Genomic DNA, 53,098 nt, shown 5'->3' with positions numbered 1-53,098 from the left:
ATTTATTTTATTTTTGACTGCTTGTGGACAACCAGTTCCAGATAGTAAAAACCATAAAGTGGGCTTATTGGTTCCTGATTCGATTAGTGATCAGGTTTGGGGAACTAAAGGATATAATGGTTTATTACGGATACAAAACCAATATGATTTAGATGTTTATTATGAAGAGGGAATACATACTGACACTGCAGTTGAAAAGGCGGTAAATGAGTTTCAGAAAAATGGTGTTACTCTAATATTTGGTCATGGAAGTGAATATGCTCAAATCTTCAATTCGATTGCAAAAGACTATCCTGATATTCATTTTGTTTGTTTTAATTCCGAAGTTAGGGGAGAAAATGTTACAAGTCTAAATTTCAAGTCCAATGCAATGGGTTTTTTTGGTGGGATGATAGCAGGTCATATGACTACGACAAATAATGTAGGCATTATTGCTGCCTTTGAATGGCAACCGGAAGTAGATGGATTTTTTGAAGGTGTACTTTACGAAAATCCTGATGCCAGCGTGTTTATAGATTTTACACAAGATTGGGATGACCCGGAGAAGGCACTTTCTGTTTTACAGGAAATGATGGAAAAAAACGTAGATGTCGTTTACCCAGCAGGAGATGGATTTAATGTCCCAGTGATTAATACTTTAAAGGAAAGTGGATTATTCGCTGTAGGTTATGTCTCAGATCAATCTGATTTAGGAGAGAATACTGTCCTTACTAGTACCGTTCAACATGTGCCAGAATTGTACGAATTGATAGCGAAGCGCTATTTTTCCGGTGATTTACAAGCTGGAAATCTTTACTTTGATTTTGAAGATGAAGTGATATCCCTTGGTAATTTCAGTCCTATGATAAGCAAGGATTATCAAGAAAATATAAACAATCAGATTAAGAGATATAAAGAAACGGGATCATTACCGAATGAATAATAGAAAGAAGGTCAATCTAATTGGAACAAGATAGAACATTGCAATATATGGCCATCGCTATGAAGTATTTGCCAGAAGCAAAACAAATGCTTGATGAGACTGGATTAGAACTTGAACCCCAGCACATCCAACCACTAGTCTCCCTACTTACAAAAGTAATGGACGAGGCATATGAACTTGGCAAAAACGAAGCATCAGGACAAGATTAATAACGAAGATACTACACTCAAGTAAGAAGCAGGAGGAAAGTGATTCATTTTCTCTCCTGCTTTTTGTTTTCAAAAGTATATGAAAACTACGTCATATACATATTACTTTTTCTTAAAATAATCAAGGAGAGGGGAAAATTCCTTTAACATTGGTTTTAATTTGTTAACAGAGACCATGATGGAATCTACCTGATCTAGCAATGCAGCATAATCTTCACCGATTTTATCCTTTTTCGTGGTTTCTTCAACAGGACTTTCAACTGGAACTTCACTAACTGATCTTGGTTGTCTTCCAAACATTAATCGTGTAAATGGGTCTACCTCTTGCTCATCATTAATCGTTGTTTGCTCCTCACTCATGTTTATCACCTCACAAATCTTAGTTTTTGCCGCTATGGATTTATTGTATGCTCAAGTCAGGAAACGGGCTGGGTAAAGGTCTATAAATACTTATAACTGTTTAATTAGGCATATATGTATTGTCAAGAGGACGTGAATCGGTTAAAATTAGTACCAAGTCATAATAATTGATAATAATAAAATTAATGAACCGCAGCGGAAACAATTCTTCAGCGGATTCAAGAGAGATAGGTGTTATTTCTATGAATGCTGGAATAGTTGGGATTGGAAGGTATGTCCCGGATAGAATACTAACAAATGCAGATTTGGAAAAAATGGTAGATACTTCGGACGAATGGATAAAAACTCGGACAGGTATTGAGGAAAGAAGAATAGCAAGTGATGATATTGATACTTCACATATGGCATATTTTGCTGCTCAAAAAGCTTTAGATGATGCAGGAATAACTGCTGAAGAATTAGATATGATTATCGTTGCAACTGTAACTCCGGATAACCCTTTCCCTTCCGTTGCCTGTATGATCCAAGAACGCCTTGGTGCAAATAAGGCATGTGCATTTGATATGAGTGCGGCATGTGCAGGCTTTATGTACGGAATAATTACTGCCAAACAATTCGTAGAAGCAGGAACATATAAAAACGTATTAGTTGTTGGGGTAGAAAAACTCTCCAAAATAGTAGATTGGGAAGACCGCAATACCGCCGTCCTTTTTGGTGATGGTGCTGGAGCAACAGTAATTGGTCCTGTATCTCAAGGAAGAGGAATCTTATCCTTTGAGCTTGGTGCAGATGGAACAGGTGCGAAACATCTTTACCAGGATGAAACAATCGTCATGAACGGTAGAGAAGTTTTCAAATTTGCAGTACGTCAAATGGGAGAGTCAGCTGTCAATGTATTAGAAAAGGCTGGATTATCAAAAGAAGATGTTGATTTTCTAATTCCTCACCAAGCAAATATTCGTATTATGGAAGCTGCAAGAGAGCGTCTTGGTTTGCCTTCTGAAAAAATGTCGATGACGATAAAAAATTACGGAAATACATCTGCGGCATCCATCCCGATTTCAATAGTAGAAGAGTTGGAAAACGGAAAAATTCGTGATGATGATTTAGTTGTGATGGTAGGATTTGGTGGAGGACTCACCTGGGGCGCGATAGCTGTCAGATGGGGAAAATAATATAAATCGATTAATTCAATAATAGATACAAGGATGGAAGGAGAAAGAAACATATGCATATGCCAAAAAGACGAGTAGTCGTAACAGGAATGGGGGCTATTACCCCAATTGGTCTTAATGTAAATGAAGCTTGGGAAAATGCGATCAAGGGAGTATCTGGAGTAGGTCCCTTAACGAGAGTAGACAGTGAAAAATTCCCAGCAAAAGTCGCAGCGGAAGTAAATAACTTCAATGCAGAAGACTTTATGGATAAAAAAGAAGCTAGAAGAATGGATCGTTTTACTCAATATGCGATTGCAGCTTCATTAATGGCTGTAAAAGACGCTAATTTGGAGATCACTGATGAAATCGCCCCGAGGGTTGGTGTATGGGTAGGATCAGGAATTGGTGGGATGGAAACGTTTGAACAACAATATAAGACGTTCCTAGAAAAAGGAGCGCGTCGAGTGAGTCCGTTTTTCGTACCTATGATGATACCTGATATGGCCACAGGACAAATCAGTATCGCATTAGGAGCAAAAGGTGTGAACTCCTGTACAGTTACTGCATGTGCTACTGGGACAAACTCCATTGGGGATGCATTCAAAGTAATCCAGCGTGGAGATGCTGATGTGATGGTTACAGGAGGCACAGAAGCACCATTGACTGAAATGTCATTCGCAGGGTTCAGTTCAGCGAAAGCACTATCGCTAAACCCTGATCCGAAAACAGCAAGCCGTCCTTTTGATGCAAACAGAGACGGATTTGTTATGGGGGAAGGTGCGGGGATTCTTGTTTTAGAGGACTTAGAACATGCACTGGCTCGTGGTGCTAGGATTTACGCCGAAATAGTTGGATATGGTGCAACAGGTGATGCTCACCACATTACAGCTCCAGCTCCTGGTGGAGAAGGCGGTGTCCGTGCTATGAGAATGGCCATCGAAGACGCAGACTTAAAACCAGAAGATATTGATTATATCAATGCACATGGCACAAGCACAGAATATAACGATAAATTTGAAACCCTTGCAATTAAAGAAGTATTAGGAACGTATGCGGAAAAAGTGGCTATCAGCTCAACTAAATCAATGACAGGTCATCTACTAGGTGCAGCGGGAGGAGTAGAGGCGATTTTCACAATAAAAGCAATTGAAAATTCCATCGTTCCACCGACCATTAACCTTGAAACACCAGATGCTGAATGTGATCTTGATTATGTTCCAAATGAAGCACGCCAAAAAGAAGTAAAAGCCGCAATGAGTAACTCTCTTGGTTTTGGTGGGCACAACGCAACAATTGTATTTAAAAAATATCAATAAACAAATTTAATTAAAACCCCAAGAATGCAGACCTAACAGTCATTCTTGGGGTTTATGTGTGGATGGAGAAAACTAAAGTGTCACGAGAAGAGTAACGAAAATGTCTTCATAAAACTAAATAGGACAAAAAAAGTAGTGGAAAAGCCTACAAAAACGTCACCAAAATCCTCTACCCGTTTCCCTATTTTGTTATTAAAATTGAAGTTCTGAAAACCTGGGAAACTCAACTTCACAAAAAACAAATGCTTGGACATATAAATAAAACTCCCCACTTTATATATATGACTATTGGAAAATAACTAAGCGCGCTCCATCCATGCAAACCTCACCAAACCCATAAATATCTCATACAATAACTAAAAGCAAAGAAAAGGGCTGTAAATTATGAGTATCATTCAAACTGACAAATGGTTGGAGAAAGATTATCATCAGCCATTGAACATTACCAAAAGGCTGCTCACATATTTTGAGGATGTTTCGGCTGCGGAATTGTATGATTATCTTATTGTGCATGGAATGTACCGCCCTGTTAAAGATGGGAAAGTGTCTGTAGAAAAATTAAGAAGTCTTGATTGCTGGAATATTGTTATGATGGAATGGAAACGATTAAAAAAGATTTGGAATGGTCCAGATATTCCTATTTTTATTTTTCCTTCAGATAAATACAACATTCAAATCAAAAGGGACTTTAAAGGAAAATCAGGAGTAGCATTCAAAGATAAACTATTTTTATTTCTGCCTGAAGATATAGAAATTGATGAAGTAAAAGCTCTTTTTATTCATGAGTATAATCATATATGCGTACTAGCAAAAAACTCAAGAAAAGATGAACAATACACATTACTAGATTCTGTATTAATTGAAGGACTGGCAGAAAGTGCAGTGTTACACCAATTAGGAGAAAACTATATTTCCAATTGGACCAACTATTATTCAAAGAAAAATTTGAAAAATTATTATGAAAAGTTCATTCTCCCCAATAAACATATTAAGCAAAATGAAAGGGAACATTATAAGCTCTTATATGGTAAAGGGTTTTATCCCAAAATGCTTGGTTATTGTGTAGGGTTTTATTTAGTACAGGAATTATTAGAGACCCATTCAATCTCCTATTCTAGTCTTATGAGAAAAGATCTCAACGAAATAGCAAAGCTCATAGTCATATAATTCTTTCAGGAATAGGAGAAAAATGACAAAATGTAAAAAAACTAGCAAAAAAGCTAGTTTTTTTATTTTATTTTGTATATAATCAGTTTTTGTAGAAGATTGTTATAAGTCCTAATAAAAAAAATTTTTAGTTTATTTTCAAAATTGGCTTGAACTTGTAACGGAATTGTAATAATATACAAACAGACATAATTATTTTCCGATAATTTAGTTTTTACAGTCAATTTCAATAAAAAAAAGACTGAATATTTCGTAACAACTCGCATGGAAATCTATATCAAATAGATTATTCGCTAGTAGTTTTATAATACTGTAATATTTATAGATTAATTGCTTCTTATTATTAATCTTAGATTACATTTATAGACATCATACAGACCATGCATCAAAAGAAAAAAGGATGGTGAGGGCTAAATGTCAGCTTTATTGGAAGTGAGAGGATTAAAAACTCACTTTTTTAGAAAAAAGCAAGCTATTCCAGCTGTTGATGGTGTGGATATTTCTATTAAAAAAGGTGAAACGGTTGCACTAGTTGGAGAGTCAGGATCTGGAAAATCAATAACATCTCTATCTATAATGGGATTAGTCCCAAGCCCAGGCGGAAAAATTGTTGATGGGGAGATTTTATTTGAAGGAAAAGATCTAGTAAAACTCTCTGAAAATCAATTATGTAAAGTGCGTGGAAATGATATTTCGATGATTTTCCAAGAGCCTATGACGTCATTGAACCCAGTTTTAACTGTAGGAGAACAGATTACGGAAGTGCTAATTCTTCACCAAAAAATGACAAAATCAGCTGCAACAAAAAAAGCAATTGAAATGCTCGAAGTAGTTGGATTCTCAAGAGCAGCAGAAATTGTAAATGATTATCCACACAGATTATCGGGTGGTATGAGGCAAAGGGTTATGATTGCAATGGCGATGAGCTGTAATCCAAAACTTTTGATAGCTGATGAGCCTACCACAGCACTAGATGTAACCATTCAAGCACAAATACTAGATTTGATGAAAGATTTAAGTCATAAATTTGATACATCGATTTTGTTAATAACACATGACCTTGGAGTAGTGTCAGAGGTTGCAGATAGAGTAGTAGTTATGTATTGTGGGCAAGTAGTGGAAGAGGCATCAGTTGAAGATTTGTTTGAAGAACCATTTCATCCATATACTGTTGGTTTGATGGGATCCATACCTGATATTGACGGAGACTTTTCACGATTGCAATCAATCGAAGGAAACGTACCTCCACCAACAAATTTACCTCAAGGCTGCCGGTTTGCCCCGCGCTGTCCAAAAGCATTCGACCGATGTCATAGCGAAATTCCTCAATTATTAAACAAGGAAGGCAATCGCTCCGTGCGATGCTTCTTATATGAAAGCGAGGAGGCGAACTAATGACAGCAACAGAGACTAAAACAGAATCAGTTCTTACAGCAACAAACCCGGATCACATTTTAGAAGTAAGAGGATTGAAAAAGTATTTCCCAATTAAAGCAGGCTTATTGCAAAGACATGTTGGAAATGTAAAAGCAGTTGATAACTTAAACTTCTACATTAAAAAGGGTGAAACATTAGGCCTTGTAGGGGAATCAGGTTGTGGTAAATCAACAACTGGACGTACCATTATTCGCTTGTATGAACCAACAGAAGGTAACATCATCTTTAAAGGCCGCGATATTGCAACAATGAGTGAAAGTGAGTTAAGAAAAACGGTTCGTCGAGACATACAAATGGTTTTTCAGGATCCATTTGCAACATTGAATCCTAGAAAAACATTAAGATCTATCCTTAAAGAACCATATAATACTCATAATCTTTTTACTAAAAAAGAGAGAGAAGAAAAGGTTCAGGAGCTATTGGCTAAAGTTGGTTTAGATCCGAGTTTCATTGGTCGTTATCCTCATGAGTTTTCGGGGGGACAAAGGCAAAGGATCGGAATAGCGAGAGCACTTGCATTAAATCCAGATATGATTATTGCTGACGAGGCAGTATCTGCATTGGATGTTTCTATACAAGCCCAAATTATCAACTTGATGCAGGATTTACAAAGAGAAATGGGATTGTCCTATATTTTTATCTCTCATGATTTAAGTGTAGTACGTCATATTAGTGATCGTGTTGGCGTAATGTATTTAGGACAGATGATGGAACTAGCCACTAAAAATGAACTTTATAGTGAACCTTTACATCCATACACACAGGCACTGTTATCTGCTGTTCCTTCAACAAGGAAAAAAGGGCAAGTGAAGAGAGAGCGAATCGTACTGAAGGGTGAATTGCCAAGTCCGGCAAATCCTCCTACAGGGTGCGTATTCCATACACGTTGTCCTGCAGCAATGGATGTTTGTAAACAGCAAATTCCTCAATTCAAAGAAGTTAAACCCGATCATTTTGTTGCTTGTCACCTATATGAATAGGTGACAAGTGCAAAAATAATACCCTTTGAAAGGGGGAGATAATTTAAAGGATATCCTTTCTTTACCTTTCATTTTCAGAAGATTAAAAAATTTTAGGGGGAGTAAACGTGAAGCAAAAATCTTTATTACTTATCGCATTAACGTTGGTTCTATCCTTGTTCCTAGCTGCTTGTAGCGGTGGTACAACTACAGAACCTAACAACAACAATACTAATAACACAAACGAAGCACCAGGTAACGATGGTGAAGATGATGCAGAAGCAACTACTGGTGATCCAGTTGCCGGTGGAGACTTAGTATTAGGTTCTACTGGTAGCCCAACTATGTTCCACCCATTATATTCTAATGATACTGCAAGTTCTGAAATTGAAGATTTCATTTTTGCGGGAATGCTTAAAACAAACCCTGCACTAGATACAGAATTAAATCTAGCTCAAAGCTGGGACCAATCTGATGATGGTTTAGAGCATACGCTAAAATTAAAAGAAGGTATTAAATTCCATGACGGACAGCCTTTAACAGCTGAAGACGTTAAATTTACTTTAGATATTCCTTTACATGAGGATTATGATGGTCCACGTAGTGGGTACTTTGAGAAGATTGCTTCTGTTGAAGTAGTTGATGAATTAACTGTCAAAGTTACTCTATCTGAGCCAGATCCAAAAATCTATATCGCTTTAGGATACCATATTTATCCTAAACACCTTCTTGAAGATGTTGCTATTGCTGATTTAGGGGAATACACTGATTTCAGTACTAAAAACCCTATCGGTGCTGGTCCTTTCAAGTTTGACAAATGGGAAGATGGTCAGTATGTAAGAGTTGTTGCAAATGATGATTATGTTGATGGTCGTCCATACTTAGACTCCTTAACTTACCGTATTATCCCTGACGCAGATGCATTAATGACTGCTCTTGCGGCTGGAGATGTACATTATTACACAGTTCCTTCTTCTGATATTGAAACTGCTAAAGAGTGGGAAGCAGCTGGTCAATTGAAAATTGAATCTGGTTTAGGTCTTTCTTATTCCTACCTAGGTTACAACCTACGTAACTCTTTATTTGAAGATGTTAAAGTTCGTCAAGCTATTACACATGCGCTTGATCGCCAATTAATGGTTGACACAATTATGAATGGTGATGGAGAAGTAGCAGACGTTCCAGCATCTCCACTAAGCTGGGCGTATGATGAAGATGTACCACGTTTTGAATACGATGTAGAAAAAGCAAAAACGTTACTTGAAGAAGCTGGATGGACTCCAGGTGCTGACGGCATCTTGGAAAAAGACGGTAAAAAGTTTGAATTCGGATTAAAAACGAACCAAGGTAACAAAGTTCGTGAAGACCTTGCAGTAGTAGTACAAGAGCAACTAACAGAAGTTGGTATTAAAGTAAATCCAGAAATTATGGAATGGTCAGCATTTATTGCAGATGTTAACCCACCAGCTTGGAACTTTGATGCAATCATCCTTGGATGGGCGTTATCAACAGATCCAGATCCAAGTGGTATTTTCCACTCTAAAGAAATTGAAGAAGGTTTAAACTTCGGAGCTTGGTCTCATCCAGAAGCTGACAGCATCATGGATGAAGCTAACAGAACGATGGATCAAGATGAGCGTGCTAAATTAATTCAAGAAGTAAACAAAATCATTGCTGAAGAACAACCATATACATTCTTGTATTATGCAAATGCACACCGTGCAATGCCTGCAAACTTAGAAGGATTCACATTCCATGCAAGACTTCCATTCTATGACATTGAAAAATGGTGGTTAAACCCAAATAACTAAAAATACCCCTGATGGAAGAAAGAGGAGGGAGGGGGATGATCCCCTTCCTTCTTTTTTACTGAAATTGTATTTAATCACTATTACACTTGCATTTTTTGGATTAAGTAAGTGGCTTACGGGGACAAGTAAGCCCTACATTAAAATTGAACATATTACTGTTCTTAACGAAGTGAGACAGTATTAAAATAAACTTTCACGTTTACCTAATCTTCCTAAAGTAAAGACAGAAAAGGAGAATCAGCTATGATTTCATATATCATCCGCCGTTGTTTGATGGCGATTCCCCTACTATTCGGTATTACAGTGTTATCGTTTGCCATTATCCAAATGGCACCAGGCGGTCCTACCTCCCTATTAATGGATCCGAATATTAGTAAAGAAAATATGAAGAAATTTGAAGAAAGATATGGATTAAATGATCCAGTACATGTTCAGTATTTTAGATGGGTAAGTAATATGGCTAAAGGTGACTTTGGCGATTCCCTTATTCGTCGTGGTGTACCAGTTAGTGAACTAATTATGAATCGATTGCCAAATACTCTCTTACTAATGATTGTTTCCACTGTCCTAGCTATAGTAGTCGCAATTCCATTTGGGATAATATCTGCTAGAAAACCGTACACATTAACTGATTATACGGTTACATTAACGTCGTTTTTAGGAGTGGCCACACCAAACTTTTGGATTGGACTAGTATTAATCATGGTATTTGCGGTTCAACTAGGATGGTTACCAACAGGTGGAGTTGCTTCATTGAACCAACCTTTTAGTATTATGGATAGGATACAGCATTTAATTTTACCAGCCTTTGTACTTGCAACTGCTGATATGGCAGGACTGACGAGATATACGCGTTCTAGTATGCTTGAAGTTATTCGACAAGATTATATGCGTACTGCACGTGCTAAAGGATTGAAAGAAAACAAAGTTATTTATAAACATGGTGTAAGAAATGGGTTAATTCCGATAATAACTATATTTGGTTTAATGCTACCTGGTTTTATCGGCGGATCGGTTATTGTTGAAAAGATATTTGCTTGGCCAGGTATTGGTTTGTTATTCTTTGATTCTGCTTTCCAACGTGACTATCCTGTAATTATGGCACTAACAGTTATCTCAGCGGTCTTTGTTATTATCGGAAATTTACTTGCCGATATTCTATATGCAATTTTTGACCCGAGAATTGAGTATTAGGAAGGGGATCATCGATGCAAACACAACCATCATCTCAACCAAACAATCTATCGGTTAATCCCATGAAACAAGAGAAACCAGAAACATTGTTGAGCATAACATTTAGGAAATTTATCAAAAATAAGCTTGCTGTTGTTGGTGCGATAATATTGTTTATTATTATCACTCTGGCCCTTTTGGCACCATGGGTTACACCATTTGAACCACAAAAGCAAAGTTTATTAAATAAGCTGCAAACTCCAGGTGGAGAGCATATTCTTGGTACAGATCGCTTCGGACGTGACGTGCTGACACGTCTATTATATGGAGCTAGAATTTCCCTACTTGTAGGATTTGCTTCTGTTGCTGGTTCTGTGACTATCGGAACTTTTGTTGGTGCAGTTGCAGGTTATTTTGGAGGGAAAATAGATGCATTCCTCATGCGTGTTGTTGATGTCATCATATCAATTCCGACAATCTTTTTGCTTATTACATTAGTAACAATTTTTAATCCTGGTGTAGACAAGCTAATTTTAATATTTGCTCTTACAGGTTGGACTGGTACAGCACGTCTTGTGCGTGGTGAATTCTTGTCACTTCGTTCACGTGAATTTGTTCTAGCTTCTAAGACAATTGGAACAAGAAGCCATACCATTATCTTCTCTCATATCTTACCAAATGCGATGGGCCCAATAATAGTAGCAGCAACTCTTGGAGTGGGTGGAGTAATTCTTGCTGAATCTGCATTAAGTTATCTTGGCCTAGGTATTCAGCAGCCAACACCAAGTTGGGGTAACATGCTACAAGATGCTCAAAACTTTACAATAATGTTAAAACATTGGTGGTATCCGCTATTCCCAGGTTTAATGATTCTAATAACTGTAGTATGCTTCAACTTTGTTGGGGATGGATTACGTGATGCCCTAGATCCAAAATCGATTGAATAAAAAAAGAAAAGCCAAGCCGGCTTTTCTTTTTTTTGAGTGAAAATCTAAAAATTTGTAATTACTTGAATTCTTTATCATAAATTTATAGCAATAGAAGTAGGACAAGAAGATGTTATTTATTTGATTAGAGGATTTTATAATAGTTAGGGTCTCTATCTCACTCTCCTATATAATCTATCCCATTATTAGAGATAAAGAGGAAGATAGGATAAAATAATTGGATGAAATGGAATAATTTTGTACCTCGCTGTTCATACTGTTGGATAAATAAAAGAGTAGATGTGAAGTGAGGGGTTAGTACATGTTATATCTTCATGATGTTTGGGTTAATTGGTTTGAAGGAGAAGAAAACGGCTACAATGTTTGCCATTTTCATGAATGGAGAAAAGATGACAGTGTAGAGTTGTTAGACCAAGTGCCTTTATTGAAAGTGGAGTCTGTTCTATTTAACTATATTGAAAACGACCTCCAAGAGCTACCATCCACTTTGCTTGAAGACATTTTTCAGAAGAGCTATATTAGAAAAAATCATGAACGGATTCAATTAGATTATTGTTTTGTTATCACGGATGGGCAAGGAATTCTGGCAGTCGACACAATTGGTTACAAAATCCCAATTCGTAAGAGTAGGTTGATTCCAAGACAAGAGCAGTTAGTTTACGATATGGTGGAACACCATGAGAGTGAAAGCTACACATTCGATTCATATTGCAAAACTGAAAGAGATTATCATATATTATCCCCGTCTCCCAAAATAATGAACGGATTAACAAGAAAAGAAAGACAATTAAAGCAACTTCTATTTATGGCACTTGATCAATTGAAGTCAACATGCAATGTTGCTGAAGTTAGGTATTGGTATACGGAATGGAATCCGGTTCATTACCCAGAAATTCAAACAATGACATTTGAAGAAGTATGGTCACAGTTGATGGAAGAAACTAGGGAGGGATGGTCAGAAAAGCATTCAGATTTTTGTGAATCCCTTGTAAAAGGACAACCTTTCTTTGAAAAGCTTTGGGAATTGGAGCAACAACCGAAAGTTAATTAAAAATAAATTATTTCCAAGGGAAAGAAAAGACCGAAAAATCAATTCGGTCTTTTTCTAATGCTCTAATATTCTTTGATTTTAATCAGTAAAAAATCAGTAATTGAACTTTTTAGATATTATTTATTTTAGTTTTTAGCTTACTAAACGGGGCCTTTCGTTACCTCCGTTTTCGCCCGAGTCCCATAGCGTTTTCAATTTTGTTAAGTGTTTTTATAGCCACTTTATTGGCTCTTTCGGCACCTTGATCCAAAATCTCGTCTAACTTTTGTGATTCAATTAATTCATTGTATTTTGATTGAATTGGCTCTAATGCTTCCACAACAACTTGAGCTAAATCTCCTTTAAATTCTCCATAGCCTTTACCTTCATACTGGGATTCCAATGCTTCAATTGATTTATTTCCTAAAATTGAGTAAATAGAAAGAAGATTAGACACCCCAGGTTTGTTCTCCTTATCATAACGAACAATCCCTTCTGAATCAGTTACGGCACTTTTAATTTTCTTTTCTAATTGTTTAGGAGTATCTAATAAAGAGATAAATGATTTCTGGTTAGGATCTGATTTGCTCATTTTCTTCGTTGGTTCAGCCAATGACATAATCCTTGCACCAACTTTTGCAATCTTGACTTCTGGAACCGTCAAAATATCTCTATACTTTTTGTTGAACCTTTCTGCTAGATCGCGCGTTAATTCAAGATGTTGTTTTTGATCTTCTCCAACAGGGACAATATCTGTTTTATATAGAAGAATATCAGCTGCCATTAATGGAGGATAGGTTAACAATCCAGCTGTTACGGTTTCTTTTCCATTTGATTTATCTTTGAATTGGGTCATTCTTTCCAATTCCCCAATGTATGCGACACATTGCATCATCCAGCCTAATTGGGCATGGGCGGGGACTTCTGATTGGATAAAAAGGGTTGCTTTCTCTGGGTCTAAGCCTATTGCAACATAGAGAGCAGCAAGTTTACGAATGTTTTTACGCAGTTCCAGAGGATCTTGTTGTACAGTTATTGCATGTTGATCTACGATACAAAAATAGCTGTTATATTCATGTTGGAGTTCAACAAACTGCTTCATAGCACCAATATAATTACCAAGTGTTACATTTCCACTTGGTTGTATTCCTGAGAAAATAGTTTTCATTATTTTTCCACTCCTCTTTCTAAAATTACATACAAAAAAGCCCATTCATCCCTAAAAAAAGGGACGAATGGACCGTGGTACCACCCTTATTATTTCTATAAAAGAAATCACTCTAACCTTGTAACGTAAGGAAACGTCATAGCCTATTATCCATTGGGTTCAGCCATAAAGCTCAAAAGTCCATTCCGATACGTCAGCTGTTTGTTTTCACCAACCACAAACTCTCTAAAAACTGAACTGTAAAGTACTACTCTTTATCAATGCAAAGTTTATTAAAATATTTTCTATTATATCCAATTTAAGGGGAGATATCAATTATTGTAGAAAAAAAATAATGAAATAAGCATAAAAATAAAAAGTATCAAGCCAGCAATTAACAATGGTTTTGAAGATATCGTTCTCGTAATTTCTGATGGAGGGCGCATTTCATTTTTGATATCTTCTTCCAGTTCTTTATCATATTGACTCGTAGCGAAGATTCTTCGGAAACCGTATGTAATCCCATCAAAGAATCCTTTTTTAGTAATAAGCAATAAAAGTGAAAGGAAAATGATAATACTTGAAAAGATAAATGATGTATTTATGAATGTGAGTAAATTGATGACTCCATAATAAAGGTAAGTGGTTATCATGGTAATAATGAATAAAAAGATAAAAATAGTTAACGATGACTTAACGGATTTATTCATAATTCCTCCTAAAGAAAAGACTCTAAAATGTATTGTAATGAAATGTATAGAATAAGACAAATATAAAGAAACTAAAAAAGGTAATACTTCATAAAAATACAAGAAACACTATCGTATTATTTGTAAACTATTTGCAATATAATCAACTAAATTCAAGTTGGGTTAATAGTACTTTTGAACTATTTTTGTAATCGTTTTTCTTAGAAAATCAAGGTTCTGTTAAATTGACGTAAAAATTTTGAATGCACAATGTTTAGAAAACTTGTATAATAAATTTCGTTACCTTAAAACACAGCATATTTCGACATATTTCTTAGGGGGTTAAGTAAATGAAAAAGTCAAAATTTTTACTACTTTTAGCGCTTTCACTTGTGCTTAGTGCATTTTTAGTTGCATGTGGCGGCGGTGGAAACACAGCTAAAAACAATGGTGGGCAAGAAGAACTACCTTCTGGTGAAGGTGAACCAACTGGTCCGCAAGTATTAAATGTTCTTGATTCTGCAGAAATTCCAACAATGGATACTGTTCAAGGAACAGATGCAGTTGCATTTAATGTAATGAATAACGTATTTGAAGGTCTTTATAGACTAAGTGAAAATGATGAAGTAGTAGAAGGTGTTGCTACAAAGCATGAAGTAACAGAAGATGGTCTAACTTATACATTTACACTTCGTGAAGATGCTGTTTGGTCCAATGGTGACCCTGTAACAGCAAATGATTTTGTCTTTGCTTGGCAACGTGCTGTGGATCCAAATACTGGTTCTGAGTATGGTCCATATATGATGAATGGGAAAATCTTAAATGCTACTCAAGTATCAGAGGGTGACCTTCCTGTTGAAGAACTTGGAGTAAAAGCATTAGATGAGTACACTCTTGAGGTAACATTAGAGCAACCTGTTGCTTACTTTGAATCATTAATGACATTCCCAACATTCTATCCTCAAAATCAAAAGTTCTTTGAAGAACAAGGTGATAAATATGCTTTAGAAGCTGATACACTTGTTTACAACGGTCCATTCGTATTAGACAGCTGGGAGCATGAAGTAGGCTGGACAATGAAAAAGAATGAAGACTACTGGGATGCTGAAACTGTTAAATTAGATGAAGTTAACGTAAAAGTTGTTAAAGAAGTTTCTACAGGTGTTAACCTTTACACCGCTCAACAAATCGATATCTCTCCAGGATTAACATCCGAATTTGTTGAATTGTATAAAGATAATCCAGATTTAATTTCTTATTTAGAACCAACGATCTTCTGGTTTAAATTGAATCAAACAAAGAATGAAGCTTTAGCAAACGTAAATATTCGTAAAGCGATTTCCATGGGCTTTAATAAAAAGGATATGACAGATATCGTTTTAAACAACGGTTCTATTCCAGCAAACTTCTCTGTTCCTACTGAGTTTGTTCAACATCCAGAAACTGGTGAAGACTTCCGTGAAAAAAATGGAGACTTTAACGAATTTGATTTAGAAAAAGCACAAGAGCACTGGGAAAAAGGTTTAGAAGAACTTGGTACGGATGCGGTAACAATTGAAATTCTTGGTGGAGACACTGAGACTGCAAAAACTATGCAAGAATATCTTCAAAACCAATTAGAAACAAACTTACCAGGTTTGAAAATCAATCTTAAAGAAGTACCATTTGCACTTCGTCTTGACTTAGACTCTGCAATGGATTATGATATGCAATTAGCTGGATGGGGTCCGGATTATCTTGATGCAATCTCTTTCTCTAACCTTTGGATTACAGATGGTGGAAACAACAAGATGGGCTACTCAAACCCTGAGTACGACAAACTTTTAAACGATGTAATGACTACTTATGCTAACGATCCAGCAAAGCGCTTTGAGGCAATGCAAGAAGCGGAAAGAATCTTACTTGAAGAGGATGCAGCAATTGCTCCTATTTACCAACGTGGTACGACAAGATTATGGAAGCCTTACGTTCAAAACGTGTATAAGCACAACTTTGGACCAGACTTCAGCTACAAGTGGGCATACATTAGCGGGAAATAATATTATATCGATATAAAAATATTTCTTTTAAAATAGAGAAAAAGAGAGTATATTTTAAATATATACTCTCTTTTTCCCTGTAAAGGAATTGTCGAATTTTAGGGAATTTTATATACAATTTTGACAAAATATTTTTTAGGAGGTGCAAATATGACAAAGTATTTATTGCAACGTATTTTTTATATGTTTATTACCTTATTCTTAATTGCATCCTTTACATTCTTTTTAATGAAAATGATGCCAGGTACCCCTTTTACGATGCAGGATAAATTGTCAGATGCACAAAAAGCGGTTCTTCTTGCTAAATACGGGTTGGATGATCCGGTTCCAGTACAATATGCGAAATATATAATGAACCTTGCAAAAGGAGATCTTGGTATTTCTTTCCAATATGATAATAGAAGTGTGACCAGTTTAATTATGCAACGTATTGGTCCGTCAGCTCAACTTGGATTTCAAGCTATGTTTTTTGGTACCATCATTGGAATCTTCTTAGGTGTGATTGCTGCGTTAAGACAAAATACATGGGTAGACTATGGTTCCACTATCATGGCTGTACTTGGTAAATCTATTCCGTCTTTCGTTTTTGCAGGACTTCTACAATACTTTATTGCAGTAAAATTAGGTTTGTTTCCAGTAGCATTCTGGCAAGGTTGGCAATACACCGTCCTACCGACGATTGCATTGGCTATGTTTCCAATTGCTATTGCTGCACGTTTTATGCGTACGGAAATGATTGAGGTTTTAAATTCTGACTACATTACCTTAGCGCGTGCAAAAGGGGCTTCAAGCTTTGATATTGCTGTAAAACACGCATTACGAAATGCCTTAATTCCAGTTATTACAGTTTTAGGACCTTTAGCAGTTAGCTTGATGACGGGTACGCTCGTTGTAGAGAAAATCTTTTCTATCCCTGGACTTGGTGAGCAGTTCGTACGCTCCATTACAACGAATGATTATCCTGTAATTATGGGTACAACATTATTCTTTGCAGCATTGTTTACTGTTATTGTCCTTGTAGTTGATATTCTTTATGGAGTTATCGACCCTCGTATTCGCTTGGCAGGAGGTAAGAAATAATGAGTAACAACAACTATGATAAACTGCCAAAGGAATTATTCCAGCCGGCAGCTCAAGACCCAAATAAAAGTGAAAAAATTGCAAAACCAAGTCTTACTTACTGGCAAACGGCATGGTTACGTATTAAGAAAAATAAAGCAGCCATATTTGGTTCCATTATATTAATTATCATTGCATTTTTGGCTATTTTTGGCCCATTCATGAACAGCCATGGCTTTAATTCACAAAATGTATTACAAGCTAACATGCCTCCAAAAGTGCCTGGAATTGAAAAGCTAGGTATTTTAGATGGAACAAGAAATGGTGTAGATATTTATGAACAACGTGGTGTAGAGGATGCATTTTGGTTCGGAACAGATAGTCTAGGACGTGACTTATGGACACGTGTTTGGACAGGCACACGAATTTCCTTATATATAGCTCTTCTTGCAGCATTTATCGATATGGTAGTAGGAGTTGCTTACGGTGGAGTTTCCGGATTCTACGGTGGTCGTGTGGATAATTCCATGCAACGTATTATTGAAGTTCTTGTAGGTATCCCTAACCTAGTAATTGTAATTCTTATGACATTAATATTAGAACCTGGTATTATCGCCATTACGATTGCTCTAACCATAACCGGTTGGGTCGGAATGGCCAGGGTAGTCCGGGGACAAGTTCTCAAGCTAAAAAGTCAGGAATATGTCCTAGCATCTAAAACACTTGGTTCAACAAATAACCGTATAATTTCAAAGCATTTATTGCCAAATGTGGTAGGCGTTATCATTGTAAATACAATGTTTACGATACCAAGTGCAATTTTCTTCGAAGCATTCTTAAGCTTCATTGGTTTAGGGTTAAAACCGCCAATGGCATCGTTGGGTACTTTAATTGATGATGGTTTCAAATCGTTACAGATTTTCCCTCATATCATGATTTTCCCAGCAATTATCATCAGTTTGTTGATGGTTGCATTTAACCTTGTTGCAGACGGATTCCGCGATGCGCTGGATCCGAAAATGAAAGACTAGGAAGGCAGGTGAATGACAGTGGAAAAAATTCTTGAAGTAAAAGACTTACATGTCTCTTTTGATACATTTGGTGGAGAAGTAAAAGCTATCCGTGGTGTAAGCTTCGATTTGAAGAAGGGTGAAACTCTAGCTATTGTTGGAGAATCTGGATCAGGTAAATCGGTTACTACTAAAGCTGTGATGCGTTTACTACCGAAAAATAACTCTAATATCAAACAAGGAGAAATCCTTTTTGACAGCAAAGATTTAACAAAGCTAACTGAAAGAGAAATGCAGGGGATACGTGGAAAAGATATCTCCATGATTTTCCAAGATCCAATGACTTCTCTTAACCCAACCATGACTGTTGGAAAACAAATCATGGAAGGGATTATTAAGCACCAAAAGTTAAGTAAAAGTGCGGCAAAGGAAAAAGCAATTGATCTTCTTCGTCTAGTTGGAATCCCGATGCCTGAAGAACGTTTTAAACAATACCCACATCAATTCTCTGGTGGTATGAGACAAAGGGTTGTTATTGCAATATCCCTTGCTTGTAATCCTAAAGTATTGATTGCAGATGAACCTACAACGGCTCTGGACGTTACAATTCAAGCGCAAATTCTTGATTTGATGAAAGATTTGCAGCAAAAAATTGAAACATCTATCATTTTCATTACCCATGACCTTGGGGTTGTTGCGAATGTCGCAGATCGAGTTGCGGTTATGTATGGTGGACAGATCATTGAGATGGGAACAGTGGATGAAATTTTTTATGACCCACGTCACCCTTATACTTGGGGACTACTAAGTTCAATGCCGGATTTGGAGCTTGGAGATGCAGACGAACTTTATGCGATACCAGGTACTCCACCAGATTTAACAGACCCACCAAAAGGAGATGCCTTTGCACCTCGTAATGAATTTGCTATGCAGATTGATTTAGAAATGGAGCCGCCAATGTTTCAGATTTCAAAAACTCATTTTGCAAAAACTTGGCTGTTACATGAGGATGCCCCTGAAGTGGAACCTCCACTGGCAGTTCAGAAACGCCGCCGAACTATGCCACAAAACTTTGACAAGCCTGTTATCGTAAAGGAAGGTGTATAACATGGCAACAAAAGAAAAATTATTAGAAATTAAAAACTTGAAACAGTATTTTAATGAAGGCAAGCCGAATATGGTGAAAGCAATTGATGGGTTGAATTTTGATATTTTTCGTGGAGAAACACTTGGCCTAGTTGGAGAATCTGGATGCGGAAAGTCCACAACAGGACGAACTATCATCAGACTGTATGATGCAACTGATGGAGAAGTGCTCTATGAAGGGGAAAATGTACACGGGAAAAAATCAAAAAAAGAATTGCTTAAGTTTAACCGTAAAATGCAAATGATTTTCCAAGATCCATCTGCGTCTCTAAATCCTCGTATGACAGTTGCTGACTGTATAGCAGAAGGTATTGACATACATGGATTAGCAAAAAATAGAAAAGAGCGTCTTGCCCGTGTTCACGAGCTTCTTGAAACAGTTGGGTTAAACAAAGAGCACGCAAACAGATACCCACATGAGTTTAGTGGTGGACAACGTCAGCGTATTGGAATTGCACGCGCCCTTGCAGTAGAACCAGATTTTATTATTGCTGATGAGCCGATTTCTGCATTGGATGTTTCCATTCAGGCTCAAGTCGTTAACTTAATGAAAAAACTGCAAAAAGAAAAAGGTTTAACGTATCTTTTCATTGCTCATGATCTTTCTATGGTTAAATACATTTCCGATCGTATTGGTGTAATGTATTTTGGAAAAATGGTGGAATTGGCTGATGCGGATGAGCTTTATAACAACCCAATGCATCCATACACTAGATCATTATTGTCCGCTATACCACAACCAGATCCAGATACGGAACGCTCACGTAAACGTGTGACGTATGATCCGAATTCACATGGATATGGGAAAGACGAACTCGTTGAAATGCGTGAAGTAAGACCTGGACATTTTGTGCTTTGTTCAGAAGCGGAATATAAAATGTATCAAGAAAAATATGCCGTAAAATAACATTTACTCGATCTCCATTCTTTGGAGATCGTTTTTTGTTTTCATCAAGTTTTCATGAGGTTTTTATAGAAATTTGTTGAAATAACAAAAATAACAACGAATTTCCAGTATAATAGAGGAAACAAAACATAGTGAAGATTTATTTTTTAGTGGAATCAGCCAAAAAAATAAAAGAAAGGATTTTGATTGGAAATGATGAAAAAAATGATTGGTGGTCTGATAGCAGCAATTGGGTTACTTGCGTTCAGTGGTCCAATTGTACAAGCAGACGAAGAAGCACTACATGTAGGAAAACATGGACTAAAAAAAATGGAAATACAATCAAGAGAATTACCTGTATCCATTGTAAGATTTGCGTTTGACTCTGGATACACTTTTACTTATCCTGATGCTGTTAGAGGTATTTATGTTACGGGGCACTCAGCAGGAGGAGAAAGGTTTCAAAGATTGTTAAATTTAGTGAATAAAACAGATTTGAACTCGATGGTCATCGATATTAAAGACGATCATGGATATCTTACATATATTCCAGATGAAGAAGATTCTCCATTTATGGATATTGCACAACCGTTTATTAATGATCCCACTGCAATGATGAAAACACTAGAAGATAATGACATTTATCCAATTGGTAGAATTGTAGTTTTTAAGGATTCCGTCCTTGCAAAGGAAAGACCTGATTTATCCTTTCAAGAAAACGATAAAGTTTGGGTGAACGGACGTAAAGAAGCTTTTGTGAATCCGTTTATGAAAGAAGTATGGGACTATAACATTGATATTGCAATTGAAGCAGCTAAAATGGGTTTTCAGGAAATTCAATTTGACTATGTACGCTTTCCTGAAGGGTTTGAAACGAGGGACACAATTCTTAAATACGACTATGGAAAATACAAAGATTTAGAAATGGACAATGTCCAAAAACGTGTGGAGGCTGTCACTGATTTTGTAGAGTATGCAAGAGAGCGATTGGAGCCATATAATATACAAGTTTCAGTAGATATCTTCGGCTATACCGCAACGTTACCAGAAGCACCTGGAATTGGTCAGAATTTCTCACGAATCTCTAAACATGTAGATGTTATCTCCTCCATGATCTATCCAAGTCATTGGACATCATACTTCGGTATTGCTAAGCCAGATACGGAACCATATAAGCTTATAGCTGAGTATGCAAAGCTTGAGAATGCAATCTTAGATGACTTGGAAAACAGGCCAGTCTCTAGACCGTGGATACAAGATTTCACTGCTTCTTGGCTGGGGGATGGGAACTACATCCTTTATGGTCCGAAAGAAGTAGAAGCCCAAATTAGGGCTCTAAACGAAAACGGAATAGATGAGTTTCTATTGTGGAATGCTGGTAATTCTTATACAGAAAATGTAGATTATACACCATTAAATAATTAATAAATAATAATTGTGACGGTCTGTACCCTGCAAAGTACTGTAAAAATCAGGTTATTAATAACAGATAAAAGCTACCAGAGTTAGGCAGCTTTTATCTGTTATTTTTGCCCCCGACACTTTTCCATCCAGCTTGCATACTTGCAGATTTATCAAAGCTTTCAGAGCCTTTTTTCTTTCCGAAAAGTTTTTCTCCGATTCCGTTCGTTAGGACACCCATAATTGCCGTTATACCAATGATTAATATAGCGACAATCGTAAAGTCGATAAAATACTCAAGCAAATTTTACATCCCCTTTGCTATATGTGATTTTATGTAAAAAACTATTCCTATTCTATTGTATGGTAAGTTTAACAGAAAAGAAAGAGGGTATATTAACATTGAGGACTGTCTAAGCTTTGTGCGTTAGCTTGTAAAAGAGAAATTTTGATAGGGGGCAATTAAAAAAGAATGAATTGGTATGAAAAATTAAATCAATATTTTCCTGTAGAAGAGATGAAATCAAGAGAACATATGGAACTCCTGCTAAAAGAAAAAGGAGATATATATCATAAAGATGAAGGCGAACACCATGTTTTAATGTATGTCGAATTAGTAAATTTTATTTTTATCGATTATTTATTCGTTTCTAAAGATGCACGAGGTATGGGGCTTGGACATAAATTATTAGATAAATTAAAAGAAAAAGGAAAAGCAATCATTCTTGAAGTAGAGCCTGTCGACTATGAAGACACAGATACTGAAAAGAGATTGAGATTTTATAAACGAGAAGGTTTTGAGCACGCTTCCTCCATAGGTTATAACCGCCGCTCCTTAGCAACAAACGAAGTAAATTCAATGGAAATCTTGTATTGGTCACCTACAGACGCAAGTGAAGAGGCAATTTATGAAGGTATGAAAGCAACATACGAGCTTATACATACATACAAGGATAAGGAATTGTACGGAGAGTCCTATGACGAGGTTGATCAAGTATTGACGTATGATGAAAGAGAAGACGATAATGATATTTTATCTAAGTTATAAGTTATTCAAGCATGACTATTAAATAATCTTATGAGCAGATAAATGCATCAAAAGAAGAACAAGATTATTTATCTCGATCCTAACTATTGTTACTTATCTGGTGAAGGACTGATTTCAGTCTCTGAAATGGTTAAAGAGATAGAAGCTACTTTGGAATAATAAGAAACAGAAAAAACTCCGCCTTATCAACTAGGCGGAGTTTCAGTTTTCAGTTGTTCGTATTCTTTCTTTATTAAGTGGAAGATCTGGGTATATCCCTTATCATTTGGATGGATATCGTCCTTTGCTATATGTGTCCATTCCAAAGCCTTTCCTTTAAATACTTCATAAGGATTGACAAACAATGTGGATTCTTTCATATATTCTTCTAATATCCTATTAAATTCTGGGGCAAATTCTTCTCCAAGTGTAGATAATTGATGTCCAGTAGGGTAAGGATTATATAAACCAAGTAGTATAATGGTAGTATCCGGGTTATGACTACGCAGCTGCTTGTAAATTTCCTCATAAGTCCGTTCTAGAATATCTAACCTTAGCTCTAGGGGAGTTCCGCTTTCATCTTCGGAGAATGCACCAAGTGTCTGTAAAAAATCATTACCTCCTATTGAAACAGAAATAATATCAGCTGTCTTTATACGATTTTGCAATCCTTCATCTGCACGAAGCAGGGCAAGTAGACCTGTGGAGGTAAGTCCGGGTATCCCATAATTCTCCACTGTAATAGTATTATCTTTCCGCAAATACTTTGTAAATTGAGGAACAAAGCCATGAATACGTAAATGATTCTCTTTCGAGGAGCCTAATCCTGCTGTCAGTGAATCCCCGAGTGCTACATATGTAAGTTCTCTCGGAGATTCGGCAATTACGGGAGGGTAGGTGAAAAGGCTAGAAAACAACAGGACAACAAGAAAACAAATTTTTTTCAGCACATTCAACATCCTTTCCCAATATAATTAAACTTCGATTTTTTCTGATTTTCTTATTTTTCTTCTCTCTCTATAACTGTCGAACTGATAGTATACAACGGGAATTAATATCAATGTAATAATGGTAGCAAAACTTAATCCAAATAAAATGACTATTGCCATTGGTTGTTGAATTTCCATCCCTTCACCAAATCCTAATGTAAGCGGGATTAAACCTAGAATGGTGGTAAGTGCAGTCATTAAAATAGGGCGTAGTCTTGTAGGGCCAGCGATTAAGATGGCATCCCAAGTTGATTTGCCGTCCTTTTTCATTAAATTTACATAGTCCACAAAGACAATAGCATTATTGACGACGATCCCTGTCAGGATGAGCATCCCAATGAGGGATCCTACCCCAAGCGGTTGTGAGGTGACCAATAATCCGGTAATCACCCCTATGATGGTTAATGGAACAGAGAACATAATGATAAATGGGTAGAAGTACGATTCAAATTGTCCTGCCATAACCATGTAAATAAGGACTACAGCTAAAGCCAAAGCACCTCCAAGCTTAAAAAATGCGTCATTCATTTGTTCATCTTGTCCACCAATAGTTATTTTATATTCATTGCTTGGTATATAGATATTTTCCTTTAGTGTTTTTTCCACATCGTCAATAATACTTCCGAGATCACGGTTTACAATATCCGCTGTAACGGTAATTTCACGATTTCTATCTGTTCTTCTAATCTGACTTGGACCCTGATCTCTCTTTACGCTTGCTACAGCTTGTAGTGGAATATTTTCTCCAGTTGGAGTGTTGATTAAAAGTCTTTCCAAGTTCTCAATAGACGCTGTATAGGTATCCTCAATCGTTATGCGAACATCAAGTTCTACGCCATCACGTGCCATCCTTGTCGCTACAACCCCTTTTGTTGCATTTGAAACGGCAGAGGCTACCTGTGCGCTGCCGATTCCAAATTGACTTGCTTTGATTCTATCAATATCAACGACAATTTCCGGATTTCCTTCCGTATAACTTGAGGATGGTTCTCGAATCCCTTCAATACCCTCCAAGAGTTCAACCGTTTCATCAGCCATTGCTTTTAAAGTAGATAAATCGGGACCGGTAATATTAAGGGAAACAGGGTTTTGGGATACTCCAGATTCACCAGATGATATGGAAATCTCCACACCTGGTATATTCTTAAGTCGTTCTCTAATATCATCCGCTATTACTTTGTCTGATCGATTTCGATCTGTAACTGGGGTAAGAAGGATGTTATAACTTGCACGATTTGCTTGTGTTCCTGAAGAGAATGAGAAATTATCAGATCCTCCAACAGTGACAAAAGTAAGATCCATTTCAGTAATATTTTGTAATTCCTCATCAACGGCTTCCATTACATCATAAGTGGCATCTAAGGAACTTCCGTCAGGTAATCGAACATTCATGGAAATAAAGCTTTGATCTTGATGTGGGAGAAATTCCTTTCCTATAAATGGAATACCTATTAAAGAGATAAGCAGCAAGATAACAATGGACATTACTGTTTTCTTTGGATTTCTTAAAGCTTTTTCTAACATGCCAGTATACCAATTGATAAATCCAGAATATCTTTCCTCGAATTTCGAAGATTTATTGTTAACTTTCAAAAGAAGAGAGGAGAACAATGGTACGATTATTAAGGCAGTAAATAATGATGCTAATAAAGAAAAGGAAATTACTAGGGCAAGTGGTTTGAACAATTGCGCGGCAAGCCCATCAACGAAAATTATTGGTAAGAATACGACAACGGTTGTCAACGTTGATGCTATGATAGCAGATCCGACTTCACTCGTACCTTCTATGGCTGCATCCTTCAAAGAATACCCATTCTGTCTTAATCGGTAGATATTTTCAAGGATAACTATCGCATTATCCACCATTAATCCTACACCTAGTGCAAGACCTCCTAATGTTAGTAGGTTCAAGGTTTGTCCTGTGAAGTACATGAAAATAAAAGTAGTAATGATGGAAATAGGAATGGAAAAAGAGATAATTAAGGTACTACGGATGTTGCGTAAAAAGAAATATAGAACTGCAGCAGCTAATAAACTTCCAAGTAGCATATTCATCGTAACGGCACTAATGGATTTCTTAATAAATTCACTTTGATCAAATATCGGTTTTATTTCCACACCATCAGGAAGTGTTTTTCGGATTTCATCCAGTTTTTTCTCGATTTCATTGGCTACGGTTACAGTATTGCTACCAGATTGCTTTAAAATGGACATTCCAACTGCAGGTTCTCCATTCAAATAACTGAGCTGTGTAGTTGGTTGAAGTGTTTCTTTCACTTCACCTAACTGACTGAGCTGAATAACACCGTTTGGAGTTGGAATCGGCAATGATTCTATATCAAAAATTGATGTGAATTCACCAGTGATACGTATGGGGAGATCTTGATTTTGATCTGTTAAAGATCCACCTGGTAAATTTAAATTCTCGGCAGCAAGCATTTGTTGTAATTGATCAATCGATATACCGAAAGAGGACATTGCGTTAGGATTTAAGGTTATCCTGATCTCGTTCTCAGCGCCACCTTCTACTGAAATGGAAGCAATGCCTTCCACACTATTTAGCTGTGGTTCTATCTCTTGTTCTGCGAGTTGCTTCGCTTTTGTCATTTCACCTGAAGGGTCTGTTATGGCAAGTTGAACAATTGGAAGATCGCTTGGGTTGAATCGAAGCACACGTGGCATATTTGCTCCCGGAGGAAGAAAATCACGGACAGAATCAATTCTTTCCCTCATATCTAATGAGGCAAAATCCATATTCGTTCCCCATGCAAAGGAAACGAGCACTAAAGAACCCCCCGTGGTGGAGATGGAAGTCACGGATTCTACATTTGGAATGGTACTCATGGCATTCTCTAATGGGGAGGAAACTAGGTTCTCAATTTCTTCTGGTCCTGCACCATTGTAAGTAGTAGTAACAGCTACAACAGGAAATGTTAGTTCGGGAAATAAATCTACCGTCATGCTGCGCATACTGACTGCACCGATTATTAACATAAAAATGATTACCATTGACATAGCAATGGGGCGATATACGGACAATTTGGCAATTTTCATCTAATAGATTCACTCACTTTGTTCAGATACTTCAGCACCGTCTTTTAGTCGTTCTTTTCCAGATACGGCCACTTTTTGTCCTTTATTTAATCCTTCAATAATTTGCATATATTCATTATCACGAAAGCCTGTCAGGACATTCTGCTTAACTGCTTTATTATCATTTATTACATACACATATGGTTCATTGTCTTCATATAAAATTGCTTCCATAGGTACTACTGTCTGGGCTTCGAGATTTTCTACAGCAACATAAGCAGTAGCTCTCATTCCACCTTTGATGGAAAGATTTTCGTTATTTATAGGGATTGTTACGGAAAACATATTTGTCTGCTGATTAACAGTAGGTGAGATAGTGTCAATGGTGGAATCGAAAGTATCGGCTATCCCTTCAAATGAGACAGTTGCACTTTGTTCAGATTGAAGCTTGCTTACTTGGTAGCTATTGACTTGGAAGTTGGCAGCAATTTGGTCTAATTGAATGATTGTACCGATGGGAACATTAGGTGTAGCAATTCCATCTTTCACGACATTCAGTTCTGAAACTATTCCGTCTATTGGGCTTGTAATGGAAGTGGCATTTGCAACTTGCTGAGCTTGCTTTAGCCCTTGCTGTGCTTGAGTGAGCTGCATCTCCATTTCCATGGTATTAAAGACAGGCATTTGTTGGGCTTGTCCTGCTACGGTTGCGAGTTGAGCCTGTTTAACCATGACTTCCACACTGCTTTGAATTAAGTCCAGAGAAGTAACAGCTCCAGTATTCACTCCATCTAAAAGTGCCTGAGATTTTTCTAAACTTTGGTTTAACTCTTCCTGTAATTTGGGTATATCAGAGAGAGAGGCTTGATTTTCATATGCCTTTTGCATTTCTTTCATTTTAGAAAGGGCATTTTCTAGTTCTGTTACTGCACTTTGTGCCTGCGTTACTTGTTCTGTTGCAGCTTCAGAATCTAAAGAAACAATCAATTCGCCCTTTTTTACTATATCACCAACTTTAACATGGACAGATTCAACGGTAAGGGGGGAGGTTGTTAGAAGTGGTACTTGTATTTCAGGTACAGCTAATCCAATCAGTTCGATCGTATCGCTAATGTTTTTTTCCGTTACTTCTGCTACTGTAACGGGAATGATGCTGGATTCGGAATTATGGCTGGTAATCTCTTTTTGACTACACGCTGTCAAAAAAAATAAAAAAAATAAAGTAGGTAACACCCAGGTCTTATTCAATATCTATCACCTCATACTTATCATGTCTAAATATAAAACTAACATGTATTACAAACCCTTACAATTCTTAACTGTCGATGAGTACTTTTATAAGAATAAATGTTACTACTTTGTGAACAGTCATTTAAAATTGAGAATAAATTTCAATTATAATGAAACTTTCCTAGAATGCTATACGTCTATATACATGTAAACGCAAAAAAAATGGAATAAAATAATAAGCATCGTAAAAATGAACATGTTGTGACAAACGTATCTGACTTGAAAAATACTATACCTTTTTAGTCGGAAATCGTGTATAATTACAATAGAAATTACTTTTTTATAGTAATTTTAAAATGAGAGCGATTCACAATTAGAAACGTTCAGCATGTTCTTTTCTAATATTACTAGATAAAAGGAGAGGAAAGTTCATGGTAACACTATATACATCTCCAAGTTGTACTTCTTGTCGTAAAGCGAAAAATTGGTTAGAAGAACATAACATTCCATATAAAGAAAGAAATATTTTCTCTGAATCTTTATCTATTGATGAAATTAAAGAGATTCTCCGCATGACGGAAGACGGAACGGATGAAATCATTTCAACCAGATCCAAAATCTTCCAAAAGCTAAACATCAATGTTGAAGCAATGCCGCTTCAAGAGTTATATGCTGTCATTAAAGAACACCCAGGTCTATTAAGAAGGCCAATTATTATAGACGAAAAACGACTACAAGTAGGATACAACGAAGATGAGATTCGCCGCTTCTTACCAAGAAAGGTAAGAACATTCCAGTTAAGAGAAGCGCAACGCTTGGTAAACGGTTAAGCATAGCTCTCAAAAATGACAAAAACTTCTACATGGCTACTCATGTAGAAGTTTTTATTATAAGCTCTTTTAAGAATATAATATGACATCACTCAAGCTATTTTCTGTTTTAATAACGAAACGGTCAAAAGGACGCATATCATGATATATGGTAAATACATTTGCCACTCGGCAAACGCCATCAATGATGCAACCACTGGCTCATGAATGATCATCTTGCCCGCTGTAAAACTTAGTATACATGCTCCTATATATACGATGATCGGATATTTTTCCATCATGATTAAAATTAACTTACTTCCCCAAATAATAATAGGCATGGAGAATAGCAGCCCTATGATCACTAAGTAATAGTTTCCATGTGCAGCACCTGCCACTGCCATAACATTATCAATTCCCATAATAATATCTGCGACTACAATTGTTTTAATGGCAACCATAATTGACGGGCTTCCTTTAACGATCGTTCTATCCATATTGTCATTAATAAGTTGAAATGCTATATAATATAAAAGCACGCCTCCAACAAAATGTAAAAAGGGTATGGAAAGTAAGTATACAGCTCCGATAGTAAGAAGTATCCTGCAAATAATTGCTATTATTGTCCCAAAAATAATTGCTTTATTTCGTTGGTTTTGTGGTAAATCTCTGCAAGCAAGTGCTATTATTATGGCATTGTCACCACCAAGAACAATATCTATGCCGATTATTAACAAAATGGCTATTATCAATTCTAGATCCACGATATCGCTCCCTTTTGTATATGTACTATATAAATATAGTGGTGGTTGTCCTATTTTATGCCTACTTATATAAACATGTACACATAAAGTTACTGATCATGAAATTGCTAATATGATAGAATAGGCTTTTTTACGATTTTTAAAAATGTGAGCATTTTTGTTTCCATTCTTCCTTTTTTTATCATAAAATAAAAGTACAAGTATATCACTTTACTGTATACTTGTTCTTATTTTATGATGGATACGATGTATGGTTATCCTGCCTCAAAAATCCAATACTTGCAGTTGTAAATAAGGAGTAAAATCATTCTTTTTACTTCTGATGGATGTTTACCTGCATGGCTAAGTGGATAAATTGTTACAATAAGGTAAAACAAAATTTTGTGGAGGGTCCCTTCCAAAGATAGACGGAGGAAAATGAGGAGCGGACAATGCGTTATTTGCAATCTCATTTAAAAAATGAGTTTGTTTTAAAAAAAGAGCACGCTAATCATTTACCGAAATAGAAGGGAGTTGTTAAAGATGGAGATTGAACGTATTAATGATCATACAGTCAAATTTTACATTTCATATGGTGATATAGAAGAACGCGGATTTGACAAGGAAGAAATCTGGTATAATCGAGAGCGCAGTGAAGAATTATTTTGGGAAATGATGGATGAAGCACACGATGAAGAGGATTTTATGGTCGAAGGGCCGTTATGGATTCAAGTACAAGCACTTGATAAAGGCCTAGAGGTTATCGTAACTCGTGCCCAATTATCCAAAGACGGTAAAAATTTCGAAGTCCCTGTATCAGATGATAAAAGAATAGATATCCCTGTTGATGAAAGAATTGAAGCATTGCTTGATCAACACTTTAATTCGCCTGCGAAATCAGATGATTTAAAGAATGATAAACAGGAAGATGAACAAGACCTCCTACAGTTTATGGTTCGTTTTAGAGATTTGGAATATCTAATATCAGCAAGTCATCGATTATTCCACTTAGAAAACCTAAAGAATGATGTTTTCTTCTATGAGAAAAATTATTATTTATACGTTGATTTTTCAAGTGAACACTATACAGATGAAGATATTGACAATGTTCTAAGTATACTTTTGGAGTACGGGGAAGAATCAGCTCTCTCCATACACCGTCTACAGGAATATGGCTCTGAAGTTGTGAAAGACACTGCGATGGAACAAATGACAAAGCATTTTCCTCTCAGATGATGAAAACCGATTTCAACTTGTTGAAATCGGTTTTTTTTCCAAATTAACCATTTTTCTTTTTATTTTATTTAGGGAGCTGAGAGACTCGTGAAGACCACTGTCAGGGTTTTAGTTTTTGTTCTAGCAATCGGTGCAGTTCTATTTACAACACAAGGACTATGGGAAGGATGGTTGCTAGGCTCTATATCAATTCTTTTTACTATTTCGGTAGTGTTTATTGCTTTTTTAATATCGTTAGAAAATCGACATCCAACCCGTACACTAACATGGCTGGTAGTGCTTGGTGCCTTTCCTGTACTCGGCTTTTTCTTCTACTTGTTGTTTGGACGTAATGTAAGGAAGCGTCGACTTTTCCAAAGAAAAGCACTTTTGGACAAAGAAGTGTTAGAAGAAATAGAAGGAAAAAGAGAATATTCTAGTGAAGAACGTCATCTGCTTGATGAAGGTAAACGAGGAATTTTTCAACTCTCACAAAACATAGGGAGAAGCCCGATTTCCTTTCAAACTGAAACAGTAGTCCTTACCAATGGGGATCAGACTTTTGCTAAAATATTAGAAGAAATTTCAAAAGCAAAACACCATATTCATTTTGAATACTACATTGTAAGGGATGACATTATTGGTAACCAGATTAAAGATTTATTAATCGAAAAAGCAAAAAGTGGGGTACAAGTACGTTTTTTGTTCGATGCTGTAGGTAGTTTTCAATTAAGTAATAAATACATAAAAGAATTACGGGCTGCTGGTGTACATATAATATCCTTTTCTCCTGTTAGGATGCCTGTTTTTAACAACAAAATTAACTTCCGAAATCACCGTAAAATTATAGTGGTTGATGGGGAAGTGGGCTTTGTTGGAGGATTAAATATCGGAGATGAGTATCTAGGGCGTGATAAATACTTCGGTTTTTGGCGTGATACTCATCTTTATGTTAGAGGAGAAGCAGTCAGGACCTTACAGTTAATCTTTCTTCAGGACTGGTACTATGCTACCGATGAATCACTATTGACTCCAAGCTACCTAACTCCTACTTTTGTGGATGAAAAAAAATACGGTGGCGTACAAATGATCGCTGGTGGACCAGATCAAGAATGGGAAGTAATAAAGAATCTTTATTTCTCCATGATTACTTCAGCTAGAAATTCCATATGGATAGCGTCACCATATTTTGTACCAGATGATGATATTTTTACAGCTTTAAAAGTTGCAGCACTTGGAGGACTCGATGTACGACTCCTAGTTCCAAGCCGTCCCGATAAGCGCCTTGTGTATTATGCTTCCCGTTCCTATTTTCCAGAAATGATGGAAGCAGGAGTGAAGATTTACGAATATAAAAAGGGCTTCCTCCATAGCAAAGTGGTCATAGTGGATGAAGAAATTGCATCAATTGGAACAGCAAACATGGATATGCGAAGTTTCCATTTGAATTTTGAAGTGAATGCGTTTCTTTATAACACGGATAGTGTGAATACGCTTGTAAAAGATTTTGAGCAAGACCTATTGGATTCTAAGTCCATATTAAAAAATGAGTATGCTAATAGACCTCTTAACCAGAAAATATTCGAATCAATGGCTAGGTTGGCTTCACCTTTATTATGAAACACCTTTAAAGTGCCGATATACGGTGCTTTTTTTCATTATTTCAGGAGTAAATTACTTGAAAATGCCCTTAAATTAAACAAAAGAAGGGATGGGTAACAATTATTAGGTGTTATTTGTAAAGTTCGTTTTGAAAGAAAGTAATAAAATAAGAAATTTGTTTTTTGTAACTCCCAATCCACTACAAACCTCTTCAAAATATTTCCCGCGGAATTTCAAAAAATATAAAGGGATATGTCGTAGGCTGACGAATATGTAACATGTATAGAGCAAAGAAAGGTGTGATGAAATGTTTGTCGCTAAAAGGGCAGATGGCTCACTGATCTCTCTACACGGCATTTCTAGCAATAAAGAAATTTCGATTGATGGAGAGAATTTTTATTGTCCAGTATGTAATAAAAAACTGCTTTTAAAAAAAGGGCAGGTAAAAAGAGCGCATTTTGCGCATCAGAATAAGGAATGTTATGCATCCTCAGAACCAGAGACACTTTATCATCTTGAAGGTAAAGCAAGGCTTTATGAAAAGCTTCAGGGATTTGACTGGAAGGAGCTAGAATTTGTAATCCCAGAAACAAAGCAACGTGCAGATGTTTTTGTACAAAATTTGGATAATAATTATGCGTTTGAGTTTCAATGTTCCAGTTTATCAAGCAGTGAATTTAAAAAAAGGACAGAATTATATGAAGCTGCTAATATAAAGCCGGTGTGGATCATAGGAAAAGATAAACTTAATCCTGCTGTCCCGAAAATGAAAATCACTTCATTTCAATGGCAATTTCTCCAAAGCTCTTCAAAGGAAAATCCTCCTTTTATTCTTAGTTTTTGTCCTAAGAATTCAATCTTTTATTATCTTTACCCCACCTTTACCTTGAATAGCACAACTACTTATATAAGCTTAATAACATCACCATCTTGGATAGAATATCCTGAGCACTCAATGAAAAATAGATATTTGTCTTGGAAGTCCCATTTTCTGCATTACAAGAAAAAATGGCGGTATCATTATTGCATGTACAAACCGCTAGCAATGCTTCAACGGCTATGTTATGAAAAAATAAATATTCCTCTATCATTAATACCTGCTAGAATTGGTCTACCAGTAACCTCCTTTTATATGCTTCACTCTCCTCTAATTGAATGGCAAGCTTGGATCTACTTTGACTCCATCTATCATTTGCCAATAAATGCTCAACTTCATTTATCAACAATATTGAATGCAGTAAGGTATAGAGTTATAAACAATCAAATAAGACTTAGAGATTTACCTTTAGTTAAAGGTGCTCAATATGAGGATGCTGTTATTGAGTATCTCGATAATTTAGAGATTTTAGGTGTATTGAAGCGTTGTAATGAACATTACTATCAAAAGCTGCTTCCAGAAACTCCATTGCAAACGTTAAAGCAAGCAGTTTATCAAGATTATTTATTATTAGATACTTTAATAAGGCTTAAAAAAAGTAGATAGTAAAAAGAAAAAAGGGAATAATAATCTCATGTCGAATAGTATTAAAGATGCAATTTTTTAGTATTTATAGGGGGTTATCATATGGCAGAACAAACAACTGTAAATAAAATTCAAGAACGCAAGGATATTGCAGTAGAAGATACATGGAGATTAGAAGATATTTTTTCAAGTGATGAGCAATGGGAGAAAGAATTTCAAGAAGTAAAGGGAATGATAGCAAAAATTAAGGATTACGAAGGAAATCTATCCAAGTCTGGAAGTACATTGTATGATGCTTTACAATATCAAGACTCTATTTCTAGTCGATTAGGAAAGCTATATACATATGCACATATGCGTTATGATCAAGATACTACTAATTCTTATTATCAGGGGTTAAATGACCGCGCTAGTAACCTGTATACTCAAGTGGCAAGTGCGCTTTCTTTTGTTGTTCCTGAAATTTTAATAATGGAAGAAGCGGAAATTGATAAGTTTTTGCAGGAGAAAGAAGAACTTTCATTATATAAACATTCATTAGATGAAATAAACCGCCAACGCCCTCATGTTTTATCAGCAAAGGAAGAAGCGTTGCTTGCAGAAGCATCAGATGTGCTATCTGCTTCCTCTAATACGTTTGGAATGCTCAATAATGCCGATTTAACTTTCCCATCTGTTAAAGATGAATCGGGAGAGGAAGTAGAAATTACACATGGTCGTTACATCCGCTTCTTGGAGAGTGAAGAACAGGAAGTAAGAAAAAATGCTTTCAAAGCAGTTTATGAAACGTACGGAAAATATCGAAATACATTTTCTAGCACTTTAAGTGGTGCTGTGAAGAAGGATAATTTCCAGGCAAAAGTACGTAATTATAATTCTGCTCGGCACGCTGCGTTAAGTAATAATAATATTCCTGAAGCTGTATACGATAATCTAGTTAGTACAGTGAACAAAAATCTACACCTCTTGCACCGTTATGTAGACCTCCGCAAAAAAGTACTTGAGTTAGATGAGCTGCATATGTATGATCTTTATACTCCTTTAATTAAGGAAGCGAATATGGAGGTTTCTTATGAGGAAGCAAAAGATTATTTGGTAAAAGGACTTGCGCCACTTGGACAGGAATATCTTGAGATTGTTAAAGAAGGCTTTGAAAACAGATGGGTAGATATCCACGAGAATAAAGGAAAACGTTCAGGTGCATACTCCTCCGGGACTTATGGTACCAACCCATATATTCTAATGAATTGGCAAGATAATGTGAATAATCTTTTTACTCTTGCACATGAATTTGGCCATTCAGTCCATAGTTTTTACACAAGAAAAACGCAACCTTATCCATACGGGAACTATTCTATTTTCGTTGCTGAAGTGGCATCTACTTGTAATGAAGCGTTATTGAATGACTATCTATTAAAAACAATTGATGATGATAAAAAGCGATTGTACTTACTAAATCACTATCTAGAAGGATTCCGTGGGACGGTATTCCGCCAGACGATGTTTGCAGAGTTCGAGCATAAAATCCATGAACTTGCACAAAATGGGGAAGCTTTAACAGCTGACTTGCTAACAGAAACATATTATGAATTAAACAAAAAATACTTTGGCGAGAATATTAATATAGACGAGGAGATTGGATTGGAATGGGCAAGAATCCCTCACTTCTATTACAATTACTATGTCTATCAGTACGCGACTGGCTTTAGTGCTGCAACTGCATTAAGCAAACAAATTCTAGAAGAAGGTCAACCAGCAGTGGACCGCTACCTTGAGTTCTTAAAGGCAGGAAGCTCTGATTACCCAATAGAGGTATTGAAAAAAGCAGGAGTAGATATGACAGAATCTACACCAATTGAAGAAGCTTGCAAAGTTTTTGAAGAAAAGCTGAAGGAAATGGAAGAACTACTTTCCTAATCTATCGGAACCTTATGTAGTTCTTTGCAGCTGCATAAGGTGCTTTTATTTTTAATCTTGTTTTTTTACTCTAAACCAAGTAGGCAATAACGAAAAATGTTATTTAAAGCCCTTAAACCTTCTTTTGTTACTTATTATTAGGATGAAAATAAAAATAGACATAAACAAAAGAGGAGAAGTTAAGTAAATAGGATACAATTTCATAAGTCCAAGAGTATTGACATACAAACTGAATAGGATAAATAAAATGCTGAGTAAAAGAGGCAACCTAGACAATATGATTTCACCTACCTTTCTAAAACTTGTACATCTCTATTAGAAATATTTACGTAATGAAAGTGCTTTCCATGCATAAAAGCTGCAAAAAAATAGATGGAATGTGACAAAGTTGTGAAATAGAGGTCTAACCTCTTGTCAAAAGTCGACAAAATTTGATATATTATAAACGTGAAACGATTCACAAACAAACATATACCCCTTTGTTTGACCGTGAAAAATTTCTCCCATCCCCTTTGTTGTCTTTAATGACACAGAAAGCCCCAGTCCCGTTGACTGGGGCTTTCATTTTTTATTAAGGGAAAAGTAGTTTCATGAAGGTAACCCTAACCTTTTCGGCTATCCGTTGTATGTGTGTTGGATTCAGTAAAATTATCAAAAACTAAAAACCAGACAATATTATCTTGTCTGGTCATTACTATTCTTTCACCTAATATATCTCCAAAATGTCCCATATTTAACAGGTACCTTTTCCACTTTTTGAGCAAATTGAAGCTTTTTTAACTCATGTTCGACTTCCCCAATCGGAAGATTATAAACGACCGAAATTTCCTTTGTTGCCACAAAGGAAAACTGTTTTAGGAAATCTTCTAATGGTGGCAACATCTTAGGGAATGGCCGCTCTCCAAGCATGTCCTGTAAAATATGAACATAAACTTCATATGAATGATAGCCAGAAACTTTTATTCCTTCTTCTTCTATATTTTCGTTAAAAAAGACCAATGTGGGAATTTCTGATACTTCCATTTCATTAGTAATTTTAATATCACAATGCAATGCTTTTGAGGCACTTTCACTTATCATATCTTTTTCAAACTCTTCCATATCTAAACCAACAGATTGTGCACAGTCTCCTAATACAGACAAATTAGAAATGTTCTGTTTTTCAAGAAAAAGAACCTCTTGCAATTTTCTTAAAAACTTTATGCCTGCTCTCCTACCTTGGAGCTCGGCTGCTTTAATTGCAATCGATGCTATATGAGGAGACGCAATTGGATTTTCCAGCCAAAGAGACCCATCACAGGACATTCCAGAGCGGGTGGCTGTACGTTCCCACACTTGCGCCATTGAAGCGGCGTAATGTTTTTTTGCAAGATTGAGGGAGGAGAGTTGCCCTGTCACAATATGCTTTATCGTAAAATATTGACCATATTGAACATATAGCTTTTTTAGCATTGGTTCCAATGCCCAGCATTCTGGACAGAGCGGATCAATAAAAAAGTATATCTCAATAGGTTTATTGGTTGTATGCTGTATATTTTTTAAATAAAATAACTTCTTATCATTACAGGTCACATCAATCTTCCTTTTCTTCAGGTTTGTCTGGGGAATTGATCATATGTTGAGCCGTTAAAACTAAACGCTGAAAAAATTCTTTTCGATACGGACCTTCAAGCCCAATTTCATCCATGGCCTCTTCCATACAGGTGAGCCAGGCTTTCGCACGCTTTGGTGTTATTTCGAATGGAAGATGGCGTGCACGTAGCATAGGGTGACCATGTTCACTAGTATAAAGGGAGGGACCACCTAGATACTGAGTAAGAAATTGCTTTTGCTTTCTTGAAGTTTCAGATAAGTCATTTGGAAAGATTGGAGCTAAATCGGGATGGCGACCTACTCGACTATAAAATGCATTGACAAGTTCATGAATAACCTGCTCTCCGCCAATTTCTTCAAAGGGTGATTGAATATTAACCATTAATATTAACTCCTTACCTTTTTTCAGTTGTTACGATTGTATGTATATTTTAGCAATGTGGTTATTATATCTCAAATAATTCGATTCCACCCTTGCAAAAATTAGGGAAAAAAGGAGGGGGTTGGGAGTGAAGGCGAATATGGAGAATCCAAATAATTACTACATAAATGAAAAAACCATCCAGTAAATGGATGGTTCAGACTGTTGACAAACCCAAATTATTTTTAGATTTGTATTTAACTGTTGATCTTCGTTGCAGACGCTTCGCTTTCCGCGGGCGGTCCGGGAACCTCCTCGGGCTGCGCCCTGTGGGGTTTCCCATGTCCCTTCCTCCCGCAGGACAAGGAAGGCTTCGGCAGCCATTCATCGCACGAAGAAAATGTGTCAGCATTTTCGAGGAGTCTGCGCGTCTTCCACTACGATCAACAAGGGAATTGCATGGATTTAAATAAAAATGTACCTTTGTCTACACACTGAACCATCCAGTAAATGGATGGTTTTTTGCTCGTATTGCTTTATGGAAAATTTGAAAAAGATTAAACAACAATGCTCTCCGTTACCTTTCGAACATAATTTAACGTTTCTCTAAAAGGTGGTATCCCATTGTATTTATCCACATTCCCTGGGCCAGCATTATAGGCAGCAAGTGCTAGTTGGATGTTTCCGTTGTATTTGTCAAGCATCTGACGAATATATTTTGTCCCACCCATGATATTTTGGTATGGGTTGAAAGGATCCGTAACACCTAGACCTTTTGCGGTTTTCGGCATTAATTGCATTAAGCCGGCTGCACCTGCATGGCTAACGGCACTTGGGTTGAAACTGGATTCATGCTGAATGATGGACTTAATCAATTTGGGATCGACTCCGTACTTTACGGCTGCTTCTTGAATGATATCTTCATAATTAGTTTTATGGGCAACACTGATTGCACTTTTATTTGAGGCAGCAACATTAAGAGAAGAAGTCTTTATTTCCTCTATGTTTAATTTGTTTATAAGTGTCGCAGTATTCAGCGGATGCACAAAGGGAATGGTGGTTTGATTACCTAGACCTGAGTGTGTTGAGCTTATATTGGTATCATCGTCCAGTAATCCTTCTAAAACGGAGGCAAATGGATGCTGTGTTCCAATATTATTTTTCGTTTTACCTGCTGAAATGCCTTGTAAAGCCTGCAATTGCATCATTGATCTCATTTGTTCCACGTTCATTTTGGTTCACCATCTTCTGCCTTAGCCGAAGCTTTTGCTTCATAAAAGCGGATAATTTTATTTTTTGTTTGCCGTTGAGGGATTCCGTAAGCATTCAGAAGTTCAAGGAAGATTTCTTTCCCTCTGTCAAAATTCTTCACTTCATATTCCAATTCAAAATCACTTGTTTCAAGATAATGGCTCTCATCCAATACAAGAAGACCGTCTTGGTAAGGGAACTCGATGCGGTTTGTTGTTAATGATCCAACATATTCAATATGAGCGGGTGAAACTCCTAACTCATTCGTCAAGATAGTATGAATTTTACCATTAATCAGGCCCGTCTTGTTTTTTAATAAGGAATACTCTTCTTCAGAAATAACTTGATGTGTCTCGAGTAGGCCTTCATCTGCAGGCTGTTTTAAAGTAAGGGTATAATTGTCTCCTTTTATACGAACCCGTAGTGCACACCCTTTATTTTTTAATGAAAAATCAGGAGTATCAAAATAATGGTTAGTTTGTTCAAAGAAATTCTCAGGATTCACCTTAAATGCAGAGCAAAGTGATGTAAATTCATCAAATGTTAACAAATTTTTAAATTCGATTTCAATTTCCTGGTGAGTCATAATTAATTACCTCTTTACGTTTGATAATTCTATTATTACGTGCTTTTCATTCAATGGCAATGGTTAACTATATTCTTCTACTACTAATACTATCAAAATAAAACAAGGAATAAAATCTAAGTTTCCATTTCATTGCAGGATGGGAAGTATGATAATATATGAGTAGGATTTAGCTTGGAAGGAGATTAATATGCAAAAAAGAATTGAAATAAAACAATCTTCATGGAATGAACAACAACTTCTGCTGGAAGCAAGTCCAGTATCCTTTCCGCTTGATGGAGTTATTGCAAGTAACCAGATGTTAGTGGACTCAGACAACTTGGCTTTCATCTATAAGCTTGAAACTGCATCGGAATTTCTATATGTCAGCATTAAGGACGATTACTGGGCTGACATTAATCAAGCTATTCAAGAAAAGAAAGCGGTAGTGCTTGTAACGAAAGATGTGGCACTACTCCTCACCAATATGGAAGAAGAAATAGATTATCTAATAGAGAATATTCGTGATAATGCAAATTATGGGGAAGAGATGGAGAAAAGAGTAAACGAGATTTTTTAAGGGGTTAGACCGATTATGATACAACATTGGGATTTGTTTTTGGCGCCATATAAACAGGCGATTAATGAAATGAAGGTAAAACTAAAAGGGATGCGTGGCCAGTTCAAAATGCAGTCGGAGCACTCACCAATTGAATTTGTTACCGGAAGAGTGAAACCAATAGCAAGTATATTGGATAAAGCTACACGTAAAGGAATTTCCCTTGAAAAACTGGAAGATGAGATGCAGGATATTGCAGGCGTCCGAATGATGTGCCAGTTTGAGGATGATATACATAAAGTGGTTGAACTGCTAAGAAACCGCAATGATTTTGAAATTATGGAGGAACGTGACTATGTGTCTTCCAGAAAAAATAGCGGCTACAGATCTTATCACGTAGTGGTCCGTTATCCGGTTCAAACGATTAATGGGGAAAAGAAAATTCTGGTTGAAATCCAGATAAGAACTCTCGCAATGAATTTCTGGGCGACCATAGAACATTCCTTGAACTATAAATATAGCGGTCAATTTCCTCAAGAGATAAAAGAAAGACTTGTACGTGCTGCCGAAGCGGCTTATTTATTGGATGCAGAAATGTCACAAATCCGAGAAGAAATTCAAGAAGCACAAGCAATATTTTCTCGGAAAAAAGAAATGGACGCTGATTAATAACACAGGGGTGGGAGTATGAAGTTTGCTATAACATCCAAAGGGGATTCGGTATCGAACACGCTCATGCACAAAATGAGAACATACCTACAGGATTTTGATTTAATTTATGATGAAGACCAGCCAGATCTTGTTGTATCGGTAGGCGGAGATGGGACATTGCTTTATGCATTCCACCGTTATCGGAGCAGGTTGGACAAAACAGCTTTTATTGGTGTTCATACTGGACATCTTGGCTTTTATGCTGACTGGGTTCCAGAAGAAATAGAAAAACTGGTTATTGCTATTGCAAAAACACCTTATCAAGTAGTTGAATATCCTTTACTGGAAGTAATTATTCGATATATTGATGGAGGAAGAGAAGCGCGCTACTTGGCTCTGAACGAATGCACGGTAAAAAGTGTGGAAGGCACTCTTGTTATGGACGTGGAAATTAAAGGACAATTATTTGAAACTTTCCGTGGAGATGGACTATGTATCTCGACACCTTCAGGAAGTACAGCTTACAACAAAGCGCTAGGCGGGGCAATCCTTCATCCTAGCTTACCAGCTATTCAACTAGCAGAAATGGCTTCCATAAACAATCGAGTATTCCGAACAATAGGCTCGCCACTTGTTCTCCCACAACATCACACATGTCTTCTGAAACCAGTAAATGATGTGGATTATCAAATTACAATCGATCACCTTACTCTTTTGCATAAGGACGTGAAGTCCATTCAATGCAGGGTTGCTAAAGAAAAGGTCCGTTTTGCCCGTTTCCGACCATTCCCTTTCTGGAAGCGAGTAAGTGACTCATTTATTACCGACAAATAAGGGGTTTGGAAATGAATAGGTTTTGTTTACGTTATACCATTAAAAAAGATAATGAAGGCATGCTTCTACGTGATTTTTTAAAAGAGCAACATATTTCTAAAGCAGCCTTAATTGATATTAAATTCAACGGTGGGGCGCTGCATGTCAATGGCAGCGCCGTTACTGTGCGCAGTGTACTAAATGAAGGTGATCTGGTAGAGGTGTACTTTCCAAAAGAAACACCAAGTGAAGAGTTGAAACCTCAAAAGATGCCTTTAGACATTCATTACGAGGATAATTATGTCCTAGTCATTAACAAGCCTGCAGGCATAGCCTCCATTCCTTCGCGTGAGTACCGAAGTGGAACACTTGCCAATGGTATTTTGTATTACTATTTATCAAAAGGGTATGAAACAACTATTCATATCGTTACAAGGCTTGACAAGGATACTTCAGGGTTAATGCTTATTGCAAAAAACAGACACGCACACCACCTTTTTTCGTTACAACAAAAGCTGTTTGGAGTGAAAAGAAGGTACGAAGCGATCGTGCATGGATGTATGACAAAAGAACTTCCTCCGCATGGAATCGTAAATGCCCCGATTGGCAGGAAAGAAACTAGTATAATCGAGCGTGAAGTAAGGGAAGACGGCCAATCTTCACTTACCCATTATCAAGTGTTGGAAGTATCTGAGAAATGGAGTCTTGTTTCATTATGTCTTGAAACCGGACGAACTCATCAAATCCGTGTACATATGGCATATCTTGGTTTTCCATTGATAGGTGATACGCTCTACGGGGGAATGCCAATGGATGATTTGAACCGTCAAGCATTGCATAGCTGTGAGCTTACTTTTTATCATCCTGTTTTAAAGAAGGAGCTTCATTTTACTAGTGATTATCCTATGGATATGAGCAGCATTGTAGGACTGAAATAGCTGAATGGAGACTTGTATGAATATTTCCTGTCAAATTAGAGGGGCAATAAGTGGAACACACTTTTCCGTTCTTTCATATTCGCTCCTCTAATAAATTCAACTATGTCAAAACAACTAAAAATGCAAATACTCGACCCTCCTATCTCACGCTTGTTTAGTCCCACAACTCTCTAAACTTTTCTTTCACAAATGGCATAGAGGATTCAACTGAAACAGTCTCCATTTCTGGATAACGTAGTGCAGATAGCTTTCCACCAAATACGGCACCTGTATCGATGTTGGCCGTTTTATTTACAACTCGCACTTCACGTACAGGAGTATGACCATAAACAATCCAAGCGTCTCCATCATATGATTGGGCCCAGTCTCTTCTAATGGGCATCCCGTTTGGATGAAATTCTCCGGTAATATCACCGTATAGTACGAATGTCTTCACTTTGTTTCCCTGTTGACCAATAAATTCTTTTTTTAAGCCTGCATGAGCGATAATTAACCGTTTATTGTCCAGCACTTGATAAAGTGGTGCATTTTCATAAAGGGAAATAAATTTAGTGCGGAAACACTGTTGATCTTTGGTTGATAATGCATCAAGCTCGGCAACAGTTGTTTCGAGTCCATGAGTCTGCTGGACCTTGTTCCCTAATAAAAACCGGTATAGCTTGTTACAGTGATTACCTGGTACATAATAGGCATTTCCGTTTTCAACCAACTGCGACACCATCCTCACCACACCAATACTATCTGGTCCTCTGTCTGTCAAATCCCCAACAAGCCCTAGTTTTCGTCCATTTGGATGACGATAAACTCCTGCATCCGATATATAACCCAATGCTTTCAGCAACTCTATAAATTCAACCTTACATCCATGGATATCTCCAATAATATCTATTTTCATTGACACAAATACCCCCTTTTTGTGCAGATAACCTCTACGAACTTATGTACATATGTTTGATAAATGGGAAGGTTACCATTAAAATATTTATTATACACTTTCTTCAACTTTCAAATGTTAATCTATTTGAAAATCCCCCTTTAATTTTTACTAAATTACACTGATAATGCAATTTTTTCAAATGAAAATTTTTGCTAAATGGCTGTTGTGAAGTAAACCTCTGGATTTTGCTTGAAAGCTCGCTCTTTTTTATAAAATACTAGTAATAGAAATAGTATGAAAAATTAATAAGTAGAAAAGATTAAGTTCGCATTTTTATAACAGTATGCTATAATTATGACTAGGTACTAATAACTTATATAAATAGGAGGATATAAATCATGAATTTATCCTTAGATGGACGTACATATGTTGTAATGGGAGTAGCGAATAAAAGAAGTATTGCATGGGGTATTGCACGTTCGTTGCACGACGCAGGAGCACGCCTTGTGTTTACATATGCAGGAGAGCGTTTGGAGAAGAGTGTGCGCGAACTAGCAGAGTCATTGGACCGAAACGACAGCATCATCCTTCCATGTGATGTTACAAAGGATGAGGACGTAAGCACTTGCTTCCAAGAAATTAAACAGCAGGTTGGTGTCATTCATGGTGTTGCTCATTGTATTGCTTTTGCAAACAAAGAGGAGCTTCAAGGTGATTATATGAACACCACTCGTGATGGCTTTTTGCTTGCACACAATATCAGCTCTTATTCCTTAACTGCAGTTGCAAAAGAAGCTAAGGAATTAATGACTGAAGGCGGCAGCATTGTAACATTAACATACCTTGGCGGTGAAAAAGTGGTGCCAAACTATAATGTTATGGGTGTCGCAAAAGCAAGTCTTGATGCTAGTGTTAAATACCTAGCTAATGACCTAGGTAAAGTAGGTATACGTGTGAACTCTATTTCTGCAGGTCCAATTCGTACGCTTTCTGCAAAAGGTGTAAGTGATTTTAATTCTATCTTGAAAGAAATCGAAGAAACTGCTCCGTTACGTCGTGTGACGACCCAGGAAGAAGTTGGTGATACTGCGTTATTCCTATTCAGTAACCTGTCCCGTGGTATTACGGGTGAGAACATCCATGTCGATTCAGGTTACCATATTCTATAATCCAAATATCTTTTTACCGCTAAAGACAAATATTGTCTTTAGCGGTTTTTTCGTATTTTAAGCAAATATATGCTAGCCTTCCCCTTTATTCACCCAATCCTCATTTTAGAATCTAGCATATTCTATAGTAAAGGGAGGGTAATATCGAATGAAAATACTAGTATTAGATCCTGGTCACGGTGGTCAGGATCCGGGTGCTGTTCATCAGCCACTCCGTGAAAAAGATGTGAACTTAGATTTGGCAAAACGAGTAAGATCTTATATGGAAAACGAATATGATGTAAAAGTAACGATGACAAGAGAAGGAGATACGACAGTAAGCCTAGAAGCTCGTGCCAAGCTTGCTAACTCCATAAAGGCTAATTATTTCTGTTCCATTCATCACAATGCAGGGGGAGGAACAGGATTTGAAAGCTACCAACTTAGTGGCTCTGCATCCAAAGAAGAAAAAAGCCTTCAAGAAATCACTCACAAAGAAGTCATGAATGTCATCACAATAAAATACAATAGAAGAGATAGAGGTATCAAAACCGCAAATTTCCATGTATTGCGAGAAACATCCATGCCAGCAATTCTGTTGGAAATATTATTTTTAGATTCAGCAGGGGACCGTGAATTAATACAGCATGAACTTTTTAAAGAGGATGTGTCAGTAGCAATCGGTGATGGCCTCGCTAAAGCAATGGGACTGCCAAGGAAGGTGACAACTGATTTGTATAAAGTAATTGCAGGATCTTTTAAAGACAAGAAGAACGCAAATGAACGTATGAAAATGCTTCATGAAAAGAGAACTAGCGCATTTATTTCGACAACTACTTTAAATGGCGCACCATACTTCCGGGTACAAGCTGGAGCTTTCACAGACAGGGCTAATGCTGAAAAACTAGTCGAACAAATAAAAAAGTTAGGAGTAGAGGCATTTATTCTTGTGGAGACAACGATGCAACCCACTCCTACCGTAAAACCTGCACCCCAACCGTCAACTCCTCCATCTCTTGTTCCTAGTCAACCACCAACAGGACTTTCTATTCAAGGGAAAGCAGTTATGAATGCAGAAGAGCTAAATACCTTTGTGAAAGCCGTCAATCCAAATGCGCCATTAGTTGGTGAGTATTACATCCAAATTGGAAATAGCTATAACATAAGAGGAGATATCGCTTTTGCACAAGCACTTCATGAGACCAACTACTTCAGATTTACTGGAGTAGTTAAACGAGAACAAAATAACTACGCAGGTATTGGAGCAACTGGCGGTGAAGTGAGAGGTGCAACTTTCTCATCACCTGAGGTAGGTGTGCTTGCACATATCCAACACTTGTTTGCTTATGCAAGTCGCGAACAACTCCCATCCAGTTATCCAATGGTTGATCCTCGTTTTGATCTTGTCACAAGAGGGACGGCAACAAGGTGGATTGATCTTAATGGCCGTTGGGCAGTACCAGGCACTAAGTATGGTCAATCAATATTGAAATTGTATGAAAAGATGCTGGAGGAATCCATTACAGTTAAGAACGAGGAATTAGAAAAGATGAGAGATATGCTAGTGAAGGTTCGGAATCAACATTAAAGCCTGGTATAACCAGGCTTTAATAATCCTAGGAGGGACGTAATTGCTAGTAAAAAAAGCAAACCTTAACGTAATCTTTCAAGACGGCTACATTTTAACACCGACATTAAATGATAAGGAAGCACTTGAAGCTATTTTGCTTGGACTAAAGAATGGAGATGCAAAAGAAGTGAAATTCCAGGTTATATTTGAAGGTGATTTAGATAATTAAACAAAATTTGTTACATGTAAAGTTCACGTTTATTTTAGACACTTTTTTTTCTCTTTCTATAAACAGTTACATACAAGCTTGAATACATTATAAATAGAAATGAAGAAGGAGTGGAGCAGATGATTAAAGTATGGCGTGTCTTGGGAGAAAATAAATTGACACAAGTAAATCCTATAAAGAACAAAAAACCTAAAAAACAGGACAGCAGATTGAAAAACTTGAAATTAAAACCTTGTTATTTGAAGTAAGAATAAAAGCCTTCCTCCATTGTTATGAGGATTGGCTTTTTTCAATTTCTTTTTTAAGTGTATCTAATGCAGCATCACTTTTTTGCTCTATTTCTTTAATTTTGCTCGAAATGTTTTCCATTTTCTTTTTTCCGTTTAGTAAAAGGTTATTTAGGGTCTGTTTTATGATTTCCTCTTTTGCTTCATAACTACAAAAGTATTCTTCTAAATAAAAGGATTTCATTAGGCTCTTTACTTTGCTTAGTTTACTTAAACAAAATGTCGGAACTAAGTTTCTAATAGCTACTAAAGAGGGATGCAGTTTAAAAGAAACAAGATAATCTAGGGACTGAATACAACTATAAGTAACATCCAGATATTGATACTTCTTAATGGTGATATCTGCCTTTGGATTAAGTCCCAATATTTTATTTTTCAAAGCTACACATGTTTCATAATCTGAATATATGTTTCTTGTATCTACAACAGCAATAAGTGATAGGGCATATTCCGTTTCTGGTAAACTAGAAAGAATTCGTGCTAATTTATCTATTGGAAATTCTTCATAGGAGAAGCTGCAGATGCCAATCGTTTTTTTATTTGGATTCTTTATTATAGGATAGTTGGGTTGAGCATAACTAAATGCGATATCAGGAACTTGTTTAATAATATCGTTTAACTGCATGTATTCCGCATGTTTTACCGAATTTTCATCCCGTACATATAAACCATTTGAATGTTTAATAACTTCCCTGTACTTGTCAACTTCTTCTGCTGGCCATGTATCAGGAGGATAAAAATCTACGATGCCTATGCCATATATCCATGTTTTATGTTCGGTTAAAGTGTTTGGAAAATAGTAGTTGTTATAAGAATACGGAATGATAAGGTCACCGCCCCCAACAATAATTGCATCAGAAGCAGACATGTCAATATGTGAAATAATAGGGTATACCGTATACTTATGAAACACCTGCTTAAACGTTTCTAAGAAAAGCTCGTCTCCAAAATTCCCCTGTCCATAGTAACCTCCTACACCAATTTTCATTAAATCACCTCATTTGTTTAGTAATCATGAAAGCCTCTTGTTAGCTTGAATCTACCAATATAATGCACGAATCATTTGTAAGTGAAAAATTATAATAGTCAGTACTCATCACTCTTATTTTTTGTTAGTATATCAAGCATCCTCATGCTAACACCTTCCAAACCATAGGGATGATTCCATGATGGGGAAGAAGCTAGGCTTTCCTCTACTGCCAAGAGGATTTTCCCTTTTTGATAACCAGCTAGAATATTTGCACCACATTCAACTGTTTCTGGCCTTTCCGTATTTTCCCTAAGAGTGATACATGGTGTGCCAATGATACAAGATTCTTCCTGCAAGCCGCCACTGTCGGTGATAACCAATTTTGCATGCTGCTGCAGCTGAATGGTTTCATAAAAATTAGGGGGTGGATCTAATAAAGTAATTCTTTTATTCTGAAAAAGAGATTGAAGCATATTTTGTTGTAGAAGGATTTTTTTGGTCCTTGGGTGCATGGATATAACTAATTGGTGATTATAGTCCTTAGTCAATGCATGCATAGCAGAGAAAATAGAGGATAGCCTTGTAGGATTGTCGGTGTTTTCTTGTCTGTGAATGGTCAGAAAAAAATACGACTGCTTTTCTAGTTCATATTTGTTAAGCACATTATTTATAGTTTTCATATTCTTAATATAATCTATAGCGTCAACAATTGATTGTCCAACTAAGTAAACCCCATAGACAATGCCTTCTTTCTTTAAGTTCTCAACTGCTTCTTGTGTTGGAGCGAATCGGAACGTTGACATATGATCGACTAAAATTCTATTTATTTCTTCCGGCATGGATGGATCTCTACTTCTTAGTCCTGCTTCCACGTGTGCTATAGGGATAGATAATTTTGCAGCTGCCAAGCATGCAGCTAATGTGGTATTTGTATCTCCATGAACGACAAGCAAATCCATTTTTTCATTTACTATTATTTCTTCCATTTTTATCATGATATTGGCGGTCGTGTTAGCATGCGAACCAGAGCCAACTCCCAAATTGTAATCTGCCTCGGGTAACTGAAAAATATCAGCTACCATTCCATCCATGTGATAGTCATAATGTTGTCCAGAATGAATATAGAGGTTTGTGGAATTCATCCGTTTTAACTCTGTAATGAAAACAGCCATCTTGATCAGCTCGGGTCTTGTACCTACGACTACTGAAATTTTCATAGTAACTTTCCTTTCTAGTGAGAGATATTATTTATGAGTGTGATTGCTTGATTTACTCTGTTTTCCCAAGTGTTAGATAAGGAATAACTTTTCCTTTCATTTTCATTCCCAGGGTTTGACAAGCGATAGGAAACTTTAGATATAAATTCTTGATGGTTTTTCCCAATGTCGACATATGGTTGTGCTAATACACATTCTGGTAATGCAGAAGAAATTACTGGTTTTCCGGTTGCAAGGTATTCATACATTTTTACTGGATTGGTAGCAAGAGTAACCGGTGTAATTTTAAATGGAATGATACAAACATCCATTTGTGAAAGATGTGAAGCCAATTGTTCATGAGGGATTTGTCCTAAAAAAGTAACGTTTGGAAGATGTTTGAGTGTGAAATTTTTTCCGAATTCTGCTCCGATAATAACAATTTCATGATCAATTAGTTTGGATGCTAGTCTCCTTACTAAACTATCATCAACCCAAGGTGCCCAAGCTCCAATATATCCAATTTTTTTCTTAATAGAAGGATGTGGAGAAGAAGGATGGAGGTGTAATCCCATATTTTTGTCATATGCATTTCGAATTAACTCTATATTCTTGTTTGGATATTCTCTTTTTAATCGATTGTAGATTCTTTCTGCTGTGCAAGTAACTGCTGAAGCAATTTGTACCATTTCTTTTTCATATTTCATCCATTCAGCAAATTCATCTACACAATCATAGATTATCCAATCTGCCTTGTACTGGATAAGTTCTTTCGCAAGCTTTGACCAGGAACACCATACACCTACATTACAAGTAGAGTCTGCTCGAAGTTGGGGGAGTGTTTTCGTAACAAATTTTTCGTGATTGGAAACTAAAAAAAGGTTTGGTGCTAACTCTTGGATATCTTCTTCTGATGATGTCTTATTACAATAAAAAACAGTGTACCCATGATCAGCAAACTGTTGCATTAGTTGCTGTGGACGCTGTTTCATAAACCCCCAGTCAATAGTTGGAGGGTAGATAATAATATTCATTGATTATCCTCCTATGCTCTTCTCTCTCTTAAATACGTACTAAATTATTGTATGCAAAGAAAACTAGAAGGTGTGGACACGTTGACTAATAATCCAATGTTCTCTATAGTTTTATGTACGTTCAATAATGCTGAATATATTAGGACTGCTATCAATAGCGTCCTACAACAGACTTGTAACGATTGGGAGCTTATTATTATTGATGATGGATCAATAGACAATACTAGTGAAGTTTTAGCATCCTTTTGTTCCTACTCAACCATTAATATTGTTCTAAAAAAGGTAAACGAAGGGAAAGCTTCTTGTTTAAACAGTGCACTACGTATAGTTAAAGGAAGATGGTTGATAGAATTAGATGCGGATGATTGGTTTCATAAAACATGTCTAGAGAAGGTGAAAGCAAAACTCGCTGTCATTTCTGAAGAAGTCGATTTAATTTTTGGTACGTATATGGAGTGGAAAGAAAGGTCAAGGGACAAAAAATTGTTTAAAGGAAGTATCCAAAGGTATGTATGGAGGGATAGTTTAAACTATTTATTAAACCCTGTTCCTTTAGCACCGAGGATTTACAACATTCAATCACTTCATGAAGTGAATGGTTGGAATACGGAAGATATGTACAAAGGAAGGCTTTATGAAGATGTGTATATGATCTATCAATTAGGAAAAAGGAAAAAGATTGCTTCATTAAATGACGTTATATATCATAGAAGACTCAGAAATAATAGTGTGTCCAAACTTACTTCCCGTCACTATGAAGATTGGAAGGAATGGTTAGTTTCACAGGAAGATTGATAATAGTTTGTTGCTGATCTTCAGAGAACACGTATAGAACTTCTTTATCTTCAATGCGAAATGGAGTAATAAATCGTTTGCAACAACAAATATATGATATTTATATTTCCGAAAAGCGGTAATTAACATTAACGAAAAGAATATCGGCAATGAAGAGTATTTATTGCCGATACTTATAGATTATTCATCTTCCATGAATACAAAAGTTATGCGGCAACCAAGACTCTGATTCCATCAACATTAGTAAAGAATACTGTAATCCGTTCAGTAGGAGCAATATACGTGCCATTTCTGATTTCTAAAATAAAAGAATCAGTACCTACTGATATCAGGACTCCTTCAACAAAGAATTGATTACTACTATAAACTTCAATGTTTCGATTGAGATATCTTGCTAGTAATTGCGAAAATGTCATGATTTTCTCCTCCTTTTCATTCTTATACGATGCTGATAACACTTGTATAAGGGATGATGAAAATGTCACCAGTTGGCGTTGTTAGTTCAGCGGCATCTATTCCAACTGTTGTGACTGTTCCTGACACCACATCAAATGAAGTGTTGACAGTGACAGTATTATTTAGATTTGCTTGAAACTGAGCTCTAATGGTGTCAATAGGGGCTCCCACTTGTGCTTCAAGTGCAGCTATTCTGGCAGTATTGGATGCAATTGTTGCTTCCGCTGCTGCAAGTCTGGCAGCCAAGTCACTTGGAAATGGCGGGTAAGGTGGACAAGGTGGATATTGAGGAAAGCATGATCCTCGATCGTATTCATCCCTATATTTGCGCTTATTTCTACTGTACGGCTCTCTGCAGCAGTCATCATAACATCCTTCTACATAAACAATTCCCAATGTTTTTACCTCCTTGTATTTAACAAACCAATAAGAAAAGCGCAAGCTCCTTGACCAGTCCCGGCAAGCATAAGAAAATCGGCGAGAAGGTTGTGTTTCACCTACTTGACGAATAGGCTTATGATCTCGAAGGGCTAGTTGTTGGAGCTAGACAATGTTTTTTCCTAAAGGTTTATGCGTACTAAATCTGATAAAAAACTGCCGTTATGACAAGCAGCCTTATCATCTATCAGTCTGCTAAAGTAATATATACGATTTTTTTTGCAGCAGACGTAGAAAACTGTTCCACCAGTGCTTTGTACGGTTAAAACACTGAATTTTTTGTCAAAACAAAGAACTTTAATAGGAGTTACAGGTACTAAAGGTCCAGCAGTAGTTTCAATAAATAATAATCTACCAATAAACTGAGAAACATTTCTCCCGCAAAAACAATCCATCGCAAAAACAGTCCTGATCATGATTTTCTTCGTGACGTCTTTCAGCAGCTTCAGCAGTCCTATTATGATTGGGAGACTTCCTCCCTCTAATATTGTTAGGAATATTATTCTTCCTACAAATAATGTATTCTAGTTTGTCTATGATGAGAGGGCTTTTAACATAGTACAAGCGCCTTTTTTCTAGTAATCTAGTAAAGCTACCTAAGAAAAATGCAGATTAATTCTATTTTTTACACCAACAGGCAATTCCCGATTACTGCTATATACATAAGCATCAACTTTACACGTTGAAAATGAAGTGTTTTTACTTACAATAATTTCAAATCCTTTTAGAACCAGACTGGAACCACTAAGAAGGTGGGGGTTGTTAGAAGGTCTGATCCAATATTCGCCATCGTTCCTTATTTTATCTTTCCAATTGTCTAATGCATAAAACCAGTCGATTGCACCTTTTTCTTCTATTTTATCTACAAGTTGTGGAGCGCTAATTTTTCCTGATAAATGGGCAGCGTTACTAGGAGAAATTTTGAGACAAACAATAAGATCATTGACGTCTTCATCACTTTGATTTTGTATATAGTAGTCTCCAACGATGGAAAGGGAGGAGTCGTTATCGTTTTCGTTTGGCAGGATAATCGTATAGGTGAAGTAGGAATAAAAACAATCCTTATTAATTGGGGGGGGGGTTATTTTAACTGTTCGCTCAAGCTTTCCTTCTTCTTCGAGTTGTACTTCAAGCTCCATGATTTTATCAACAAATGTCTGTTTTTCCTTCTCAAGTTGAAGAAGTTTGCCTTCGATTAAATCTCTTGTTCTTTTCTCCCAAAACATTGTCCGTTTCTTTTCCTTTTTTAGCTGAAATTCGATTTCCTGTATTTTCATTTCGCTTTTTGCTACTTCTGCTTTATAATGGATGACCAATTGTTTTGTCATTTCCAACTCTGTATTTTTCATTACTTATCCTCCTCGTATTATATGTTTAAGCCCTTCTGCAGAGCTAAAATCTTCCTTCTTTTTAATTGAGCGACTTGCATAATGCTTGGACGTCTCAAGATATTTCTAGATAATGATAATAGGATC

The 53,098-nt window shown here is 36.6% G+C and carries 51 protein-coding genes, 1 pseudogene and 1 other annotated feature; of the genes and pseudogenes, 33 read left to right on the top strand and 19 right to left on the bottom strand.

The genetic code is table 11. The features are described 5' to 3' along the window. Positions 1 to 4: 4 nt before the first annotated feature. Together LRP81_RS18225 and LRP81_RS18220 are read left to right on the top strand one after the other, a co-directional pair. Positions 5 to 922 carry a BMP family ABC transporter substrate-binding protein gene (locus LRP81_RS18225; protein WP_230503797.1) on the top strand — a complete coding sequence of 306 codons (918 nt, stop codon included), beginning with the start codon at positions 5 to 7 and terminating at the stop codon, positions 920 to 922. A 20-nt stretch (positions 923 to 942) separates the two neighbouring features. Beyond that, positions 943 to 1,131: a ComZ family protein gene (locus LRP81_RS18220; protein WP_230503791.1), complete on the top strand. Its 189-nt coding sequence runs from the start codon at positions 943 to 945 to the stop codon at positions 1,129 to 1,131. A 102-nt stretch (positions 1,132 to 1,233) separates the two neighbouring features. Here LRP81_RS18220 and LRP81_RS18215 read toward each other — a convergent pair whose 3' ends face one another. Beyond that, positions 1,234 to 1,491 carry a hypothetical protein gene (locus tag LRP81_RS18215; protein WP_230503789.1) on the bottom strand — a complete coding sequence of 86 codons (258 nt, stop codon included), beginning with the start codon at positions 1,489 to 1,491 and terminating at the stop codon, positions 1,234 to 1,236. Positions 1,492 to 1,733: 242 nt separating this feature from the next. On the opposite strand from LRP81_RS18215, the gene LRP81_RS18210 reads away from it, so the two are divergent. The 9 genes from LRP81_RS18210 (at position 1,734) to LRP81_RS18170 (ending at position 12,509) form a co-directional block, all read left to right on the top strand. Then, positions 1,734 to 2,666, top strand: a complete 933-nt coding sequence (locus LRP81_RS18210; RefSeq protein WP_230503787.1) for a beta-ketoacyl-ACP synthase III — start codon at positions 1,734 to 1,736, stop codon at positions 2,664 to 2,666. Between the two features lie 59 nt (positions 2,667 to 2,725). Next, positions 2,726 to 3,964 (top strand): beta-ketoacyl-ACP synthase II, encoded by a 1,239-nt coding sequence (gene fabF / locus LRP81_RS18205; protein ID WP_230503785.1) that lies wholly within the window; start codon positions 2,726 to 2,728, stop codon positions 3,962 to 3,964. Positions 3,965 to 4,348: 384 nt separating this feature from the next. Next, positions 4,349 to 5,131, top strand: coding sequence for a DUF2268 domain-containing protein (locus LRP81_RS18200; protein ID WP_230503784.1), 783 nt, complete (start codon positions 4,349 to 4,351; stop codon positions 5,129 to 5,131). A 414-nt stretch (positions 5,132 to 5,545) separates the two neighbouring features. Further along, a complete protein-coding gene (locus LRP81_RS18195) occupies positions 5,546 to 6,526 on the top strand; it encodes an ABC transporter ATP-binding protein (RefSeq protein WP_230503782.1) in 981 nt (326 codons plus the stop codon). Then, a complete protein-coding gene (locus LRP81_RS18190; protein WP_230503780.1) occupies positions 6,526 to 7,548 on the top strand; it encodes an ABC transporter ATP-binding protein in 1,023 nt (340 codons plus the stop codon). The genes LRP81_RS18195 and LRP81_RS18190 overlap by 1 nt, the downstream gene beginning before the upstream one ends. Before the next feature lie 107 nt (positions 7,549 to 7,655). Then, positions 7,656 to 9,338: a peptide-binding protein gene (locus LRP81_RS18185; RefSeq protein WP_230503778.1), complete on the top strand. Its 1,683-nt coding sequence runs from the start codon at positions 7,656 to 7,658 to the stop codon at positions 9,336 to 9,338. A gap of 243 nt (positions 9,339 to 9,581) precedes the next feature. Next, positions 9,582 to 10,532, top strand: coding sequence for an ABC transporter permease (locus tag LRP81_RS18180; RefSeq protein WP_230503776.1), 951 nt, complete (start codon positions 9,582 to 9,584; stop codon positions 10,530 to 10,532). A gap of 14 nt (positions 10,533 to 10,546) precedes the next feature. Beyond that, positions 10,547 to 11,458, top strand: a complete 912-nt coding sequence (opp4C, locus tag LRP81_RS18175) for an oligopeptide ABC transporter permease (protein WP_230503774.1) — start codon at positions 10,547 to 10,549, stop codon at positions 11,456 to 11,458. Between the two features lie 301 nt (positions 11,459 to 11,759). Beyond that, complete coding sequence (locus LRP81_RS18170) at positions 11,760 to 12,509, top strand: YjbA family protein (RefSeq protein WP_230503772.1); 750 nt, start codon at positions 11,760 to 11,762, stop codon at positions 12,507 to 12,509. A gap of 157 nt (positions 12,510 to 12,666) precedes the next feature. Here LRP81_RS18170 and trpS read toward each other — a convergent pair whose 3' ends face one another. Beyond that, the gene (trpS, locus tag LRP81_RS18165) at positions 12,667 to 13,659 is read right to left on the bottom strand and encodes a tryptophan--tRNA ligase (RefSeq protein ID WP_230503795.1); all 993 of its coding nucleotides are present in this window, start codon (positions 13,657 to 13,659) and stop codon (positions 12,667 to 12,669) included. 53 nt (positions 13,660 to 13,712) lie between these two features. Beyond that, positions 13,713 to 13,926 (bottom strand) — a binding site (T-box leader). A gap of 41 nt (positions 13,927 to 13,967) precedes the next feature. Continuing rightward, positions 13,968 to 14,345, bottom strand: a complete 378-nt coding sequence (locus LRP81_RS18160; RefSeq protein WP_230503770.1) for a DUF3899 domain-containing protein — start codon at positions 14,343 to 14,345, stop codon at positions 13,968 to 13,970. Between the two features lie 329 nt (positions 14,346 to 14,674). Between LRP81_RS18160 and LRP81_RS18155 the strand changes: the two genes are divergently transcribed. The 6 genes from LRP81_RS18155 to LRP81_RS18130 all read left to right on the top strand — a co-directional run bounded on the left by LRP81_RS18155 (position 14,675) and on the right by LRP81_RS18130 (position 21,889). Then, entirely contained in the window at positions 14,675 to 16,363 is a 1,689-nt protein-coding gene (locus LRP81_RS18155) for a peptide ABC transporter substrate-binding protein (RefSeq protein WP_230503768.1), read from the top strand. A gap of 150 nt (positions 16,364 to 16,513) precedes the next feature. After that, positions 16,514 to 17,443: an oligopeptide ABC transporter permease gene (gene opp3b, locus LRP81_RS18150; protein ID WP_230503766.1), complete on the top strand. Its 930-nt coding sequence runs from the start codon at positions 16,514 to 16,516 to the stop codon at positions 17,441 to 17,443. After that, positions 17,443 to 18,453 carry an oligopeptide ABC transporter permease gene (gene opp3C, locus LRP81_RS18145; protein ID WP_230503763.1) on the top strand — a complete coding sequence of 337 codons (1,011 nt, stop codon included), beginning with the start codon at positions 17,443 to 17,445 and terminating at the stop codon, positions 18,451 to 18,453. Before opp3b ends, opp3C begins: the two co-directional genes overlap by 1 nt. An 18-nt stretch (positions 18,454 to 18,471) precedes the next feature. Further along, a complete protein-coding gene (locus tag LRP81_RS18140) occupies positions 18,472 to 19,539 on the top strand; it encodes an ABC transporter ATP-binding protein (protein WP_317987097.1) in 1,068 nt (355 codons plus the stop codon). Position 19,540: 1 nt separating this feature from the next. Then, the gene (locus LRP81_RS18135) at positions 19,541 to 20,485 is read left to right on the top strand and encodes an ABC transporter ATP-binding protein (protein WP_230503759.1); all 945 of its coding nucleotides are present in this window, start codon (positions 19,541 to 19,543) and stop codon (positions 20,483 to 20,485) included. A gap of 195 nt (positions 20,486 to 20,680) precedes the next feature. Then, positions 20,681 to 21,889 (top strand): putative glycoside hydrolase, encoded by a 1,209-nt coding sequence (locus LRP81_RS18130; protein WP_399208050.1) that lies wholly within the window; start codon positions 20,681 to 20,683, stop codon positions 21,887 to 21,889. Positions 21,890 to 21,980: 91 nt separating this feature from the next. On the opposite strand, the gene LRP81_RS18125 is transcribed toward LRP81_RS18130, so the two are convergent. Next, the gene (locus LRP81_RS18125) at positions 21,981 to 22,169 is read right to left on the bottom strand and encodes a hypothetical protein (RefSeq protein WP_230503754.1); all 189 of its coding nucleotides are present in this window, start codon (positions 22,167 to 22,169) and stop codon (positions 21,981 to 21,983) included. A 168-nt stretch (positions 22,170 to 22,337) separates the two neighbouring features. Here LRP81_RS18125 and LRP81_RS18120 point away from each other — a divergent pair, with 168 nt between their 5' ends. After that, positions 22,338 to 22,913: a GNAT family N-acetyltransferase gene (locus LRP81_RS18120; protein WP_230503752.1), complete on the top strand. Its 576-nt coding sequence runs from the start codon at positions 22,338 to 22,340 to the stop codon at positions 22,911 to 22,913. A 51-nt stretch (positions 22,914 to 22,964) separates the two neighbouring features. Continuing rightward, a pseudogene (locus tag LRP81_RS23505) lies at positions 22,965 to 23,072 on the top strand (ABC transporter); the annotation flags it as partial. Positions 23,073 to 23,098: 26 nt separating this feature from the next. Here the strand turns inward: LRP81_RS23505 and LRP81_RS18115 are convergent. Genes LRP81_RS18115 through LRP81_RS18105 form a run of 3 tightly spaced genes read right to left on the bottom strand, consistent with a single transcriptional unit; the run spans position 23,099 to position 28,162 of the window. Next, positions 23,099 to 23,842 carry a GDSL-type esterase/lipase family protein gene (locus LRP81_RS18115; RefSeq protein WP_230503751.1) on the bottom strand — a complete coding sequence of 248 codons (744 nt, stop codon included), beginning with the start codon at positions 23,840 to 23,842 and terminating at the stop codon, positions 23,099 to 23,101. A 24-nt stretch (positions 23,843 to 23,866) separates the two neighbouring features. Beyond that, positions 23,867 to 26,935, bottom strand: a complete 3,069-nt coding sequence (locus LRP81_RS18110; protein ID WP_263458267.1) for an efflux RND transporter permease subunit — start codon at positions 26,933 to 26,935, stop codon at positions 23,867 to 23,869. Positions 26,936 to 26,944: 9 nt separating this feature from the next. Then, entirely contained in the window at positions 26,945 to 28,162 is a 1,218-nt protein-coding gene (locus LRP81_RS18105) for an efflux RND transporter periplasmic adaptor subunit (protein WP_230503747.1), read from the bottom strand. A 413-nt stretch (positions 28,163 to 28,575) separates the two neighbouring features. On the opposite strand from LRP81_RS18105, the gene spxA reads away from it, so the two are divergent. Next, entirely contained in the window at positions 28,576 to 28,974 is a 399-nt protein-coding gene (spxA, locus tag LRP81_RS18100; RefSeq protein ID WP_230503745.1) for a transcriptional regulator SpxA, read from the top strand. 92 nt (positions 28,975 to 29,066) lie between these two features. Here the strand turns inward: spxA and LRP81_RS18095 are convergent, their stop codons facing one another. Continuing rightward, positions 29,067 to 29,717: a TerC family protein gene (locus LRP81_RS18095; RefSeq protein WP_317987096.1), complete on the bottom strand. Its 651-nt coding sequence runs from the start codon at positions 29,715 to 29,717 to the stop codon at positions 29,067 to 29,069. A 522-nt stretch (positions 29,718 to 30,239) separates the two neighbouring features. On the opposite strand from LRP81_RS18095, the gene mecA reads away from it, so the two are divergent. From mecA to pepF, 4 genes are all read left to right on the top strand, one after another. Further along, complete coding sequence (gene mecA, locus LRP81_RS18090; protein WP_230503743.1) at positions 30,240 to 30,932, top strand: adaptor protein MecA; 693 nt, start codon at positions 30,240 to 30,242, stop codon at positions 30,930 to 30,932. 87 nt (positions 30,933 to 31,019) lie between these two features. Then, positions 31,020 to 32,531, top strand: a complete 1,512-nt coding sequence (cls, locus tag LRP81_RS18085) for a cardiolipin synthase (RefSeq protein ID WP_230503741.1) — start codon at positions 31,020 to 31,022, stop codon at positions 32,529 to 32,531. 289 nt (positions 32,532 to 32,820) lie between these two features. Further along, complete coding sequence (locus LRP81_RS18080) at positions 32,821 to 33,996, top strand: competence protein CoiA (protein ID WP_230503740.1); 1,176 nt, start codon at positions 32,821 to 32,823, stop codon at positions 33,994 to 33,996. An 81-nt stretch (positions 33,997 to 34,077) separates the two neighbouring features. Beyond that, entirely contained in the window at positions 34,078 to 35,892 is a 1,815-nt protein-coding gene (pepF, locus tag LRP81_RS18075; RefSeq protein WP_230503738.1) for an oligoendopeptidase F, read from the top strand. Positions 35,893 to 36,594: 702 nt separating this feature from the next. On the opposite strand, the gene LRP81_RS18070 is transcribed toward pepF, so the two are convergent. The 4 genes from LRP81_RS18070 to LRP81_RS18055 form a co-directional block, all read right to left on the bottom strand. Next, entirely contained in the window at positions 36,595 to 37,464 is an 870-nt protein-coding gene (locus LRP81_RS18070) for a ClpXP adapter SpxH family protein (protein WP_230503736.1), read from the bottom strand. A gap of 1 nt (position 37,465) precedes the next feature. Next, positions 37,466 to 37,867 carry a globin domain-containing protein gene (locus LRP81_RS18065; RefSeq protein WP_230503734.1) on the bottom strand — a complete coding sequence of 134 codons (402 nt, stop codon included), beginning with the start codon at positions 37,865 to 37,867 and terminating at the stop codon, positions 37,466 to 37,468. Positions 37,868 to 38,403: 536 nt separating this feature from the next. Next, complete coding sequence (locus tag LRP81_RS18060; protein WP_230503731.1) at positions 38,404 to 39,078, bottom strand: lytic transglycosylase domain-containing protein; 675 nt, start codon at positions 39,076 to 39,078, stop codon at positions 38,404 to 38,406. Beyond that, positions 39,075 to 39,683, bottom strand: coding sequence for a CYTH domain-containing protein (locus LRP81_RS18055; protein WP_230503729.1), 609 nt, complete (start codon positions 39,681 to 39,683; stop codon positions 39,075 to 39,077). Before LRP81_RS18055 ends, LRP81_RS18060 begins: the two co-directional genes overlap by 4 nt. Positions 39,684 to 39,873: 190 nt before the next feature. Between LRP81_RS18055 and LRP81_RS18050 the strand changes: the two genes are divergently transcribed. The 4 genes from LRP81_RS18050 to LRP81_RS18035 are packed head-to-tail and all read left to right on the top strand — an operon-like array spanning position 39,874 to position 42,623. Then, positions 39,874 to 40,242 carry a UPF0738 family protein gene (locus LRP81_RS18050; RefSeq protein ID WP_230503727.1) on the top strand — a complete coding sequence of 123 codons (369 nt, stop codon included), beginning with the start codon at positions 39,874 to 39,876 and terminating at the stop codon, positions 40,240 to 40,242. A gap of 15 nt (positions 40,243 to 40,257) precedes the next feature. Continuing rightward, positions 40,258 to 40,890, top strand: a complete 633-nt coding sequence (locus LRP81_RS18045; RefSeq protein ID WP_317987095.1) for a GTP pyrophosphokinase — start codon at positions 40,258 to 40,260, stop codon at positions 40,888 to 40,890. A gap of 18 nt (positions 40,891 to 40,908) precedes the next feature. Then, positions 40,909 to 41,706, top strand: coding sequence for an NAD kinase (locus LRP81_RS18040; RefSeq protein WP_230503725.1), 798 nt, complete (start codon positions 40,909 to 40,911; stop codon positions 41,704 to 41,706). 11 nt (positions 41,707 to 41,717) lie between these two features. Continuing rightward, complete coding sequence (locus LRP81_RS18035) at positions 41,718 to 42,623, top strand: RluA family pseudouridine synthase (protein WP_230503722.1); 906 nt, start codon at positions 41,718 to 41,720, stop codon at positions 42,621 to 42,623. A 154-nt stretch (positions 42,624 to 42,777) separates the two neighbouring features. Here the strand turns inward: LRP81_RS18035 and prpE are convergent, their stop codons facing one another. Beyond that, positions 42,778 to 43,518 carry a bis(5'-nucleosyl)-tetraphosphatase PrpE gene (gene prpE / locus LRP81_RS18030; RefSeq protein WP_230503720.1) on the bottom strand — a complete coding sequence of 247 codons (741 nt, stop codon included), beginning with the start codon at positions 43,516 to 43,518 and terminating at the stop codon, positions 42,778 to 42,780. A gap of 380 nt (positions 43,519 to 43,898) precedes the next feature. On the opposite strand from prpE, the gene fabI reads away from it, so the two are divergent. From fabI to LRP81_RS23260, 4 genes are all read left to right on the top strand, one after another. After that, positions 43,899 to 44,669, top strand: a complete 771-nt coding sequence (gene fabI / locus LRP81_RS18025; protein ID WP_230503718.1) for an enoyl-ACP reductase FabI — start codon at positions 43,899 to 43,901, stop codon at positions 44,667 to 44,669. A 148-nt stretch (positions 44,670 to 44,817) separates the two neighbouring features. Continuing rightward, positions 44,818 to 46,236, top strand: a complete 1,419-nt coding sequence (locus LRP81_RS18020; protein WP_230503716.1) for an N-acetylmuramoyl-L-alanine amidase — start codon at positions 44,818 to 44,820, stop codon at positions 46,234 to 46,236. A 43-nt stretch (positions 46,237 to 46,279) separates the two neighbouring features. Further along, positions 46,280 to 46,447, top strand: coding sequence for a hypothetical protein (locus tag LRP81_RS18015; RefSeq protein WP_230503713.1), 168 nt, complete (start codon positions 46,280 to 46,282; stop codon positions 46,445 to 46,447). 119 nt (positions 46,448 to 46,566) lie between these two features. Continuing rightward, positions 46,567 to 46,695 (top strand): hypothetical protein, encoded by a 129-nt coding sequence (locus tag LRP81_RS23260; RefSeq protein ID WP_263458266.1) that lies wholly within the window; start codon positions 46,567 to 46,569, stop codon positions 46,693 to 46,695. A 22-nt stretch (positions 46,696 to 46,717) separates the two neighbouring features. Here the strand turns inward: LRP81_RS23260 and LRP81_RS18010 are convergent, their stop codons facing one another. From LRP81_RS18010 to LRP81_RS18000, 3 genes are all read right to left on the bottom strand, one after another. Beyond that, entirely contained in the window at positions 46,718 to 47,722 is a 1,005-nt protein-coding gene (locus tag LRP81_RS18010) for a polysaccharide pyruvyl transferase family protein (protein WP_230503711.1), read from the bottom strand. Between the two features lie 98 nt (positions 47,723 to 47,820). Beyond that, positions 47,821 to 48,921 (bottom strand): non-hydrolyzing UDP-N-acetylglucosamine 2-epimerase, encoded by a 1,101-nt coding sequence (gene wecB / locus LRP81_RS18005; protein ID WP_230503709.1) that lies wholly within the window; start codon positions 48,919 to 48,921, stop codon positions 47,821 to 47,823. A gap of 14 nt (positions 48,922 to 48,935) precedes the next feature. Further along, positions 48,936 to 49,934 carry a glycosyltransferase gene (locus tag LRP81_RS18000; protein ID WP_230503707.1) on the bottom strand — a complete coding sequence of 333 codons (999 nt, stop codon included), beginning with the start codon at positions 49,932 to 49,934 and terminating at the stop codon, positions 48,936 to 48,938. Positions 49,935 to 50,015: 81 nt separating this feature from the next. On the opposite strand from LRP81_RS18000, the gene LRP81_RS17995 reads away from it, so the two are divergent. Next, positions 50,016 to 50,729: a glycosyltransferase family 2 protein gene (locus LRP81_RS17995; RefSeq protein ID WP_230503705.1), complete on the top strand. Its 714-nt coding sequence runs from the start codon at positions 50,016 to 50,018 to the stop codon at positions 50,727 to 50,729. A gap of 206 nt (positions 50,730 to 50,935) precedes the next feature. Here the strand turns inward: LRP81_RS17995 and LRP81_RS17990 are convergent, their stop codons facing one another. The 3 genes from LRP81_RS17990 to LRP81_RS17980 all read right to left on the bottom strand — a co-directional run bounded on the left by LRP81_RS17990 (position 50,936) and on the right by LRP81_RS17980 (position 52,972). Next, on the bottom strand, positions 50,936 to 51,145 hold the full coding sequence (locus LRP81_RS17990; RefSeq protein WP_230503703.1) for a hypothetical protein: 210 nt from the start codon (positions 51,143 to 51,145) through the stop codon (positions 50,936 to 50,938). A gap of 22 nt (positions 51,146 to 51,167) precedes the next feature. Next, positions 51,168 to 51,581 (bottom strand): hypothetical protein, encoded by a 414-nt coding sequence (locus tag LRP81_RS17985; protein WP_230503701.1) that lies wholly within the window; start codon positions 51,579 to 51,581, stop codon positions 51,168 to 51,170. A 638-nt stretch (positions 51,582 to 52,219) separates the two neighbouring features. Then, a complete protein-coding gene (locus LRP81_RS17980; RefSeq protein ID WP_230503699.1) occupies positions 52,220 to 52,972 on the bottom strand; it encodes a hypothetical protein in 753 nt (250 codons plus the stop codon). Positions 52,973 to 53,098: the final 126 nt, after the last annotated feature.

This window comes from Sutcliffiella rhizosphaerae, assembly GCF_917563925.1.
Lineage (GTDB): Bacteria > Bacillota > Bacilli > Bacillales > Bacillaceae_I > Sutcliffiella_A > Sutcliffiella_A rhizosphaerae.
Note: the sequence above shows the minus strand (reverse complement) of the source record. Positions and strands in the feature narration are given on the sequence as shown.

Bases quoted from the DNA above. Each gene is read 5' to 3' on its own strand.
- LRP81_RS18215 (WP_230503789.1), bottom strand. From the start codon at position 1,491: ATGAGTGAGGAGCAAACAACGATTAATGATGAGCAAGAGGTAGACCCA.
- LRP81_RS18210 (WP_230503787.1), top strand. From the start codon at position 1,734: ATGAATGCTGGAATAGTTGGGATTGGAAGGTATGTCCCGGATAGAATA.
- fabF (WP_230503785.1), top strand. From the start codon at position 2,726: ATGCCAAAAAGACGAGTAGTCGTAACAGGAATGGGGGCTATTACCCCA.
- LRP81_RS18200 (WP_230503784.1), top strand. From the start codon at position 4,349: ATGAGTATCATTCAAACTGACAAATGGTTGGAGAAAGATTATCATCAG.
- LRP81_RS18195 (WP_230503782.1), top strand. From the start codon at position 5,546: ATGTCAGCTTTATTGGAAGTGAGAGGATTAAAAACTCACTTTTTTAGA.
- LRP81_RS18190 (WP_230503780.1), top strand. From the start codon at position 6,526: ATGACAGCAACAGAGACTAAAACAGAATCAGTTCTTACAGCAACAAAC.
- LRP81_RS18180 (WP_230503776.1), top strand. From the start codon at position 9,582: ATGATTTCATATATCATCCGCCGTTGTTTGATGGCGATTCCCCTACTA.
- opp4C (WP_230503774.1), top strand. From the start codon at position 10,547: ATGCAAACACAACCATCATCTCAACCAAACAATCTATCGGTTAATCCC.
- LRP81_RS18170 (WP_230503772.1), top strand. From the start codon at position 11,760: ATGTTATATCTTCATGATGTTTGGGTTAATTGGTTTGAAGGAGAAGAA.
- LRP81_RS18160 (WP_230503770.1), bottom strand. From the start codon at position 14,345: ATGAATAAATCCGTTAAGTCATCGTTAACTATTTTTATCTTTTTATTC.
- LRP81_RS18155 (WP_230503768.1), top strand. From the start codon at position 14,675: ATGAAAAAGTCAAAATTTTTACTACTTTTAGCGCTTTCACTTGTGCTT.
- opp3b (WP_230503766.1), top strand. From the start codon at position 16,514: ATGACAAAGTATTTATTGCAACGTATTTTTTATATGTTTATTACCTTA.
- opp3C (WP_230503763.1), top strand. From the start codon at position 17,443: ATGAGTAACAACAACTATGATAAACTGCCAAAGGAATTATTCCAGCCG.
- LRP81_RS18135 (WP_230503759.1), top strand. From the start codon at position 19,541: ATGGCAACAAAAGAAAAATTATTAGAAATTAAAAACTTGAAACAGTAT.
- LRP81_RS18130 (WP_399208050.1), top strand. From the start codon at position 20,681: ATGAAAAAAATGATTGGTGGTCTGATAGCAGCAATTGGGTTACTTGCG.
- LRP81_RS18120 (WP_230503752.1), top strand. From the start codon at position 22,338: ATGAATTGGTATGAAAAATTAAATCAATATTTTCCTGTAGAAGAGATG.
- LRP81_RS18110 (WP_263458267.1), bottom strand. From the start codon at position 26,935: ATGAAAATTGCCAAATTGTCCGTATATCGCCCCATTGCTATGTCAATG.
- spxA (WP_230503745.1), top strand. From the start codon at position 28,576: ATGGTAACACTATATACATCTCCAAGTTGTACTTCTTGTCGTAAAGCG.
- mecA (WP_230503743.1), top strand. From the start codon at position 30,240: ATGGAGATTGAACGTATTAATGATCATACAGTCAAATTTTACATTTCA.
- LRP81_RS18080 (WP_230503740.1), top strand. From the start codon at position 32,821: ATGTTTGTCGCTAAAAGGGCAGATGGCTCACTGATCTCTCTACACGGC.
- pepF (WP_230503738.1), top strand. From the start codon at position 34,078: ATGGCAGAACAAACAACTGTAAATAAAATTCAAGAACGCAAGGATATT.
- LRP81_RS18065 (WP_230503734.1), bottom strand. From the start codon at position 37,867: ATGGTTAATATTCAATCACCCTTTGAAGAAATTGGCGGAGAGCAGGTT.
- LRP81_RS18060 (WP_230503731.1), bottom strand. From the start codon at position 39,078: ATGAACGTGGAACAAATGAGATCAATGATGCAATTGCAGGCTTTACAA.
- LRP81_RS18055 (WP_230503729.1), bottom strand. From the start codon at position 39,683: ATGACTCACCAGGAAATTGAAATCGAATTTAAAAATTTGTTAACATTT.
- LRP81_RS18050 (WP_230503727.1), top strand. From the start codon at position 39,874: ATGCAAAAAAGAATTGAAATAAAACAATCTTCATGGAATGAACAACAA.
- LRP81_RS18045 (WP_317987095.1), top strand. From the start codon at position 40,258: ATGATACAACATTGGGATTTGTTTTTGGCGCCATATAAACAGGCGATT.
- LRP81_RS18040 (WP_230503725.1), top strand. From the start codon at position 40,909: ATGAAGTTTGCTATAACATCCAAAGGGGATTCGGTATCGAACACGCTC.
- LRP81_RS18035 (WP_230503722.1), top strand. From the start codon at position 41,718: ATGAATAGGTTTTGTTTACGTTATACCATTAAAAAAGATAATGAAGGC.
- prpE (WP_230503720.1), bottom strand. From the start codon at position 43,518: ATGAAAATAGATATTATTGGAGATATCCATGGATGTAAGGTTGAATTT.
- fabI (WP_230503718.1), top strand. From the start codon at position 43,899: ATGAATTTATCCTTAGATGGACGTACATATGTTGTAATGGGAGTAGCG.
- LRP81_RS18020 (WP_230503716.1), top strand. From the start codon at position 44,818: ATGAAAATACTAGTATTAGATCCTGGTCACGGTGGTCAGGATCCGGGT.
- LRP81_RS23260 (WP_263458266.1), top strand. From the start codon at position 46,567: ATGATTAAAGTATGGCGTGTCTTGGGAGAAAATAAATTGACACAAGTA.
- LRP81_RS18010 (WP_230503711.1), bottom strand. From the start codon at position 47,722: ATGAAAATTGGTGTAGGAGGTTACTATGGACAGGGGAATTTTGGAGAC.
- wecB (WP_230503709.1), bottom strand. From the start codon at position 48,921: ATGAAAATTTCAGTAGTCGTAGGTACAAGACCCGAGCTGATCAAGATG.
- LRP81_RS18000 (WP_230503707.1), bottom strand. From the start codon at position 49,934: ATGAATATTATTATCTACCCTCCAACTATTGACTGGGGGTTTATGAAA.
- LRP81_RS17990 (WP_230503703.1), bottom strand. From the start codon at position 51,145: ATGACATTTTCGCAATTACTAGCAAGATATCTCAATCGAAACATTGAA.
- LRP81_RS17980 (WP_230503699.1), bottom strand. From the start codon at position 52,972: ATGAAAAATACAGAGTTGGAAATGACAAAACAATTGGTCATCCATTAT.